Here is a 51,056-nt window from a genome sequence, read left to right as displayed (position 1 = left end):
CGACGACGGCGGCGAGCGGCTCGTGATCAACGCGCAGAACTGCGTGCACTGCAAGACCTGCGACATCAAGGACCCGACGCAGAACATCGTGTGGGTGACGCCGGAAGGCGGCGGTGGCCCGAACTACCCGAACATGTGACGCCGCGATGAACCCATGCGAACCCAGGCCGCGCTCAGTTCGCCGAAGCCGAGCGCCTCATGTTGGATTTCCAGACCCAATGCGTCGCGTTGTCGATCATGCCGTGAAAGATGCCAAGGACTTCGTCCATCGAAATGCTGGCGGCCACCCTGTGCTCGATCCACAAGCCATGAACCAGCGCCATGGCCTGAATCGCGTGGATGCGCGCCATCGCGGGGTCGCATCCGGCCTGCTTCAGATCGAACAGAAAGTTGGAACGCAGTCGCCGCGAGAACGCCGCGCACAGGCGCTGCACTTCTGCCTCATGCGCGGACGAACTCCACATATGCGGCCACACGTTCGCGGCGCCCGGACTCATGACCTCGTGATTGAAACACATGTCCGCCGTGAACTTCATCCGCTCGACAGGATCGGCAATGCCGCGGCGTCCCGCTGTGAGTTGTTCGCGCATCCGGCGGATCAGATACATGAACGTCTTGTACACGAGATTGCTCTTGTTCTCGAAGTGATGATGCACGAGCCCGACCGAAACGCCCGCATAGTCGCTGACCTTGCGGATGGTGAGATTTTCGAGCCCGACTTCGCCGACCACGGCCAGCGTGGCTTCGAGCAGTCGTGCGCGCATCCCTTCATATTGCGAACTGTCGTCCTTACGGGAATCGGCCGTTGCGACTTCTGGCGCCGTGTGCATTGAAAGATCCTGATAGTTATCGACAAACCTGGTATAGCCAAACCATCTTACCTTGGCGACGAATTGCTGAGCACTCGTTCAATTCTATGCGACCAGAGACGCAATCGTTGTTGAACAAATGTTCAGTGAATATCCTGGTGATTTTTCTGCGACCGCTGAAATTTTGCCATTTGTCGTAAGCAAAAAGCAATAAATACGCGATGAAATTATTTTTGATCCGTATTTTGCTTCGCTATAGTAGGGAAAACGTTGAATGAGTTGAACGGATGTTCAGTGTACGATTCTTTTGCGCGCGGTAGTCATGCCTTGATGGGTTGATCGTCGGTTCAGCGTGAAGAGTCGCAAACAGCCGGTTCATTGCAGTGCGAAAGTGCCGAATCGGTCCTGCAAGGTTTCATCGGCGGCACGAAATCCGTGCAGTGGAAAAAACAACGATCAGGATGGCTAATGAAAGCGGCGTTGCACCGCAAACGCAAAAAACGCGGCACGCAACGCATGCGGGAACCCCTGGCTCGGCGGTCAGCGAGCTTTTCTTGAGGAACGGTGATGTCGACGATTGTCTCTTTCAAAAACGTCCAGAAGACCTACGACGGCGAAACGCTGGTCGTGAAGAATCTGAATCTGGATATCCGCGAAGGCGAATTTCTCACGATGCTCGGCCCGTCGGGTTCGGGAAAAACCACTTGTCTGATGATGCTCGCGGGTTTCGAAACGGCCACGCACGGCGAGATCCTGCTGCAAGGGCGTCCGATCAACCGCATTCCGCCCGAGCGCCGCAACATCGGCATGGTGTTTCAGAGCTACGCGCTCTTTCCGCACAAGTCGGTTGCCGAGAATCTGGCTTTTCCGCTGAAGGTCCGCAAGGTCGGCAAGCCGGACATCGAGCAGCGGGTGCAGCGCGCGCTCAAGATGGTGAACATGGAGAAGTTCGCGCATCGGATGCCCGGCCAGCTTTCCGGCGGCCAGCAGCAGCGTGTTGCCGTGGCGCGCGCGCTGGTGTTCGAGCCCGCTCTCGTGCTGATGGACGAACCGCTCGGCGCGCTCGACAAGCAACTGCGCGAGCAGATGCAATACGAGATCAAGCAGATTCACGCCCAAAGCGGTCTGACGGTCGTGTACGTGACGCACGATCAAAGCGAGGCGATGACCATGTCCGACCGCATCGCCGTGTTCAACAACGGCATCATCCAGCAGCTCGCCACGCCGTCGAGGCTGTACGAGCAGCCGGAGAACGCGTTCGTCGCGCGCTTTATCGGCGAGAGCAATGAACTCAAGGGCGTTATCGCCGACGTCGGCGGCGAGCGATGCACCGTCAGGCTCAACGGCGGCCACACGATCCACGCGTCCACCGGTGCGGCAATTCGCGCGGCGGACAGCGCATGCGTGTCGCTGCGCCCGGAGCGCGTGGCCATCGGCGAAAACGCCAGGTCCTGCGACAACGTCTTCAGCGGCGGCGTGAAAGACCTCATCTACTACGGCGACCACCTGCGGCTCGTGATGCAGATCTGCGGCAAGGATGACTTCATCGTGAAACTGCCGAACGACGGCGCGGCCCGCCGCCTGCGTGTCGGCGACTCGGTGCATATCGGCTGGATGGCCGACGCGTGCCGCGCGTTGCAATAGCCATCCGGCTTCATCGGACGAGGCGGCGCTTGATCGCAAGCGGCCTGCCAGTCGAGCCTGCCCGTCAGGCTGTCCCGGTCTTCGATGTCGATACAGAAGACCTCGCGTCAACCCGAAAAGGCGGTTTCCCTGCCGTACTGAAAATGATCCTTCCCACTGACATGACTGTGCCCGCGAGCGACGTCCCCGCGACGCTCGCGGACGACGCGAGGAGCCTCAAGGCGAGACTGCGCCGCGCGGAACGCAAGGAACGCGCGAAGGCCTTGATGCTGGTCTTTCCGCTGCTGGCCTTCCTGCTGGTCACGTTTCTCGTGCCGATTGGCAGCCTGTTGCTGAAGAGCTTTCGCGATCCGGCCATCTCCGACGAACTGCCGCATGCAGCCGCGCTGCTGCGCAACTGGGAGCCGGCTTCGGGCAAAGTGCCGGGCGACGCCGTCTATACCGCTTTCGGCAACGACCTGCTGGCGGCCAAAGACAACGACGGCGTGAGCCGCGTGGCCTCGCGTCTGAATTACGACGAAGCCGGCCTGCGCAGCCTCATCATGAAAACGTCGCGCCATCTGGGCGACGACGCGTCGGGCTCGTGGCATGGCCGTCTGAGCGCGATCGATTCGCGCTGGGACGACCCCGCCATCTGGACCACGCTGAAGTACGCGTCGTATCCGTGGACATTCGATCACTACCTGAAAGCCTTCGACTTCAAACGCGATGAAAAGGGTGCGGTCGTGCGCCAGGGCGAGAGCCAGCGGCTCTACGTCGACGTATTCGTGCGCACGGCGTGGGTCAGCGTGCTCGTCAGCTTCCTGTGTCTGCTGTTCGGCTATCCGGTCGCTTACTTTCTGGCCAACATCCCGGCGCGCTACAGCAATCTCTTCATGATCATGGTGCTGTTGCCGTTCTGGACGTCGATTCTCGTGCGGACAACGGCATGGGTCGTGGTGCTTCAGACTCATGGGGTCGTGAACGATCTGCTCGTGTCACTCGGGATCGACCGCATGGCGCTGGTCTACAACCGGTTCGGCGTGCTGGTCTCGATGACGCACATCCTGTTGCCGTATGCGATCCTGTCGCTCTACAGCGTGATGAAGGGCGTGCCGACCGTCTTCGTGAAAGCAGCGCGCTCGCTGGGCGCGGGCCCGATCCGCTCGTTCTTTCAGGCGTATTTCCCGCAGACGCTTCCGGGCGTCGGCGCGGCCGGCATGCTGACTTTCATTCTTGCCGTGGGCTACTACATCACGCCCGCCATCGTTGGCGGTCCTGACGATCAGCTGGCGAGCTACTACATCGCCAACCACGTGAACACCACGCTCAACTGGGGTCTGGCGAGCGCGCTGGCCTCGGTGCTTCTGGTCGGCGTGCTGCTCATCTACGGCATTTTCGTGCGCATCACCGGCGGTGCCGGCGTGAAACTGGGGTAACGCACATGTTCAATTTTCCTGCCTACGCAACCATCTGGGGCCGAGTCGGGCGCGTGTCCTACGTGGCGCTGTCGCTCGCGGTGCTGGTGTTTCTGGTGTTGCCGATCCTCGTGGTCATGCCGCTGTCGTTCAACTCGCAGCCGTATTTCACCTATCCGTTGCCCGGCTTCAGCCTGCGCTGGTATCAGGAGTTCTTCGACAGCGCCGACTGGATGCTCGCGCTGAAGAACACTGTCATCACGGGCGTGGTGTCCACGGCGATCGCTACCGTGCTGGGCGTGAGCGCCTCGCTCGGCCTGACGAGCAGCCGCATTCGCGGCAAGCAGATCATCACCGGCATCCTGATTTCGCCGATGATCGTGCCGCTCATCATCACCGCGGTCGGCGTCTATTTCGCGTTCAGCCCGCTCGGCATCACCAACAGTCTGCTCGGCCTGATTCTCGCGCACGCGGCGCTCGGCGCGCCGTTCGTGGTCGTGACCGTGACGGCGACGCTCGCGGGTTTCAACGAGACCTTGAGCCGCGCGGGCCGAAGCCTCGGCGCGTCGCCGCTGCGCGTGTTCATGCAGGTGAAGCTGCCGATCATCGCACCCGGCGTCGTGTCCGGCGCGCTGTTCGCGTTCGCCACCTCGTTCGACGAGATTGTCGTCGCACTGTTTCTCACAGGTCCGGACCAGCGCACGGTGCCCCGGCAGATGTGGGCCGGCATTCGCGAGCAACTGAGCCCGACCATTCTCGCCGTTGCCTGTCTGCTGGTGGTCATCTCGACGCTGTTGCTGATCACGCTCGAATTGCTGCGCCGTCGTACCGAGCGGCTGCGCGGAATCAATCATGTTGCCTGAGATCGACGTCACTTCCTCTACGCCTTCAACCGCTCAATCCATCATGCTGTCCAAAATTCAGGAAATGCAGGAGCAAACCACCGACTTGCCGGTGCTTCGTCAGCGCATTCGCGAGGCATCCGGTTTGCCGGAAGACGTCGTCGTGCGCGAGTTGATCAAGGACGCGTATCTCGACCCGGACACGCTCGCGCGCGTGCAGGCGCTGGCATCGCGGCTCGCTCAGGGCGTGCGCGACACGCGTATCAATGCGGGCGGCGTGGACCTGCTCACGCAGGAGTTTTCGCTCGACAGCCGCGAAGGCATCGCGCTGATGTGTCTGGCCGAGGCGATGCTGCGCATCCCCGACACGCCGACGCGCAATCAGCTGATTCGCGACAAGATCGTCGACGCCGACTGGCGCGCGCATCTCGGCAAATCGCCTTCGCTGTTCGTCAACGCGACCGCGTGGGGTTTGCTCGTGACCGGCAAGCTGCTCAGGCAGCCCGACGAAAAGTCCCTGTCCGAGGCGCTGACGAGCGTGGTTCGCAAAGGCGGCGAAGCGGTCGTGCGCTCGGGCGTGGCGTACGCGATGCGCCTGCTCGGCAAGCAGTTCGTCACGGGACAAACCATCGAGGAAGCGATCCGTCTCGCCAAGACGCGCGAGGGACAAGGCTATCGGTTCTCGTACGACATGCTCGGCGAGGCGGCGCTCACGGAAGAAGACGCCGAAGCCTATTTCCAATCGTATCGCCATGCGATCGAAGCGATCGGCAAGGACGCGTCGCAACGTGGCGCGATCGACGGCCCCGGCGTGTCGGTGAAGATTTCGGGCCTGCACCCGCGCTACGAACTCGCGCAACGCGAGCGCGTGATCGAGGAGTTGTACCCGCGCCTTTTGAGCCTCGCGCAACTGGCGAAGCAGTACGGCATCGGCTTCCACCTCGATCAGGAAGAGTCGGCGCGCTTCGATCTGACGCTCGAAATGCTCGAACGGCTGGCCTCTGAACCGAGCCTCGCGGACTGGAACGGCATCGGCATTTCGTTGCAGTCGTATCAGAAGCGCGGACGCTTCGTCGCGCACTGGCTGATTGTGCTGGCACGCGCGACGGGCCGCCGCTTGAACGTGCGGCTCGTCAAGGGCGCGTATTGGGACACCGAAATCAAGCTCGCGCAGGACGCGGGCAGCGACGGCTATCCGGTGTTCACGCGCAAGGTGCATTCGGATGTCAGCTACATCGCCTGCGCGAAGATCCTGATCGCCGCGCCGGACGCGATCTTCCCGCAGTTCGCGACGCACAACGCCTTCACGATCGCGGCCGTGCACACGCTGGCGGGCAACGGCGACTACGAGTTCCAGTGTCTGCACGGGATGGGCGAAAGCGTGTACGACCAGATCGTCGGCGCGGGCAAGCTCGGCCGCGCGTGCCGCGTGTACGCGCCGGTCGGCCCGCATGCGACGCTGCTCGCCTACCTCGTGCGCCGTCTGCTGGAAAACGGCGCGAACTCGTCGTTCGTCAATCAGGTCGTCGATCCAGACGTGAGCATCGCCGACATCGTCGCGAATCCGCTCGACAAGGCGGCCCGCACGCAAGGGCGCATGCACGAAGGCATTCCGAGCCCGCGCAACGTGCTGCCGGGGCGGCTGAACGCGGTGTCGATGGACCTCGCCACCTCGGCGGAATTCGCGAAGGCGATCGCGGACATCAAGGCGTCGCGCACAAACGTGCGCTCGATTGTCGGCGGCGAGCCGGTGGCGGGCCCGGATGCGGCGAAGCTCGTCTACAGCGCGGCGGATTCGACGGATGTGATCGGCAGCGTCGAAGCCTGCGGACCCGCCACGCTCGACGATGCGCTCACACGCGCGGCAATCGGCGCGCCGCAATGGGCGGCCACCCACGCGGCGTCGCGGGCCGACACGCTGGACGCGGTGGCCGATCGTTTCGAGCTGCACGGTCAGATGCTCGCCGCGCTGCTCGTCAAGGAAAGCGGCGCGACGATGAGCGAAGCGGCTGAGGAAGTGCGCAGCGCGGTCAATCTGTGGCGCCTTTACGCCTACCAGTTGCGCAATGAGCGCTGGCTGCGCACGAGCCAGCCGCTCGGTGTGGCGGCTTGCATCACAGCCGCTTTCAATCCGCTGATGACGCTGGTCGGGCAGATCGCGCCCGCGCTGGCATCCGGCAACGCGGTCGTCGCCAAACCGGCGCTGTGCGGATCGATCGTGGCCGCCGAGGCGCTGCAGATCGTTCTGCGCGCGGGCGTGCCCGCTGGCGCCGCGCAACTATTGCTGGGCAGCGGCGAGAACGTGGGCCGCGCGCTCGTGACCGACCGCCGCGTGGCAGCCGTGCTGTTCGCCGGCGACGCGGGCGTCGCGGCGGCGATCGCCGCCCAGAGCGCCGCCCAGAGCGCCGCCCAGACCGCGACTCGTGCGCGCTCGCCCAAGCTGCTGTTCACGCTGCGCAGCGCCAACGCGATGATCGTCGATAGCTCCGCGTTGCCCGAGCAGGTGATTTTCGACGCGACGGTGTCCGCGTTCCGTTCGGCGGGACAAGCGGCGATGTCGCTGCGCATTCTGTGCCTGCAGGATTCCACGGCGGAGAAGACGCTGAAAATGCTCAAGGGCATTCTGAGCGAGCGGACCACGGGCAATCCGCTCGACGTCTCGACCGACATCGGACCGGTTTGCACGGCCGAGGCGAAAGAAGAAGCGCAAGCCTACCTTGAGCGCATGCAACGCGCGGGCTTCGCGGTCACGCGTGGCCGCCCCGTCAGCAGCGACAGGAACGGCCATTACGTGCGTCCCGCGATCGTCGATCTCGGCAGGACGGAGAACATCGCGTCGATCGCAGCGCAGGTGAGCGGCCCGATTCTGCACGTGGTGCGCTACCGCACCGGCCAGCTGGACGCGCTGATCCAGCAGCTCAACCGCATCGGCTGCGGCGTGATCGGACTGCACACGCGGATCAACGAGGCAGCGGGCAAGGTGCTGTCGCGCACCAGCGCGAGCAGCGTCTGCGTGAACCGCGCGATGCATTCGACTTTCGTCGGCATGCAGCCGTCCGCGGGCGTCGGTCCGGCCGGCTCCGGGCCGATGATGGCGGGTCCGCTCACACTGTCCGCGCTGACCCGGAACGGCGGCCGCGAGCCGCGCGCCCTGGACGGACCGTTTGCGCGGCCGAGCGCTCTGGAGAGCAAGTTCTACGAGTTTCCGGTGGAGTCGTCGGCGGACCGGTTCAGCGCGCGCGGCGAGGTGCTGACGGCGGAAAAGGCGCGGCGCAAACAGGCGGTGGACGAACTCTTCGCGCTCATGGGCGCAGGTATGCGCGAGCGTGTGAATGATGCCGGCGTGCGTGACGCGCTGCTCCGCCTGATCGCGTCGTCCGATCCGGTCAGCTTGCCGGCCCTGGCGGGCGAGGAAAACACGCTGGAGTTCCTGCCGCGCGGCATCGTGCTGTGCGCCGCGCACGAAGCCGACGAAAACATCTTTCAGGCGATGCTCGCCAGCGCCTTCGGCAACACGGTCATGCTGGCGCCCGGCGCCGCGGCGCAAAGCGTCAGGCGAGTGCTGGGCGAGCGTTGCATCGTCGCGGACACGGCGGATCTGGGCGGCCTGATCGAAGGCCGGCTGCCGCATGGCCGTCCCGACGTGGTTCTGGTGCCGGCAAGCGCAACCGCCGCGCCTGCCGTGTCAGGTTTCGCAGCCGCGTGCGCGAAACAGCGTGTTCCGATGCTTCAGACCCACATCGCCGATGGATGCGATTTCGCGAGTCTCGTGCGCGAGCGGATCACGACCGTCAATGCAAGCGCGGCGGGCGGCAATACGCAACTCATGGTGTTGAGCGAAGGGGAACTGTGACTTGCGCAATGCCCGCTCACGTGAAGTCCGCGTGAAGTCCGGGCGGTGGTCCGAAAGTCGCGGCAAGGAAGTGAAGGTCGTAGCAGCAGAGAAGGTTTTTCAACCGGCACATCATGGCGATACCGCGCCATCCGACGACGAGGAAGAGAGAGTATGAAACTGCACATGAAATTGACCGCGCGGGTTGCCGCTCTGGTGGCGATCGGTATGGTGAGCACCTCCGCTTTCGCGGGGGACATCGTGTTTGCGACCTGGGGCGGTTCCTATCAGGATTCGCAAGTCGAAGTGGCGGCAAAACCGTTTTCCGCGCAATCAGGAACCAACGTCAAGACCGATACCTACAACGGCGGCATCGCGCAGATCCGCAGTCAGGTGCAAACGAAGAACGTCACGTGGGACGTCGTCGATATGCAACTGGCCGACGCCACCCGCGCCTGCGACGAAGGTCTGCTGGAGAAGATCGATCCGGCAGCGCTGCCGCCAGGCGCAAAAGGCGGTGCCGCGGCGAAGTCCGACTTTCTGTCGGGCGGCATCTCCGACTGCATGATCGGCAACGTCGGCTGGTCGACGATGATCACGTACAACAAGGACGCCTTCAAGAGCGGCGAGCCGACGAAGATCGCCGACTTCTTCGACATCAAGCGCTTTCCGGGCAAGCGCGGTTTGAGGAAATCGCCGGAAGGCGCGCTCGAATGGGCCTTGCTCGCCGACGGCGTCAAACCGGGCGACATCTACAAGGTGCTGGCCACGCCGGACGGCGTCAATCGTGCGTTCAAGAAGCTCGACACCATCAAGTCGTCGATCGTCTGGTGGGAAGCCGGCGCGCAACCGCCGCAACTGCTCGCCGATCGCGAAGTCTCGATGACGAGCGCCTACCCGAATCGCGTCTGGGTGGCCGTGGTTCAGAACCATAAGCCGTTCGGCTTCCTGTGGGATGGCGAGGTGATGAACGTCGAAGGGCTCGCGATCGTCAAGGGCACGAAGAACCCGAAGGCCGCGCAGGACTTCGTCAAGTATTCGACGACCTCGGAGTCGCTCGCCAAACTGGCCAGCGCGACGGCGCTCGGACCGATGCGCAAATCGTCGATCTCGATGGTCGATCCGAAAGTCACGCCGTTCCTGCCGACCAACCCCGCGAACCAGAAGAACGCAGTGGCGATGGACATCAATTTCTGGGCTGATCATTCTGACGACCTGAACCAGAAATTCGCCGTCTGGCTGGGCACGAAGTAACACCGCGCACGAACCCGGCGCGGCGCGGCATAAGCGGTTTGCACCGCGATGCGCCGTGCCGTGCCGGACATCAAGGCCTTCATTGTTTCAGGTGACGATACAACCATGACTTTCAAACGGACTTTTCACGCTGTCGAAACGCATTCGGGCGAGCCGATGCGGGTCATCACCGGCGGCGTGCCGCATATTCCCGGCAACACCGTCTACGAGCAGATGAAGTGGCTCGAAGCGAACGACGATCAGATCCGCATGCTGATGCTGCGCGAGCCGCGAGGTTATCCGCCGTTGTGCTGCAACCTGATCGTTCCCGCGAAACATCCGGATGCGGCGGCGGGCTACATCATCATGGAGCAGGTCGAGTATCCGGTGATGAGCGGCGGCAACACGATTTCCGTCGTGACCGCGCTGCTGGAAACCGGCATGCTGCCCATGCAGGAACCCGTGACCGAATTCCAGCTGGAGGCGCCCGCCGGGCTGATCGGCATTCGCGCCGAATGCGAGAACGGCAAGGTCAGGCAGGTGACGTTCAGGAACGTGCCGGCGTTCGCCGCGCATCTCGAACAGGTGATCGACGTGCCGCATCTCGGCAAGGTCACCGTCGATGTAGGTTGGGGCGGCATGTTCTACGTGATCGCCGACGTGCGCCAGTTCAAGGGACTCGAACTGATTCCGGCGCACGGCAAGGAGATCACGCGCGTGTCGGCGCTCATTCTGAAGGCGGCGCAGGAACAGTTGCCGGTCGCGCATCCGCACTATCCGGGCTACGGCATCACGGTCGCCCAGCTTTCTGGTCCGACCAACAATCCCCATGCCGACCGGAAAAACGCGGTCACCGTGGCGAGCGGCGCAATCGACTTCGACAATCCGGCAACGTGGACCGGCGCGCTTGATCGCTGCCCGTGCGGCACCGGCACGTCGGCGAGAATGGCGACGCTGCACGCGAAGGGCGAACTCGATATCAACCAGCCGTTCCGCCACGAAGGCATTCTGGGAACGACCTATACCGGACGCCTCGTCGAACGGGCCGCGATTGGCGACATTCAGGCGGTGGTGCCGACGATTTCCGGGCGCTCGTGGATTTACGGCTTCAACACCTATGTGCTGGACCCGGACGATCCTTTCCCCAACGGCTACACGATGGGCGACATCTGGGCCTGAACGGAGCGCGACGATGCGATACGAAACCGAAGACGCGCGACGCATTGCGTACGACGCGATCAAGGCGGTGGGCGCGAGCGATGACGTCGCCCACGCTCTCGCGCAGGCGGTGATCTCAGCCGAGCTGGCAGGAAGCAGGGCGGTCGGCTTCGCTCATCTTCCGGATTACCTGGACGGCTTTGTCAAAGGACGCATTGCAACGCATGCCGAGCCCGTCATCCGGTCCAGCGTGCCGGCGGCGATTTCGGTGGACGCGAAGCAGGGCATTGCGCAACTCGCCTTCGATCGCGTCGCCGACGATCTGCTAAGGCGCGCGACGGATTATGGCGTCGCCGTGCTCTCGATTGCGCATAGCTTCACGGTCGGCGAGCTGGGGTATTACACGCGGCGCTGCGCGGAGCGCGATCTCGTGGCGTTCGCGACCTGCAATGCCACGGCGCAAATGACCACGCTCGAATCGGGCCGCGCGGTGTATGGCACCAATCCGCTTTCGTTCGCCGCGCCGCTGGCGCAAGGCCGCCCGCTCGTGATCGACCAGGCGTCGAGCGCGACCGCGTTCGTCAATCTGCGCAAGGCGGCGGAGCAAGGCGAATCCATCCCGCCGGGCTGGGCGGTCGATCAGAACGGACAGCCCACCACGGACGCAAGGGAAGCCGTAAAAGGTCTGCTGCTTGCTTTCGGCGGCGCGCGCGGCGCGAATCTCGCCATGATGATGGAGATACTCGCGGCGGGAATGACGGGCAGCAACTGGTCGCTGGACGCGCCTCACTACGCGTCGGGCAGCGAGAGTCCCGGCGTCGGTCTCTTTCTCGTCGTGTTCAGGCCGCAGGCGCTGGTGGAAGGATTCGCCGAGCGTCTTTCGGCGCAGCTCGGCCGGCTGGCGCGCGCGGGCGTGCGCATTCCCGGCAGCCACATCAACGTGCATGAGGTGGATGTTCCCGACGACGTGATGAACCGCGTGCGCGCTTATATCAGTTGATGACGGGCGCCGCGCCGCTCATGCGCTGCCATGGGTGCGCGCGTCGCCGCACGCGGGGATGGCCGGATCGCCGCGCAGCCACTCGATCAGTTGCGTGATGACGGGCGAGATCGTGCGGCCGTGCGGCACCACGACGAAGTAGGAATCGGCGGGCGTGAAAGTGGCCACGTCGAGTCGCACGAGTTCGCCCGTCATCAGCAAATCGTCGACGAGGCGGCTCCAGCCCAGCGCAATGCCTTGCCCGTAGCGCGCGGCCTGAATGGCATCGGTGTACAGGCTGCAGCGCAATACCTTGTTCAGCCGCGATGGACGATAGCCGACCGCGCGGAACCATTCGGTCCAGTCCATCCAGCCCTCGGTGGTCGAATCCGACTCGACGAGCGCCATGCCCGCGAGCTGTTCGAGCGACGCCGGCTTGCCGCTCTCTTTCAGGAATTGCGGCGAACAGACCGGGAAAATCTCGACGCCGAACAGCAACGTGGATGTGCCGTCCGACCAGAGGCCGTCGCCGTAACGCACCGCGACGTCGACTTCGACATGGCGCAGATCGGCCGTGAACATCTGCGTTGCCAGGCGCAATTGCAGCGGCGGATCGAGTTTCTTCAGATTGGCGAGGCGAGGGAGCAGCCGGAACTGCGAGAACGCGGCCGTGGAGGCAAGCACCAGTTCGCGTTGTTCGACGCCGGTCGTGGCAAGACGATCGAACACGCCCGCGATTTTCTGCATGGACTCGGCCACCACCAGGTACAGCGCTTCGCCTTCGTCGGTCAGTTCGATGGAACGATGCCCGCGAACGAAGAGCCGGACATCCAGCGTTTCCTCCAGCAAGCGGACCTGACGGCTCACGGCCGACTGCGTCACGCCGAGTTCGGCCGCGGCAAGCGTAAAGCTGGCGAGACGGGCCACCGCCTCGAATTCGACCAGGGCGGTCAGCGACGGGACGATTCTGCGATAACCCTTGGTGCCTCTGGAGATCTTCATCCGTTGTCTCTGATTGTGAGGTTGTTGCAGTGCGGCGCGCATTCGGCAAGGCGTGAATATTCGCATGATTCACGTGTCTGCGCGATGCTGTTTATGCAGCATTTCTGCACGCTTCGCGCGCCGCCGGCGCGGTGTGCAAGGCGATGTGCAATGCAGTGTGAAAGGCGCTTTCCCGCCTCCGATTCTCGCATGACATAAAGGAATGTGAGGCGGCAAATAAAGCGCATTGACGCTGCAATTTGGCGATCCAATACTCGCCGTCATAGTCAGGACAGCGCGAAGGCGCACACCCATCCAGAGGCCATCATGTCGACCGTCATTCCCATTAGAACTCATCGCGAAGTGCTCGATAGCCGCGGCGCAGGCCGCGGCATGCCCGGCGAACTTTTCGGCCGCCAGGACGTGTTCGAGACCGACGTCGAAGTGTTCTTTCACAAGCTCTGGATTCTCGTCGGCGTCACGGCGGATGTGCCGGAGCCGGGCGATGTCCATACGGTCGACATCGGCAAGGCGTCGGTCATCATCTTGCGCGACGACGACGAAAACATTCGCGCGTATCGCAACGTGTGCCGCCATCGCGGCTCGCGCATCATGAAGCAGCCGGGCAAGGCGACGGTCGGCATGCTGGTGTGTCCGTATCATCAGTGGACCTACGATCTCGACGGCAGCCTGCGTCATACGCAGCACATGGGCAAGGATTTCGATCCCGGTTGCCATAGCCTGATTCCCGTGCATCTGAAAACCGTCGGTGCGCATATTTTCATTTGCCTCGCCGACGAACCGCCGGAAGACTTCTCGAAGCTGGAAGCGGTCATGGCGCCGCGCTTCGCGCCGTACGACCTGACCCGCACGAAGGTCGCGCACGAGATGGAGATCGTCGAGAACGGCAACTGGAAGCTCGTGATGGAGAACAATCGCGAGTGCTACCACTGCGCGGCCACGCATCCGGAACTCGTCAATTCGTTTCTGGCGGAAGACTTCGGCTACTGCCCGGATGGTCAGAGCGAGGACTCGCTGAACGCCTACGACGAGTACGTCAAGCGTAATACCGAGACACAAGCCGCGTGGGAACAGGATGGCTGGGTTTGCGAACGCTTCGAATGGCTGGACGAAAGCGTGCAGACGAACTTCCGCACGCAACGGCTCGTGATCTCGGGCGCCAACGAATCGCAGACACTCGATACGAAAGTGGCCAGTACTAAGCTATTCGGCGACTTGCAGCGGCGCGACCTCGGCGACATGCACATGTGGGGTCATCATTCCTGGACGCACGTCATGAGCGACCATGCGGTGATCGCCTACATCCTCCCGCTTGCGCCCGACAAAACGCTCGTGCGCACCGTCTGGCTCGTTCATGAAGATGCGGTCGAAGGTGTCGATTACGACCTGCAAAAGCTGACCGAAGTCTGGGTCGCGACGACCAGGCAGGATGCGGAGCTGGTCGCCAATACGCATAGCGGCACGCAGGACCCGGCCTATCGCCCTGGACCGTTTTCGCAATTCACCGAAGCACCGCTGGACGAGTTCTCGCGCTGGTACGACGCGCGTCTGAAAGCACATGGCGTGTGAGGGCGAGATGAACGGCGCCGTCGAACCGGGCATCGTCGATCAGCGTGCTGACTGGCTCGATCGCATCTGTTCCGCCTCGACCTGGGAACGCGCGGATGTGCAGTGGCTGTAGCGGTGAAAGCCCAATAAGAAAAAAGGCCTGGCAATTTCCAGGCCTTTTTTTATTTTCATCACGCTTCGCTATGACGCGGTGCCACGAAACGCGCTGCGTCACACGACAAAAGCAATGCGGCCCGAGAGGCGGGCGCAAAATGGCTGTGCTGTGGCGGTCGCGGGGGCATACCCGCGATGGCGAAATCGATCTGAATCGCCTAATCTGATTCGAGACATCTGATGGTGATTCTGTATCACCGGACTGCATTTATTCACCGCTGCTACCTGTATCTCGAAGGTTTGGAAAAATCTGCGTTCCGAGCCGCTCATCGCGAAATGGCCGACCGCGTTTTCGCGCGAAAGCACTTTTTATAAAGAAAACAAGGCGCCTTTTGCTGGGTACGTTTCTCGGCGCCCGTATCCACGCCGACATTCTCAGCAAGAACTATCTGATTGCCGTTGTCGATCTTTTGCTCGCATTTCCGACGATTGTTTTTTTCATCGGCTATTGGAAAACTGCGAAGCTGAAAGCGCCTCCTGCAGCGCATTGAATCGCGGGAACGCGCGCTGCACTGATTGCTTTGGGAGATTCGCGTGAATTCACCGTCTGTCGCAGTGAGTGATTCCGGACCTGCGCCTCAAGCGTTACTCGACGCGCTGCAGGCAGGCAAAGTCGTGGTGGTGGCGGGCGCGGGTATTTCCGTGCTGCAACCCTCCAATTTGCCCAGCTGGTGGGGGTTCAACCAGACGCTGCTCGAATCGATGAAGCAGCAGGCTCGCACCTTATTGCCGAATGACGAGCAGGGACTGCTGGACACACTGTCGTTCGAACAGGGTATTCCAGTCGTTGCCTTCTCCGACCTCGTCGTACGGAGCTTCGCGGGCGACGGTTATTTTCCGTTGCTGAAGGTGCTGGAGAGTTCGCGGCCCAACGCGAATCACCGCGCGCTTGCGTGGCTCGCGGCCAGCAGGCGCATTCATGACATCGTCACGCTGAACTTCGACTCACTGACCGAGCGCGCGTTTCGCGAAGCCAATGAGCCGCTCGAAGTACTGGTGCGCAGCGAAGACTATGGCGTTTTCAGCGCCAGAAGCCGGGCGGCGGTACGGCTTCACAAAATCCCACCGGACGGCTCATGCTGAGATTGCTCGGGCATCAGGCAACGTTCAGACCACCCGTGCTGGAGTTGCTTGCCAAGGTCTTTCCGGAATCGATCAATGCATGTGACCTGCCGGCGCGCGAAGCCGAGGCGCTCGTCTCGATGCGCGCGGCCTGTCAATCCATCGCGACATCCACGGAAGATTTTGCGCCGGTCTTCTTCGGTAGGGATTTTCCCGATGCCGACGACGAGGCGCGTTTGCGGAATCTGCTCGCGCTGGCCGAATACGAACAGGACGACGCCAGCGTGGTGACGTTGCTTGACGCGCTGTGCAAGCTCTGCCACCACAAAGGAGCGGTCGAACGGCTTGCCGATCTCGCGACGGCGCTGCGCGACCGGGCGTCGCGTCGAGCAGACGTCGAACATGAAATCGCGGGCGCGAACTATCTCGGGATCGCGCTGGAATACGCCGGGCGCAACAGCGACGCCATGGAGGCGTATGAGCACACGCTCGGCGAACTCGAAAGACAGGGTGAAACGGACAGTGTCGGCGTGCATATGCTGCGCTCCAACCTCGCGCGCATAGTCGGACAGAGCGATGACCAGACGGAACGCGCAATCGGTCTGTTCGAGGCCGCGAGGGCGGGACAGCGCCGCTTCGGTGACTGGGACAATTATTTGACCTCGACGGTGAATCAGGCGCGTCTGCTCTGTCAGGCGCAGCGCAACGAAGAGGCGGTCGCTCTTTTGAGCGCGCAATTGGAACTGACGGATCGCTCGAATATGAAGGACGCGCGAGCGAGGCTCGTCGCGCTTATGGAGGCCATACGCACGGCGGACCCGGTCCAGGATACAGGGTTGCGCAAGCGCGAACGAGGGCCTTCGTCATGGAGTGAACAAATGAAATCGCATCAGCCGAAAGAAGGGGCAATGGAAACGGCGCCACAAATGGCCACGCGCGCCATGGCCGCCTACGAAAACGGACAACGCGATGAGGCGCTGCATCTCAATCAGACCGCTCGTGACATGTACCGGCAGGCGAACGACAAGACCGGAGAATCGCGCTGCTGGAACAACCTCGCTGAAATACACGCGTCCGAGGGCACGTGGGACGAAGCGGCGAGCGCGGCGCGACACGCATTTCAATTGCGCGAGGCCGCGCGCGATGTCGAAGGTCAGATCATGACGCTGTCAAACCTGATGGAATTCGAGTTGCGCGGCAATCATGCCGAAGAGGCTTACCGAACGGGCGAACGTTGCCTCGCGCTCGCGGGCGCCAGAACGCGTTCATGGGAAGTCGCCAAGGCTCGCGTGCTCCTCATCAAGGCGGCTTTGAACACTGACCGGCTTGCCGAGGTGGAGAAAATGCTGCCGTATGCGCTCGAAGCGCTCAATGGCGTGGATCATCCCGCTCGTGCGCAGATGCTTCAGGAACTCGAGGAAATCGGTCAGGTGCTCGGCGAGGTGCATGCTGCCGCCGCGCACGAAGAGCCGCGCGTCAGCCCGCCGGCGGTGGAGGCTATCGAGAAGGCGCGACAGCAGACAGGAGAAGCGGCAAAGCAGACGCTTCTCGCGGCGCTCGCGAAGGCAACCAATCCGATCGACCAGGCGACTTTGCATGGCGAGGCGGGCAATGCGCTGGCGAAGACCGACCCAGCCGCTTCGCAGCGCCATTACGAGCAGTCGGGCGCGCTCTACGAAGCCGCCGGGCAAAGCGGCATGGCATGGTTCGCGCGTCTCGTAGTCGAACGGTTGCGCGTCGAGCACGGCGCTGATCCCGATACGCTGCTCGCATTCGCCGATCCGTGCCCCATTGCAACGGTCAAGCTGGACGCGCTCACCGCCTACGCAAGCGTGCTGCTGCGACACTATCAAAAAACGGGCAACTACAGCGACGACGCTGTTCATGCCGTGAGCCAGCGGATCGAGGAAGCACTCGAACTGCGTGAGACGACGCCGGAGGTGTTGGGCCGGACGGCATTGCAGCTCACCTCCCTCTACACGATGACGGACGATCTCGCCGCGGCGCGCCGAACCGTCGAGCGCGCGCGGGTGTGGCTGGTGCGCAGCAATTCGCCCTATCTGAGCGCACTGGAGCAGATGGATAAACAGTTGCGGGAAGAAGGCGCGTGAAGAAGGCGCGTGAAGCGGGCGCGGGAAGAAGGCGCGGGAAGGCTGCATCCTCCCAGCTCCTGCCGATACCGCCGGATCACAATCACGGTATCGGCTGACGGAACCCGCATCATGCAATGGCAGCCATCGTCTCACGCACCCGATAACTCTCCAGCAAGCGCTCCTTCTCCTTTGCCACCGCCGCCATATTGCGTTCCTTCACATGCCCGAAGCCGCGAATCCGGTCCGGCAGCGTGGCGAGCTTCAACGCCGCGGGCACGCGTTCGCGATCCAGCGTCGCGCAGAATTCATCGACGAGTGCGACGTATTCCGTAATCAACCGGCGCTCAGCGCGCCGCTCGCCGGTCTTGCCGAAGATGTCGAACGGCGTGCCGCGCAGGCCTTTCAGTCTGGCGACCGCGCGAAACACGGGCAGCATCCACGGACCGAAACGCTTCTTCACCAGATGACCATTGGCGTCGCGCTTCGCGAGCAAAGGCGGCGCGAGGTAGAAGTTCAGCGCGTAGTCGCGTCCCGGTTCGCCGTCGAACTGCGCACGCAGCTTGTCGAGATACGCCGGGTCCGCATAGAGCCGCGCCACTTCGTATTCGTCCTTGTAGGCCATCAGTTTGGCGAGATTGGCCGCCACCGCGCGGGTGAGCGGCAACTTGGAATCGCGTCCGAGCTGCTGTTCCTTCGCGCGAATGCGCTCGACCACGCCGCGATAGGTTTGCGCGTACGCGGCGTTCTGGTAGGCGCTTAGCAGCGCCTCGCGCGTTGCGATCAGCGTGTCGAGCGACTCAGGCATATGCATCACGATGGCCTGCTGCGCAGCGGGCCGATTGAGCAATGCATCGACGGCTTGCGAACCGTGACGTGCGACATAACGTCCCCAGTCGAACGCCTGCTGATTCTTTTCGACCGCCACGCCATTGATCTCGATCGCTTGTCGAAGGCTCGACAGCGCCAGCGGCAGCCAGCCTTTTTGCCATGCAAAGCCGAGCAGCAGCGGGTTGCTATAAATCGTGTCGCCGAGCAGCGACAGGGCGAGCGCATTGGCGTCGATGAACGCGCATCCGTCGCCGATGCTCTCGCGCAATTGCGCTTCGGTCTGCGAGGCCGGGAACGTCCACTGAGGGTTCTTCACGAAGTCGGCGGTCGGCGTCGCGCCGCTGTTGATCGCGGCGCGGCTCACGCCATGCTGCGTGCGCGACAGCACGTCGTTGGAGGCCGACACGATCGCATCGCAACCGATCACGAGGCGCGCTTCGCCTGTCGCGATGCGCGTGGCGTGCAATGCCTCGGGTGACGCGGCGATCTGCACGTGACTCAGCACGGCGCCGCCTTTCTGCGCGAGACCGGCCATATCCAACACGGTGACGCCTTTGCCTTCGAGGTGCGCCGCCATCCCGATCAATCCGCCGATCGTGACGACGCCCGTGCCGCCGACGCCCGTCACGATAATGCCGTACGGCCGCGCGAGCGCGGGCAGCGAGGGCAGCGGCAAGTCGTCGAAAGCGGGCTTGCCGGCGCCCGCGACGCGCGCGGCCTGAGGCTTGCGAAGCTGCGCGCCCTCGGCGGTCACGAAGCTCGGGCAAAAGCCCTTCACGCACGAAAAGTCCTTGTTGCACGACGACTGATTGATCTTTCGCTTCGTGCCGAGCGGCGTTTGCATGGGCTCGACCGAGAGGCAGTTGGACTGCACCGAACAGTCGCCGCATGCTTCGCACACGGCATCGTTGATAAAAGCGCGGCGCGCCGGATCGGGATACGTGCCGCGTTTGCGGCGGCGGCGCTTTTCGGTCGCGCAGGTCTGATCGTAGATCAGCACGGTGGTGCCGGCCATGTCGCGCAGCGTGCGTTGAATCGAGTCGAGCTGGTCGCGGTGGTGCACATCGACGCCCGTCGGCAACACGATGCCGGCATGATATTTCGCGGGTTCATCGGTCACGATCACGATGCGCTTCGCGCCCTCGGCATGCACCTGATGCGCGATCTGCGGCACGCTCAGCACGCCGTCCACAGGCTGGCCGCCGGTCATCGCGACCGCGTCGTTATAGAGAATCTTGTACGTCACGTTCGCATTCGCGGCGATCGCGGCGCGAATGGCGAGCAGTCCCGAGTGAAAGTACGTGCCGTCGCCCAGATTGACGAAGACGTGCTTGTCGCCGGAAAAATGCATCTGGCCGAGCCACGCGACGCCTTCGCCGCCCATCTGGCTGAAGGTCTCGGTTTTGCGGTCCATCCACATCGACATGTAATGGCAGCCGATGCCCGCCAGCGCACGCGAACCGTCGGGCACGTTGGTGGACGTGTTGTGCGGACAGCCCGAACAGAACCACGGCTTGCGCTCGACCGACCCCTGCGGCTTCGCGGCCTCGCGTTCCTTGGCTTCGATGATCGCCACGCGCGCGAGCATCCGGGCGCGCACGTCCTCGGGCAAATCGGCGCGCGCAAGGCGCCGCGCAATCGCCTTCGCAATCAGCGCGGGCGACAGCTCGTAATGGGCCGGCAACAGCCAGTCGCCGCGCGGCACGGACCATTCGCCGCCCTTGTTGTCGCGCTCGTCGAACTTGCCGTAAATGGTCGGGCGCACGTCCTCGCGCCAGTTGTACAGTTCCTCTTTCAGCGCGTATTCGAGAATCTGGCGCTTCTCTTCCACAACCAGAATCTCTTCGAGTCCCGTTGCGAACGCGCGCGCGTCCTGTGCGTCGAGCGGCCACACGCAGCCCACTTTCAGCAGGCGCAAGCCGATTCGCGCGCAGGTGTCGTCGTCGAGACCGAGGTCGCTTAACGCCTGACGCACGTCGAGATAAGCCTTGCCCGCGGTGATGATGCCGAAGCGCGGCGTCGGCGAGTCGATGACGATCCGGTTCAGCTTGTTCGCGCGGACATAGGCGAGCGCCGCATACCACTTCTCGTCGAGAAGGCGCGCTTCCTGGGCGAGCGGCGAATCGGGCCAGCGGATATTGAGGCCGCCTTCGGGCATCGCGTAGTCGGTGGGCGTGACGATCTCGACGCGATCGGGATCGAGATCGATCGAGGCCGTCGATTCGATCACATCCGTCACGCACTTCATCGCGACCCACACGCCCGAGTAGCGGCTCATCGCCCAGCCGTGCAGGCCGTAGTCCAGATATTCCTGCACGTTCGCGGGATACAGCACGGGAATGCCCGCCGCGATGAACGCATGTTCCGACTGATGCGCGACCGACGACGATTTGGCCGCGTGATCGTCGCCCGCCAGCACGAGCACGCCGCCGCGCGCGTCGCTGCCCGCCGAGTTCGCGTGCTTGAAGACGTCGCCGGTACGATCGACGCCAGGCCCCTTGCCGTACCACATGCCGAACACGCCGTCGCGCGTCGCGCCGGGCCACAGGTTGATCTGTTGCGAGCCCCACACGGCAGTAGCGGCGAGGTCTTCGTTCACGCCGGGCTGAAAGATCACATCGTTTGCCTGCAAATGCTTTTTGGCTTTCCACAACGATTGATCCAGCGCGCCGAGCGGCGAGCCGCGATAACCGGAGATGAAGCCCGCGGTATTCAGCCCCGCCTTCAGATCGCGCGCTTTTTGCAGCATCGGCAGACGCACCAGCGCCTGCGTGCCGCTGATATAGACGCGGCCTCGCTCCAGCGTGTATTTGTCGTCGAGCGAAACGGACGGGGCGAGCGGCGTGGCGCGTTCGGGTGCATTCATGGCGGGACTGTCTCCGTGGGGAAGTATTTTTTCTGGGGAAGTATTTTTCCCGCCGAGTATAGGAAGCCGTTTTGCCATCGTAAAATCACAAATAGACAATCCGGGTATTCGAAAAACAGATGGCTTTCGATCTCACCTTCCGCCAGTTGCGCTACTTCGTGGCGGCCGCGCAAACCGGCCAGTTTTCGATGGCGGCGCTACAGGAGCACGTGTCGCAATCGGCGATCACGAACGCGGTGCTGGCGCTCGAAAGCGGCCTCGGCACGCGCCTGTTCGAACGTCTGCCGCAAGGCGTCGCGCTCACGCCGGACGGCCACGACTTCTACAACCACGCGCGCCGCGTGCTGGATGCCGCGCGCGACGCCGTGCACAAGCCGCCGTTCCGTTCACACGACATGCGCGGCACCGTGCGGATCGCGGCGTCCTATACGGTGTTGGGCTATTTTCTGCCGGAGCTGCTGGCGCGTTTTCGTGCGACCTATCCGCAAATCGAATTCGACCTGCGCGACATGGAGCGCGCGGATATCGAGCGGGCGGTGCTGGACGGGGAGATCGAAATCGGCGTCGTGCTGCTGTCGAATGTCGAGAAACCCAGCCGCTTCGGGCGTCAGGTGCTGATGCGCTCGCGGCGGCAATTGTGGGTCGCGCCGTCGCATCCGCTCGCGCAACTGGAGGCGCCGTCGCTGAAGGACATCGCGGCGCATCCGTACATTCTCATCACCGTCGACGAGGGCGAGCAGTCGGCGCTGCGATACTGGAACAAGAAGGGACTGGAGCCGAACGTCGCGTTTCGCACGAGTTCGATGGAAGCGCTGCGTGGGCTCGTCGCGCACGGTTTCGGCGTGACGGTGCTGTCGGACATGGTGTTTCGGCCGTGGTCGCTCGAAGGCAAACGGATCGAGGCGCGGCCGATACTCGACGCCATCCCCCACATGGATGCGGGCATGCTGTGGCGCAAGGGCGCGCAGCTCAGCGGACCGGCCACCGCGTTGCAGCAGTTCCTGATTCACGCGTGCGGAACGTGAAGGCGCCGCGCGGGCGCCGCCACGCGCCCGCGCACCACGAACCTTCAGTGCGAAATGCTCTCCAGCGACTTGCCGAGCGTGCGCGGACCCATCGAGCCGATGACGACAATCACCAGCGTCATCGCGCCCGCGATGAAAACGAACACGCCGGTCACGCCGAATTCTCTGAGCGTGAACGCAATGACGAACGAACTGAACACCGCCGACAGCCGGCTCCACGAATAGACGAAGCCCACGGCGCGCGCGCGGATCGCTGTCGGGTAAAGCTCCTGCTGGTACGTGTGATAGGTGAACGAGATGATGTTGCCGGCCAGCGTCAGCAGCACGCCGAGCGTCACGATCGCGACTGCCGCCGACGCCTGGCTGAACAGCAGCCCGCTCACGATATTCACCGCGGCCATGAAAACGATCACGTGCTTGCGTTCGAAGCGGTCGGCGATCCAGTAGCCGAGCAGCGGGCCGAGCGGCGCCGCGAGGCCGATCACCGTGGTGTACAGCAGGCTGTGCGTCACCGTGATGCCTTGCTTGACGAGCAGCGTGGGAACCCAGTTCGCGAAGCCGTAAAAGCCGACAGTCTGGAAGATGTGAAAGACGATCAGCATCAGCGTGCGCTGGCGATACGGCGGCTTCCACATGTCGGCGAAGCTGGCCTTGCGCGGCACGGGATCGGCGGGTCCGGGCGCGGGCAGCGGCTTGCCATGCTGTTGCGCGACGGTTTGTTCGAGACGCGAGAGCACTTCGTCGGCTTCGCGCATGCGGCCTTTGCTTGCCAGCCAGCGCGGACTCTCCGGAAGATTACGCCGGAAGTACCAGACAAAGAGCGCGCTCACGCCGCCGAGCAGCACGACCCAGCGCCAGCCGTCCAGTCCGAAAGGCATGCTCGGCACGAGCAGATACGAGAGAAACGCGACCACGGGCACGGCCGAAAAACCAATCGCCTGACAGATCGCGAAGGCTCGCCCGCGCAGATGCTTCGGCGCGAGTTCGGACATATAGGTGCCGATGGTGATCAGCTCGACGCCGATGCCCATGCCCGAAACGAAGCGCCACACATTCAGGCCGTGCGCCGTGTCCTGAAAGGCCATCACCGTGTTCGCCGCGACGTACCACAGCAAGGACCAGGTGAAGATGGCGCGGCGGCCGAAGCGGTCGGCGAGAAAACCGCATGCGATGGTGCCGACAAACAGGCCGCCGAAGAGGGCGGCCACGAAGCTCGCGACGCCCGACGTGCCGAACAGGCCGGAGGTGGTCGGCGTGAGAATGCCGCCTTTCACGAGGCCCGGCGCGATGTAGCCGGTAAAGAGAAGGTCGTAGAGTTCGAAGAAGAACCCGAGGCTCAGCAGCAGGATCAGCTTCCAGACCGCACGCGTTGCGGGAAGCCGGTCGAGGCGCGCGGAAATCGCGCCGGTGCCGGCGACCGCGGCGGCTTCGGCTTGTGTTGCATCGTCACCGACGCGTAGCGGTGACGCGCCCTCCAGAATCGCCATGTCTGTCTCCTGTATTGTCTTTCTGAGTCTTTTTGAATAAGTCACTGCTCGCGCAGCGGTGTCGCGGCAATCGCCATCCAATCGCAATCGTCACAGGTATTCGTGCTGCAACTCGGCGAAAGACGCGATTTTGCCCGACAGCGCGCTTGCCGCCACGGTCGGCGGGCTCGCGAGCCACACCTGGCCCGGTCCCGAGCGGCCGGAAAAATTGCGGTTGATCGCGCTGATCGTGACCTGACTCGCTTCGGTCGATGAGCCCGGACCGCAATTGGCGCAGGCGCCGCACGAGGGTTGCAGCAGAATCGCGCCGACCTGTTCGAACGCCTCGATATAGCCGCGTTCGACGCAGTAGTCGCGCACGTCGGAGGTGCCGAACTGAAGGTAGAGCTTCACGCCGGGCGGCACGCGCAGGCCGCGCGCGGCCGCCCATGCCAGCACCTCGTGATAGTGATCGAAGTCCTCGCGCTTACCCGCCGTGCAGGAGCCGCCGTACGCAATGTCCACGTGCGGACGTTCCGCGAGATCGCTGAGCGCCATGCCGTTGCCGGGATCGCCGGGCGCGGCGAGCATCGGCGTGATGCGCGCGCAGTCGATCTCGATGACGTCGGCGTAGGGCGCACCCGCGTCGCTGCGCATCCACGCTTCGATCACGAAGTCGATGTTCCGGCGTTGCTTCAGGAACCGCACGGTTTCCGCGTCGGGCGCGACGATGCCGGAAAATCCGCCGAGTTCGGCTGTCATGTTCGTGAGCGTCGTGCGCGCGTCGGTCGTCAATTCGGCGAGCGCCTCGCCGGCGAACTCGAACACTTTGCCGACGCCCGCGCCCGCGCGGATTCTCGGCTCAGCGAGAAGATGCAGCACGAGATCCTTCGCCGTGACGCCGGGCGCGAGCCGGCCATTGAAGTTGACGCGCAGCGATTCGGGAACGGTCATCCGCACCGCGCCGGTGACGAACGCATTCGCCATGTCGGTCGTGCCCACGCCGAACGCGAGGCAGCCCAGCGCGCCGCTGTGCGGCGTGTGCGAATCCGTGCCCACGATCAACTGGCCCGGCAGCGCGTAGCGCTCGGCCATCATCGCGTGAGAGATGCCTTCGGAGCCTTCGGTGAAGCGACTGTCGATTTCGCTCAGGTAGCCGTGATTCGCGATCGCGTAGTCGTGCGCGAACTGCCGGTGCGCCGCCGACAGCTCGCGCACGTCGGGCAGCAGGCCGTTGCGCACATGCAGCTCGCTCTTGTGCGAATACGACAGATGATCTTCGAACGCGAGAATCGTGTCGGGCTCGCGCAGCGTGAGCGGCTTGCCGAAGGTGGCGTGCAGCATATGCGTCGTCATGCCCGTGTAGTACTCGTGGATGAAGCGCCAGTCGGCGCGAACGAACGCGCCGCTGCCGGGGGCGAGCGATGCATCGGTTCCTTGCGTGGACAAGGCATGGCGTTCGAGTATTTTTTGCGCCAGCGTGCGCGGTTTGTTATTGACGTCGGCGTCGGCGTCGGCGTCGGCGTCGCGATTCGCCACCCCGATCTCGCGCATGTTCCGCGCGCCGTAACGCAGCAGGCCGCCGCTTCGCAGGATCGCGGCGGCGAGGCTGTCGCGCGAGGCGACGAGTTCTTCCACGTCGATCGGCTCGCCGCGCCGGATGCGTTCGATGAGCCCGAAATCCGTCGAGGTGAAGAGGCCGAGGTTGTCTGCGTTCTGTCGATAGATGCGCTCGAAGCTCTTCGCGATCACGAGCCGGATGCCCGCGCGATATTCGGCGAGCGGGCTGTGTTCGCGCGACGAGCCTTTGCCGTACCGGTTGCCCGCCACCGTGACGCAAAAGCCGCCGTTGCGGATTGCGTCGATGCCGATGGGATTCTTGCCGCCCGTGCGAAAGCCCAGATACGGGACGCGGCCGAGGCGCTCGTCGAAGCGGGTCAGCACGCTCATCGGCGTGATCTCGTCCGTCGACACGTCGTCTCTCAAGGTTCCTGCCGCTGCGGCGCTCAGATCGGTGCCGTCGAGCTGTTGCGCGATCTGTTCGGGGTCGGTGCAAAGGAACAGCATCCGGCCGGTCAAGTCCAGTTTCGCCATCTGATTCTCCTTGAACCCGAATCTAGACGGCGGCGCGAGCGCTGCGAAGTGCTGGATCGGCAACAGGGGCATCGCGAATCGCGATGCCCCTCGTTAACCCCCGCTCACCCCGTTAACCCTCGTTCACCCGATGAAACCGACTAATTGAGCGTATCCACAGGCTGGGTCAACGCATCGATCAAGGCCTGAACCGCCTTCAGCCGCGACGATTTTCTCAACGCGTGAACCCGCAGCGTGCGGCCGGCCGCCCAGGTTTCGTCGAGTGGACGGCGCACGAACGCATGCGAACCGGCAAAGGCCGACGCCGCGCTGGTCGGCACGATGCCAATGCCGAGCCCGGCTTCGACCATCCGGCACTGCGCATCGAAACTGTTGACCGTGACGGAGAGCTTGAGCGGCGTGCGCGCCGCGTCGGCGCGCTCCTTGATGATCTGGTCGAGCGAGCCGCCCGCCTGAAGCGCAACCAGCGGAAAGCGGATCACATTGCTGAAGGTCGGCGCTTCGACGGCGGCCAGTTCGTGATCGCGGGGCAGCACGACCATCAGCGGGTCGTCGGCGAAGTGCCACGAGTCGAGGCCGCCCGGCGTCTTGCTGCCCGCCGAGATGCCGACGTCGGCGCGATCTTCCATGCACGCGCGGATGACCTCGTCGCTGATCTGCTCGGTGAGCACGATCCGCACGAGCGGGTAGTGCGCCTGAAACGCCTTGAGCCGCTCGGGCAGAAAGCCGACGATCGCCGACGCGTTCGCATACAGCCGCACGAAGCCGGCCACCTCGCCGCTCAGCGACTGCACTTCGCGCGCGAACGATTGCAACTGGTCGTGCACCGACACCGCGCGCGAAAACGCATGACGCCCGGCCTCGGTCAACTCGACGCCCGACGGCGAGCGAATCAGCAACGCAAGTCCCATGGCCGATTCGAGGTCGGCGATGCGCCGGCTCAATGCCGAAGCGGCGATGTGGTTGCGCGCGGCGGCTCGCGCGATGGAGCCTTCCTGCACGACGGAAATAAACAGCTCGAGGCTGTACGGATCGATTCGCATGCCGCCAGATTCTCCCGGATGGTGCGGGGATTCTATCGTCGTGCACGCGTGTCCGCGAGCGGGCCGTACCGCGCAACCGTACCGCGCTAGTCGCGCGGATTCGGCTGAATTTCGGTTTGGACCTCGCTCTTTCTCGCGTCGACGCCTTGCGCGCGCTTTTCTCGCGGCGTGCGGGCCGAGCAGGCTTCGAGCGCCACCACCGCCCGCTTCGCGAGTTCGACCGTTTCGTCGCACGCATGGACGTCCCGCAGCATCTTGCAGCGCGCGCCGTCATCCAGTCTCGTCAACGACGAGCGCAATCGGGTCAGTGCCGCTTGGGGCGAGCCATTGTCCGAAATGAGCGAGGCCAGATCGAACGCGCTGCCTGCGGGCGTGGTGATCACGTTGGGGCAGTTCGATGCGGCGCCGGCGCCGGACACGGCGAGCGTCAATGCGAGGCCGGCGAGTGCCTTGCCCAGACTGTTGGGAACGTCGAAATCCGTCTTGATCGACAGGTTCATATCAACCTCCAGTCGGCTTCCTGATACCAGTGCTACGCAGCGACGTGCTTATCACACCGATAGCCTTCGGTCCCGACCTGGTCTCTTTCGTTCGACTCGCGGCGAGAGGGCGCACGTTCTCTTCATAGACGAAGAACGGCGTCCTTTTGTTAGGCGCTTTCTCTGTTATTTTCTCTGTTAACCACGATAGTTCAGCACACGTGCCTTGCGGTACTTCCGGCGCGTATAGGCGGACGCATAGAAGGCCAGCAGCAGGCCGACGCGGCCATCGCGGATATTGCCCTTGCGGAAATACCATTTCACAAATGCGCCCAATGGACTGAACCATCCCTTGAGCCACAGCACGGCGGCAGAGTCTGTTCTATGCCGCAGATCGGCAGCCGCAAGATCCGTGTACAGGTCGAGCTTTCGCATCAGTTCCCGTTTTGTTTCGAACGTGTGATGCACCAGCGGCGCTTCGATCCGCCCGCCGCTCACATGCCCCATCAGCGTTTCATGAACGGAATGGCCGGTGTAGCGCAGATTGTCCCGTCGATAGATACGGATCGGATAATCGGGACACGAGACCGGCATGAGCGCATGCACGACCTTGCCCATCACCACCCATTCGCGCCGGACCGCATACGCGTCGTGTGTGAAGCCGCTCCTTTTCAGCGCGGCGATTTCGTCGATCAGCGCGTCGCTGGCGATCTCGTCGCTATCGAGAAACATCACCGTTTTATGTAAGCACAGGCTGTTGGCGAACTCGCGTTGCGCGCGAAAATTATCGAAGGGCCGGTGTGCAATTCTTGCACCGTGTTTTGCCGCGATGGCGAGCGTCGCGTCGCTACTGCCGCTGTCGAGAATCAGCAGATCGTCTGCGGCCCGCTTCGCGGCGCGGAGCACTTTATCGAGGTGGCGTTCGCTGTTGTGAGTGAGGATATAAACGGAAAGTGGAGTCAATTGGAAACCTGCTTGCAGTCTGATGAGACCGTCTGGCGCTGTGCCATCTAACAACGGATGTCTAGCGCCGTAGCAACTTTCCGGCCTGTGCGTTCCAAAGGACGCAAAAGGCGAATCTTTCCAGGTGAATCAGGCCCAGGTCGCGAGACCCTGACGCAAGCTCTCGCGGACACCGGGCTTTAAACGCCGCCGCTCGACTCATGGCAGCGCGTCATTTCCGATTGCGGCTGAGTCCCGCTTCTGGTCGTCACTCAAAGTCCGCGCGCCTCTCGCGCAAGACGAATACTTCGTCAGCCGTATCTCGATCCTCGCGACGGCGCGTGGAATGGCGGCGCTGTCTACAGGCGGCGCGTGAGGACGATAGGGCGCTGCGCGGTCGTTCGTCTCGCGGCGCACGCGCGGCATGGCCCGCGACCCGCCCCGGCGCTTCAACGCGCCTACTTCAACGCGCCTACTTCAACGACATCGGATCATCCCATCCCAGCGGCCTCGGCGGCGCCGTGCGCACGCCCGCGCGCGGCCGGATATGCGCGGCGCTCAGTTCGAGCCATGTGCGGAACTGCTCTTTCAACAGCCCGGCTCCCGGCAGCAGATGCGCCTGCATGACAAGGCTGGTGAGCAGCATGATCTGCTGAAGTATCACGGCGCTCGCCTTCACGGTGGACTTCTCGTCGGTTTCGAAATAATGGTCAACAGCCGGCTCGAACCAGTCCCGCGCGCGCCGCAAAAGCTTGCGCAACGCATCCGCCAACTCCGGATCGCGCTGGCTCGCGATCACGAGCTCCAGATAGGCGCGAAAGAGCGGCGTGTCGAATAGCCGCTTCCACATCGCGTCGAGCAACGCGGCGTGCCGGTCCCGCTCGTCGCTGATGGACAGGACCAATTTGCCGAACGTGCGATAGGCGCGGCGCATCAGGCTGTCCGCCGCCTCCAGAATCAGCGCCTGCTTGCTCGGAAAGTGATGGGTCTGCGCGCCGCGCGACACGCCGGCGAGCTTGACGATCGAATTCAGCGACGAGCCCGCGTAGCCGTCGACGGCCAGGCTTTGAAGGGTCGCGTCCAGCAAGCGCCGGCGCATGGATTCACTTCGCGCTGCTTGCGTGCGCCGAAGCTTGTCGGCACTCGGACGAGGGGGCGAAACAGTCATGAGTTGCTCCGGTCAGTAACAAGTCGCAGCAGTGTCACAGGTGTTGACAGAAAAATATAGTCCACTTATAACATACAGACCAATCGGTATGTAAATCGACAAAGCGCCGGGAAATTGATCCGGGCAGCACCTACATAGACCTTATGACCATGACTGATGCATTGATCTACGACGCGGTACGAACACCCAGAGGCAAGGGAAGAAAGGACGGCAGCCTCGCGCAGATGACGCCCGTGCAGCTTCTGCGGAATCTGTTCGACGCGATGCAGCAACGTCATTCGCTCGACACCAGCCAGGTCGACGACGTGGTGCTCGGCGTCGTAACGCCGATCGGCGAGCAGGGCGGCAACCTGGCGCGCGCGGCCGTGTTGTACGCCGGCTGGAACGAGCGCGTTGCGGGCGTGACGCAGAACCGGTTTTGCGCGTCCGGGCTGGAGTCGGTGAACCTCGCGGCCATCAAGGTGATGTCCGGTCAGGAAGATCTGATCGTGGCGGGCGGCATCGAATGCATGTCGCGCTGCGTGATGGGCTCGGATACCGGCTCATGGTTTGCGGACCCTCGCGTGAACCACGCCATCCAGTACATTCCGCAAGGGCTCGGCGCCGACATCTCGGCAACCCAGATGGGTTTCAGCCGGCGCGACGTGGACGCTTACGCGCTCGAATCGCACAGGCGGGCCGGCGCGGCCCGGCAACACGGACGATTCGGCCGCTCGCTCGTGCCGGTGCGGGACATCAACGGCACGCTCGTGCTCGAACATGACGAGACGATCCGCCCGGACACCTCGCTCGACAAGCTTGGCGCGCTAGCGCCGTCGTTTGCGAATCTCGGGAGAATGGGCTACGACGCCACGGCGTTGCGCAAGTACACCGATCTGCAGCGGATCGAACACGTGCACCATGCGGGTAATTCCTCCGGCATCGCGGATGGCGCGGCGCTCGCGCTCATCGGCAATCGTGCCGCCGGCGTGGCGCAAGGGCTCACGCCGCGCGCCCGCATACGCGCCACGGCCGTGATCGGCTCGGACCCGACCATCATGCTGACGGGCACGACGGCGGCATGTCAAAAGGCGCTCGGCAAGGCGGGAATGACGGTGCGCGACATCGACCTGTTCGAAGTCAACGAGGCATTCGCGGCGGTGCCGATGCGCACGGCTCGCGAACTGGGGATAGAACTCGATCGGGTCAACGTCAACGGCGGCGCGATCGCGATGGGGCATCCGCTTGGCGCGACCGGTTGCATGCTGCTCGGCACGGCGCTCGACGAACTGGAGCACAGCGGCAAAACAACGGCGCTCGTCACGCTCTGCGTGGGTGCGGGGATGGGCATTGCAACGATCATTGAGCGAGTCTGATCCCATGAATATTCACACGAGCCAAGGGCCGCACGGCGTGCTGATCTGCACGATCGACGCACAGGAAAGCCGCGTCAACGTGATCAACGACGCGCTTCTCGAGGACATCGAGCAATTGATCGGACGCCTGGAGACGGATGCCGACGTGACGGGCGCGGTATTGACATCCGGCAAGCGCGACTTTGTCGTCGGCGCGGATCTTCAGCAGGTGTACGGAATCGAGACGCCGCAGGCAGCCATGCAAATCGCCGAGCGTTATAAAGCGCTGCTGCGCAGACTCGAAAAGTGCCAGAAACCGGTGGTCGCGGCCATGAACGGCACGGCGCTGGGCGGCGGGTACGAGCTGGCGCTGGCGTGTCATCACCGGGTTGCCCTCCATCGCAAGGAGGTGATGGTTGGATTGCCGGAGGTGAAATTCGGCCTTCTGCCCGGCGGCGGCGGAACCCAGCGGCTGACGAGAATGCTGGGCGTCGTGCGGGCGTTGCCGTTGCTGCTCGAAGGCACGACGATGTCCGCGGAAGACGGCTACCGGCACGGCCTGATCGACACGCTCGCCAGCGACGAAGCGGCATTGATGGATAAGTCGATAGCGTGGGTGCGCGCCTGCAAGGAGCCGACGCAGCCGTGGGACAGAAGCCACTGGCGCATACCCGGCGGCGATCCGCGCGATCCCGCGGTCGCGCAGCAGCTTGCCGCTTTGCTGGCCGGCGTGGAGGCAAACACCTATGGCGTGTATCCCGTCATCGTCGACATTTTTTCCTGCGTCTACGAAGGCAGCCTGCTCGATATCGACAATGCACTGAAGGTGGAGAGCCGCTACTTCGCCCATGCCGTCACGTCGAGGGTGAGCAAGAACATGCTCCACACCTTGTGGTTCCAGCACAATTCGCTGAAGAAGCAAGCGGCATCTGCCGACGCCGCACCGGTGCCTGTCCATAAGCTCGCCGTGATCGGAGCGGGCGAGGCGGGAACCGGCATCGCGTCCATCGCGGCCGATGCCGGCATCGAGGTCGTATTCGTCGATACCGCGGCGCGCACGGCAAGCGGCGATATGAGCCAGGCCGGGGTGGTCGATATTCAGGGATGCCAACTGGTTATCGATGCGATATCGGAATGCGTGACGAGTCAGCAAACCGCGTCGGACAACGCATGGTTCGGCGACGTGCCCAACCTGATCCGCTTGTCGTGGCCGGCGCAAAAATGCTCGATTCTGGAAATCGTCAGGACCGCGCATACGTCGCAGCAGGCACTCGCGCGCGCACTCGGATTCGCGCGGCAGATCGGCAGGACGCCGATCGTGGTCGACGGCCGCAGCTATGCGAAAGAACTGGCGATGCATTACGTATCCGAAGCGCTGCGGCTATTTTCCGAGGGCGAACAGTGGAGCCGCATCGAGATGAGCGCACTCAAGGCCGGCATGAAGATGGGACCGCTCGCGCTACTGGACGAGATGGGCATCGATACGTTTATTTCGACGATTGCCGCTTCGCAGGCTGATCCGAACGGGATTATCGCCGGGGGCTTCGAGGAGGTTCTGCGTACCCTGTCGGCGCAAGGAGGTTGCGAAGCCCGCGGGTCCGCGAACACGCATGGCGATGTCGATTTTCGCGCTGCGGCGGGTTCATCGGAAGGGCAACTGGAAGAGACCGAGATCGCGGAGCGCTTGCTGTTCGTCCAGGTCATGGCGGCGGCGGATGCGCTCAAGGAAGGCCATGTCCGCACGGTGGCGGATGCCAATGTCGCCAGCGTGCTCGCGGTGGGTTTCTGTCCTCAGCACGGCGGTGCACTGCAATTCGCGAACACGTACGGAATAGACGCGTTTGTCGCCCGCGCCGAGGCGCTTGCGCACAAGCACGGAGAACGCTTCATGCCGGCACCGTTGCTGCGCGACATGGCAGCACGCGGCTCGCGGTTTGCCGATCAGTCCGCCGGCAAGGCTGTCAATTGAAGCGGCGATCCGATTCCAACCTTAACAGGAGGCTCGTGCCATGAGCATGCTTTTGACCGACGACATTCCGGGCGGCGTGCGTCTGCTCACGATCAACCGGCCGCCAGGCAACGCGCTGACTATCGAGCTCATGCGCGACGTGTCCAGCGCGGTGCGGGACGCCGAAGCCGACACGAGCGTGCGCGCGCTGGTCGTGCAAGGCACCGGCGAAGTCTTCTCCGCCGGCATGGACCTGAATGCCGTGCTCGCCTGTCTCGAAGACGACTCGATAGGGCGTCTCTTCGAAGTCACCGCGCAAGCGTTCTTCGACCTGTGGACGTGCCGGTGCTTCACGATCGCGGCGGTCAACGGCCACGCGATCGCCGGAGGCTATCTGCTCGCGTTGGCGTGCGACGAACGTTATGTGCGGGAAGGACGGCCGCGCTATGGGCTGAACGAAGTGGCGTTCGGCGCGGCGATTCCCACGGTCGGCGTCGAGATAGCACGGCGCGCGCTGCACGCGCATCTGCCTCGTGTGCTGCTCGGCGGCCAGCTATTCGATGCCGCCGAGGGACTGCGCAACGGAAGCTTCCATGCAAGTTTCGCCGACGCGCAGACGGTCTTGCAGCGCGCGATTGCGAGAGCAACCGAGATGGGCGCGAGGTCGCCCAACGCATACGCGCTCGCCAAGAAGCAATGGCTTGCTCCGTATGTCGCCACCGTATGCACCGAAGAGACCGCGCATTGGCCCGCGCTGCTCGACACGTTTCGTAGCGAGGAAAGCAGGCGCGCCATCGCGCGGCATGCGGCAGGAGTGCTGGGCCATCACTGAGAAGTGGTAGCAGGGTAAATCAGAACTGAAGGAGACACGACCATGGAACACAAGATCGCAGGACTTCTTTCGACGCATGCAAAGCGCCTGATTCAAGGGCTGATCGTTGCCTGTCTGGCGATGATCGCGTTGCCGGCCGGGGCCGTCGTCGCGCCCGGCAGCGATCCGTTTTATCAGCCGCCGAAGCACTTGCAGGAGGGCGGGCAGGGCAGCCTGATCCGTTGGCGAGAGATTCAGCCGGCGGGCGTCACGGCGCGCGCCTGGCAGATTCTTTACCAGTCGACGGACGCTCGTGACAAGCCGATTGTCGTCAGCGGCACCGTGTTCGTGCCGACGGGGTCCGGGCACAGCGCCGATCGCCCGGTCATAGCTTGGGCGCCGGGCACTCACGGTATTGCGGATGTCTGCGCGCCGTCGTATCAGTACGTGATGGGCACGGACTACGAGGTGTCGTTGGGGGTGATACCCGAAACGCTCGCGCGCGGCTGGAGCGTCGTGGTCACTGACTATCAGGGGCTCGGCACGCCGGGCGACCACACCTACGTGGTTGGCCGCGCCGAGGGCCACGCGGTGCTGGATGCGGTGCGTGCCGCGCGGGCGTTGCCCGTCGCTGGCATTTCAGCGCGTGCGCCGGTTGGAATCATGGGCTATTCGCAAGGGGGACACGCGGCAGCGTGGGCCGCGCAACTGCATGAACATTATGCGCCGGAGCTGCGCGTCGAGGGTGTCGCCACCGGCGCGGGTCCCGCTCGAATCGATGAAGCTTTCGCCTATGCCGACAATGGCGTGTCACCTTTGTCGGCTGTGATCCCTTACATCCTGGTGGGCGCGAACGCAGCGTATCCTGAGTTGAGGCTCGACGATATTCTGACTCCGTATGGCAAGGCTGTTGTCGCGGACGTCCGGCAGGGAAAATGTCTGCTCGATGTGCTGTCGGCGTACTCCGGCATGACGGATGCCGTGCTCGTGGAAGGCGCGCCTATCCTTCAGCGGAAAGACTGGCGGACACGTCTCCAGCAGAGCCGGACGGGCGCCGTTGCGCCGGACATGCCGGCACTTTTCTTTGCGAGCCCTTCAGATCAGCTCGTGCCGTATGCGAACTCGAGCAAGCTCTTTGGCGACTGGTGCGCCAAAGGTGCAAAAGTCGCGCTGCGCCAGATCAATGCGCCCGATCATCTCGAAGCATTGAGCGACGGATGGCCGTTCGCATTGGACTGGATGGCAGACCGCTTCGCAGGCCTTCCTGCGCCATCCGACTGCAAGTGAGCCGCTGCACGCTCCTGCACACCATTGCACTTTAGAACTTCTGGAAGACTTATGCGACTGGCCGACTATTTCGACGCCGCGGCTACCCGTTCTGCGGATCACCTCGCTTTCATCGACGGGCAGACGCAACTGCGTTTCGACGAGGCACGGCAAATCGTGCATGCCACGGCACACGCGCTGCGCGACAACACCTCGCTCCCCACGGGCGCGCACATTGCGATCTATGCACCCAACGACTACCGCGTCACGCTGCTGCAACTTGCGGTGAACCGTGCCGACATGGCATGGGTCGCGGTGCATACGCGAAACATCGTGCAGGCGAATGCCACGACCCTGGCATACGCCGACTGCCACCTGATTTTCTTTCACAGTTCATTCGAAGAGGCGCTCCCGGAACTCAAGGCTGCCTTGCCACAAGTGTCCTGCTTTGTCTGTATCGACAAGCCGTCGCAACACGCGGTGTTCCTCGACGACTGGATTGCTCCCTACCTGTTCGAGCGTTTCGACGCGGCGCCCGAACGTGATGACGCGATTGCGCTGCTGCAAGCGACAGGCGGCACCACGGGGCCCTCGAAGGCCGCCGTGCATACCAATCGCTCGCTTGAAATGGCGCTTGTTTCCACGTTCGATACGCTGCGCGTCGATCAGCACAGCCGCGTGCTCGCGGTCGCGCCGCTCACTCACGCCGCCGGCCTGCTCAGCCTTGCCGCCGCGATTCGCGGCGGCGTGAGCGTGGTGTTGTCGTCGTTCGATATGCGCACGGTGCTCGCCTGCATCGAGCAGCATCGCATTACACACGTGTTCTTGCCGCCGACCATCGTTTATATGCTCCTCAACGAGCCGGATCTCGCGGACTACGACCTGTCGTCGCTGCGCTGCCTGGCTGTGGGTGGGGCGCCGATTGCGCCGGAAAAACTCAAGGAGGCTGTCAGGCGCATCGGTCCGGTTGTCTATGAGGTGTTTGGCCAGAGCGAGTGTCTTCTTCCGTTGATCGTCAAGCGACCGGAAGATTACCTGCACGCCGACGGCTCTTTCGATGAAGCAGCGTTGCGCTCGGCGGGCAAAGGCGTGCCCTACGCGCGCGTGGAGATCATGGACGAGGAAGGCAACCTCGTCGCGCCCGGCGAGAAAGGCGAGATCGTCGTGCGTTCGACCATGGTCATGCAGGGCTACTACAAACTGCCTGAGGAGACCGCGCAGGTGAGCACGTTTGGCTGGCACCACACGACGGACGTCGGCATACAGGACGAGCGCGGCTTCATCACGATCCTTGACCGGAAGAAGGACATGATCGTGAGCGGCGGCTTCAACCTCTTTCCCGCCGAAATCGAGGCGGTGCTGAACTCGCATCCGGCAGTGCTCGATTGCGCGGTGATCGGCGTACCTGACGAGAAGTGGGGCGAGGCGGTCAAGGCTGTCGTGCAGTTAAAGCCTGGGCAAGTCGTGGAAGCCGACGAACTCGTGGCGTTGTGCAAGCAGCATCTGGGCGGCATGAAGACGCCGAAATCGGTGGAGTTCTGGCCACAGCTTCCGCGCAGCGCCGTCGGCAAGCTGCTCAAGCGCGAGATTCGCGCGAAGTACTGGGACGGCAACTGGCGTCAGGTATGACGTCGCGAAGCGCATTGCATCACGTAGTGATTCTGGTCGAACAGTGTGTTGATTCAATAACGGAGTCAGACAATGAACAAAGAACCTGTCATCTTGCTGGTACATGGTTTTTGGGGCGGCGCGGCGCATTGGAGCAAGGTCATCGTCGAGCTTGCGCGAAAGGGCTGCACGGCGGTTCGCGCGGTTGAGGTTCCATTAACTTCGCTTGCCGACGACGTCGAGCGCACGCGCAAGATGATCGCGCAGCAAAACGCGCCGGTGCTGCTCGTCGGGCATTCGTATGGCGGCGCGGTCATCACCCAGGCGGGCAATCATCCCAATGTCGCCGGGCTCGTGTATATCGCGGCGTTCGCACCCGACGAAGGCGAAAGCCCCGGCGGCATCACGCAGCAACATCCGCCGGCCGCCGCGGCCAATCTCGAACCCGATAGCGACGGCTATCTGTGGCTGAAGCCGGAAAAATTCCACGAGAGCTTCTGTCAGGATCTACCGGCCGACGAAGCGCTCGCCATGGCGCTCACGCAGAAGGCGCCGCTCGCCAGCACCTTCGGCGACAGCATCGCCTCGCCGGCGTGGAAGACGAAGCCCTCGTGGTACCAGATATCGAGCGAAGACAGAATGATCAGCCCCGAGAACCAACGGGCGATGTCGGGCCGACTCGGCGCGAGAAAGATCGTCACGCTAGATGCCAGCCATGCGTCGCTGTCTTCGAGAGCGGCGGAGGTGACCGCGTTGATCGCCGAAGCGGCGGGAGACCTGGCGAAGGTCTAGTGCTTTACAGGCACACCGTTGCGGCACTGGAGAGCGCTTCAGGCTGACTTGTTGGGCCGGTTGCGGATGCAACCGCGGCTGGCCGTTTCCATCGGTGAAGAAAGGAGAAAGACGGTAAAGATCATTCACATTAATTAGGCATCCGAAATACAACAAACGATATGGACTGGAGATGTTGATGAAAAAGAAGCACGTTATCTACTCGGCAGTTATTCTTGCGATCGCCGCGGACAACGCCCAGGCGCAAAGCAACGTCACGCTGTACGGTTTGATCGACAGCGGGATCAACTACGTCACGAACACCCAGACCGGGCGCAACGCGAACGGTACCTTGAACGGCAAATCGTCGGTGTCGATGAGCGACGGCGGCGTGCACGGCATGTTTGGCAGCCGGTGGGGCCTCAAAGGCACGGAAGAACTCGGCGGCGGACTGAAGGCTATTTTCACGCTCGAAAGCGGCTTTGGCGCGAATAACGGCGCGCTCGCGCAAGGTGGCGCGATGTTCGGCCGGCAAGCGTTCGTCGGATTGACGGGACGCGCCGGGACGGTCACGGTCGGGCGTCAGTACGACATTACCGGCGACTTCCTCGGACCGATTTCTCCGGCCATGCTCGCCGGCATATCAGGTTGCTTGCCGGGCGACGTCGACGGACTCGGCCGCTCGCGGCGTATCAACAATACGATCAAATATGTCAGTCCGACCTATCGCGGCATGTCCTTCGGCGCGATGTATGCACCAGGCGGCCGCACCGGCGACCTGACCGGCAGCCAGGTCTGGGCGCTGGCCGCGAACTACACGCTGGAGGATTTCAGCTTTGCGGTCGGCTATTTCAACGCGCGCGATCCGAATCTGTCCGCGTTCGGCAATAACCCGAATTCGCCCGGCGCGGCATCGAACAACATGGGCTCGATCGGCTCGCCGACGGCCGCGCAGGTCAATCCCATCTACGCCGGATACGCGTCCGCGCATACCTACGAAACCTATTCGGCAGGCGCCAGTTACGCGATCGGTCATGCGACGCTGGGTCTCGTCTATAGCCACGTGGCCTTCAGCGCTCTGGGCGATCTGAACGCAGGTCCGAATCCGTTTGGCTACACGGGCACGGCGATATTCAATAACGGCACCGCGACGCTGACGTATCTGCTCGCGCCGGACACGTCGGTGGGTCTGTCCTACACATACACGCATGGGGGCGGCGTGGCCGGTCATGACGGGTCAACGTATCATCAGCTCACCGCCGCGGCGCGCTACTTCCTGTCGAAGCGAACGGAGCTGTACGCGCTCGGCACCTATCAGATCGCACACGGCACGGATTCGCTGGGACAACCCGCGGTAGCGAACATCGAGTTGCTGTCGGCGTCGAGCACGAATCACCAGTTCGCGGCGCGCGCGGGCATCGTGCACCGGTTCTAGAGCGAGAAACGCGCCGGCGGTTTGCAGACCAGCCGGCGCTTTGCGCTCTGACGCATCGGCGGGATAAGCCGCGATTTTGGCGCGCATGATTTGCCGCGTCGAATTGCTGGAGGAATATATTGAGCATGGCGTAGGACCGGAAGCTCCGAGGTTTGTCGCCCACGCGGAATGCGCCGGGCGACGTTAAGTTCTGATCCGCGCTTTCACTTCGCAGAACAGAAATCGAATCTGGAGACTTGCGATGAACGCGACAATCGAGCGGGCGAAGCAACACGGGACCGCGATTGCAGCGGCATTTCTGCTGACGTCGTGTGGCGGGTCGCTCGACTCGAACACGGCGGTTCCCGCGTCCATCATGCAAGTCATGCAAAAGCCCGCCTATAAGACCGCAGCCTGGTCGATGCAGGTCGTCGATCTCGACTCCGGGATCGTGATCTACGATCTCAACGCCAACACGCAGATGTTCATCGCCTCGGTGCGCAAGCTCTTCTCGACCGGCAATGCGCTCAACGCGCTCGGCGCGCAGCACCGCTTCGTCACGCCCATCTATCGGCAGGGCACGGTTGGGGCGAACGGCGTGCTCAACGGCAACCTGATTCTGGTGGCGAGCGGCGATCTGACGATGGGCGGCCGCGCCAATCCAGACGGCAGCATCGCGTTCACCAACTTCGACCACAACGAAGCGAACTCGCTCGGCAATGCGGTGCTGTCCACGCCCGACCCGCTCGCGGGATACAACTCGCTTGCAGCGCAAGTGGCCGCCTCGGGCATCACGACGATCAATGGCGATGTCGTGATCGACGACCGTCTTTTCCAGCCGTTCAACTTTCGCGATGAGTTCGACGTGCGGCCGATTTTCGTCAACGACGATCTGATCGACGTCACGTTCAACCAGAGCGCGGAGGGCGCCGCCGTTCCGTTCGACTGGCGGCCGAAGTCGGCGGCGTTCTCGGTGCAATCGACGCTGAAGACCGGCGGCGCGGCGTCGGCGCTCGACATCGAACTCAGTCCGCAGCCGCCGTTGTGCTTGGGCTCGGCGAATTGTATGGGCGCGGTCAGCGGCAACGTGCCCGCGGGTCTCGTGCCGATTCTGACCAATGCGTATCCACTGATTCGCACTTTCCGTGTGAGCGCGCCGTCCAACTACGCGCGCACGGTGCTGATCGAAGCGCTCGCGCGTGCGGGCGTCACGGTGACAGCGGCGGCGGTCGCGGCGAACCCGGTGCAGTTGCTGCCCGCGCAAGGTTCTTACGCGAGTGCGCAGCAGGTCGCGCAATTGACTTCCGCGCCTTATGCACAGGAAGTGCGGTACATCAACAAAGTCAGCTACAACATCGGCGCGGACGTGAGCCTGATGCAGTTCGGTCTCGCGCACAACGGCTCGACGACGATGTCCAGTTCCCTCGCGGCGGAACAGGGCGAACTCTCGGCCACGTTCGGCATTTCGCCGGGCCAATATTATTTCGTCGACGGCAGCGGCGGCAGCGATACGACGGCGACTGGCCAGGCTGTGATTGCGATGCTGCGCGGCATGAGCACGAAGTCTGCCTTTGCATCGTACTTCGATTCGCTGCCCGTGCTCGGCGTGGACGGATCACTTGCCACGATCACGGACTTCGAAGCCGACTCGACGCTCGCGGGCGCAAAAGGCCAGGTCCACGCGAAGACCGGCACGTACGTCGCGGAGAACCAGTTGAAGCCGGGCTCGCCGATACTGAAAGGGCAGGCGCTCGCCGGTTACATCGATGCGAAGAGCGGCCGCCGGATCGCGTTTTTTCTCACGGTGAACAATGTCCCGATCAAGGGAATTCCAGACGTGCTGACCGTGTTTCAGGACGAAGGCACGATCGCGGCGATGCTGTGGAAAATGCAGTGATGCCGTGGCGTCCCGAACAAACAGCCTGCTTGCCCAGCGTGGCCACAAGGGCAGGCGGAAACAGGCCGAATCATCAGAAAAGTTGAACGTAGCAATCAGAACTATGAGATGGTCTGGCTCACGCGCGTCTGCCATAGTCTGTTGCGTACAGGCGTGTTGCAGCATCGAGTACATGCCCGCGAGCAACCCTGAAAAGAGCCGACCATGGACCATCCATTGCGCGCCACGCTGGCTGCCGAGTTGCATGCCCGCCCATTCCTGAAGCTGGCCGAGTCCGTCTTCGTCACGCACTACGCGATTTACGCGGAGCACAATCCGTCGATACACGAGACGCAGTTGCATGCGTTGTGCCGGGACACGGGAATCGCGATGCCGGCCGAAGGTGCCACGCATCATTCGGTGCAATCTTCCTGGGGATGGCATTTGAAGTGGGAGCGTCACACTGAGTTCTCCACATTCACGTTTGTTGTTCCGCGCAACGACACCGATTACTTCAACGACATTGCAATCGAAGGCATTCCTGAAAGCTGGTTCAGGCTATTTGCGGGGAGCCGGTTTGTCGCATCGCGGATGGAGTTGTTGACGGGCGACACTGCACGCGGCGCGCGCGAGGCGTTGCGTCAATGGATCGACGGGCCGATTCTCGTCGGCAGCAATGTGCTGGGCGGCGGCCAGGTGTTTTGCGACTGGCGCGTACGGGAGGACGGCTTCATGCGCTTTCTCGTCATCGACGATGGCTTTCGAGAGGAGCAGGGCGGCCGGCTGCTGCAGCGTCTCTACGAAATCGAAACGTATCGCATGATGGCGCTTCTCGCATTGCCGATCGCGCGGCAAATGAGCCGCGATCTCGACGAGATTCACGCGTCGCTTCAGTTCCTGATGCAAGGCATGGATGCGCAAGGGGCCGGCGGCGACGACTCGCAGTTGCTCGTCAAGCTCACGCATCTCGCGGTGCGCGTCGAATCGCTTTCCGGTTCGGGCGGCCGCTTCAGCGCGTCGCGTGCCTATGAAAAACTCGTGCTCGCGCGCATTCACGAATTGCGGGAAGAGCGCATAGAAGGCATGCCGACGATCGAGGAGTTCATGGAACGGCGCTTCGCGCCCGCCATGGAAACGTGCCGCAGCGTGTGGGCGCGGCATGAACAGATTGCGGCTCGCATCGCGCGCGCCGTCGATCTGCTGCGAACACGAGTCAATCTCTCGCAGGAGCAAGACGTCACGCGCCTGCTCGCGGGCATGGAGCGCACGGCGCGCAACCAGCTTCATTTGCAACACGCGGTCGAAGGCTTGTCTGTCGCGGCGATCTCCTACTATGTGCTTTCGCTCGCGGCGGCGGCTTTCAAGGCGTTGCACGTGCTGAGTCTTCCGATCGAGCCCGAGTTGGCGGAGGGGCTGGCGATAGGGCCCGTCGTGCTGGCCGTGATCGCGATCACGAGGCGTACCCGCAGCCGCTTGTTGAAGCGCAACGCAAGCGAGGACGCACACGCCGTCAGCGCTGTGAATCAGTCCGCTTGAGATTCGGGGGCGCCTTTTGCGCGGCGCACCTCGTTACTGCTGTTCGCCTGCGTCTGCGGCTGGGTTGGCGGCGCCGAGGTATTCGTCGTCAGTCACCTTCTCCAGCCATTCGACGTTTTTCCCGTCGAGCGCTTCCTGTACCGCGATATGCGTCATGGCCGTGCTCGCCGTCGCGCCATGCCAGTGCCGATGGCCTGGCGGACACCAGATCACGTCGCCCGCGCGAATTTCGACGCGCGGCTCGCCTTCGCATTGCGTCCATCCACAGCCGAACGTGACGATTAGCGTCTGACCCAGCGGATGCGTGTGCCAGGCGGTACGCGCGCCGGGCTCGAAAGTCACGCTCGCGCAAGACACGCGCGCCGGCGGTGGCGGCGCGTTCAGCGGATCGATGCGGACGGTGCCGGTGAACCATTCATCAGGGCCTTTTACCGAGGGCTGAGAGCCCGCGCGCTTCAGTTGCATGATATTTCCTTTGTGAGTGATTGCCGGCGATGCGCAAGACCTTAATCTAAAGGTTCATTGCCGCCATGACTAGATGGCAAAATCGGCATGCACTTATGCACAGGAGCATTAATGTGATTCGGGAAAATCTGAACGACCTGATTGCGTTCATGACGGTCGCGCGCGAACGGAATTTCACGCGTGCCGCGGCACAGCTCGGCGTGTCGCAATCCGCGCTGAGCCGCACCGTGCGTGCGGTGGAAGAGCGTATGGGCCTGCCGCTATTGATGCGCACGACCCGCAGCGTCTCGTTGACCGAGGCGGGCGAGCGGCTTCTCGCGGTGATCGCGCCGAAGTTCGAGGAGATAGACGGGGAACTGGAGTCGCTGCGAGCGATGACCGACCGTCCCTCCGGCATGGTGAGAATCACGACGACCGACTACGCGGCGAACGCCTATGTCTGGCCCCGGTTGCAAAAGCTGCTGCGCGAGTATCCGGATATCAAGGTGGAACTGGTGAGCGACTATGGCTTGACGGACATCGTCGCGGACCGCTACGACATCGGCGTGCGGCTCGGCGATCAGATCGAAAAGGACATGGTGGCCGCGCGCATTGCGCCCGACATGACGATGGCGATTGTCGGCGCGCCCGCTTATCTGAAATCCCATCCGGCACCGGAAAGCCCGCAGGATCTGACCCGCCACAACTGCATCAATTTACGGCTTCCAACACGCGATTCACTGCTGCCGTGGGAACTCCGCAAGCGGCGTCGCGAACTGCAGGTGCGTGTTCAGGGACAACTCATTTTCAACAACGTGTATCAGATGCTCGATGCCGCGCTTGCCGGTTTCGGCCTCGCCTATGTGCCTGAGGATCTCGCCGCAAAACATGTCGAGGCTGGGCGACTCAATTGGGTGCTGAAAGACTGGTGCCCCACTTTCGTGGGACATCACGTCTACTATCCTCGCCGGCGGCAGTCTTCGCGCGCGGTCGTGCTCGTCGTGGAGGCGCTGAAAGCGGGTTATCGGCAGCGCGCCTGAGTTTCGTTTTGCGGCCCTGTGAGAGGAGGGCCGCGCGCGGGATTAATGCATGACTGTCAGATTGGAGTCGGCAGTCTGAAAGAGGTAATGAGACTCGTCTCGCGACATGAATCCGGGTGGGTTCCCGGTATATCCCGCCAACGTTCTACGTCATCGGCCAGAAGCGCAAGTTCTACCTGAACCGCGTGTGCGCAAGCGAGCACTCAGAAGCTGATACTCGGCCTCGATCGGTGGCAAATCACATAATCTGGGTGTATTGCGGGATCGGGCCAAAGTGCGTGTTGGCCGACCGTAATCCACGACGCGGGTGATGACCGTCGTGATTCCAGCACATACTAGACCGCGAAACAAAATGAATAGCTTCGATACGAGCATTGAGACCTTTCTCGAAAGTTTCAACTTCTGCACGCTGTGTAACCATGCCGTCCAGGTCATCGCGGACATGTACACATTCAAAGGACTGGTGCTGATCCCCGTCTTATGGTGGATATGGTTTCACTCGACCAGCCACCGGGAATGGCGGCGTGAAATCGTCATCGCCACGACGGTCAGCGGTTTGCTCTCGCTTTTCGTCGGAAGACTTCTTGCGCATTTTTTGCCATTCCGCACGCGTCCCGCTTTTTCCCCGGACCTGCACATTCACTTTCCCTTCATCCCGCACGCTGAAAGCATGCTCTCCGCGTGGAGTTCATTTCCAAGCGATCACGCGATGCTCTGGACGTCGGTCGCGGTAGGCATTTTTCTTGTCTCCCGCCGCGTCGGCGTCCTCGCGCTCCTGTACGTGGCGATTTTCATTTGCCTTCCGCGTGCGTATCTCGGCTTTCACTATCCGACTGACCTGCTCGCGGGCGCTGCCATTGGCGTCGTCATTACCTACATCATGACTCGCGATGCCATCAGAAGACTGTACGCGCCGTATCTATTGCGCTGGATCGAACGCTATCCAGGCGCCTCCGCGATGGTCGGGTTCGTGCTGTGTCTGGAACTGGTCACCCAATTCGACGAATTGAGAGCATTTGCCAGTTCGGTTTTCAAACTCGTTTAATTCATTTTGTGTTCCTGAAGGTTTCTTAAGAAATCTGGGCGAGGAGGGCTCATTGCGAATGCGCATCTGCCAGACATCCCGGTCTGAAGAAAGGCGGGATGGGGAGTCGTCGACAGGCGATATCTGCTTGCGGCGATCGAATACGTCAATCAACCATTGTCTTCCTGAAGCGGAAGCGGCGACGAAGCAGCCTGATCGTCAGAGAAATACCTGTATGCCAGGGGGCAATTAGTCATGCAATTCACTTTCCTGTTTTTGAGTGGCACATGCAGTGCCTTGGCCAGCATACTTTTGCGTCTCGCGGGGCAAGTCGTGGTGTCTGGCGACGTGTTGGTTCTCGGAATGAACGGCCGGCCCCTGTTTTATCGACTCGGCGCGCTTGCCGCTTACGCCGCCGGATTCGCGTTCTACGCGCTCGCGCTCAAGCGCGTGCAATTGAGTGTGGCCTATCCGCTGATGGTTGCAGTGACGATTCTCGAGATCGTGATGTTCGGCGTGGCATCCGGAGAATCGATTTCCCTGCGAATCGTCGCGGCGGCGGGACTGCTGCTGGCCAGCGTGATGCTGTTGTATTTGCCCGCTACGTCGGGCGCATAAAAGATAGGCCAACACGATGAAAAATATGGACTTGCCCGCAAGGGCCTTGATGAATGCGCGAGAAGATGCGGTACGCGGTGTACAGCCGTTGCAGCTGTGGAGCATATGGCTGATTGGAACGCTGGTGGCCTCGGTGCCGCTCTTCATTACGTCGATTCCGCCATTAGGGCAGCACTTTTATAACATTGTCAGAGTAGACATTCTTTCGCATCCGGCCAACTACGCGGGGAACTTCGTCATTCGATGGGACGCGTTGCCCGACCTTGCAATGGACCTCACGGTTCCGTGGCTTGCGAGAATCCTGCCGGTGGAATGGGCCGCGTGGCTCTTCATCTTCGTGGAACTCGCGTTGCTGACATCGGGATGTCTGATGGTGAGCCGGGCTGTGAACGGCCGCTGGTCGTGGTTGCCGCTCCTCAGTTTCCTGCTGCTCTACAACTGGATTCTGGTACGCGGCTACGATAACTACCTGTTCGGCATGGGCCTCTGTTTGTGGGCTATTGCGTTGCATGTGGCGCTTCGCGAGTCGATTGTCGCGCGCATCGCGGTTTCATGTTGCAGTGCGCTTCTCATTTACTTTTGCCATCTGTTTCCCTTGGCCGTTTTCGCGCTCGTCACCGGCACGTGGGAACTCGGCTGTCTGATCCAGGAAGGAAGAGTGCGAGGCCGCTCGCTGGCACGTCATGCGGCTGCATGTTTCCTGCCATTGGTGCTTCCAGTTTTGCTGCTGGCGCATAGCAGCACGGGCGGACTCGGCGGCTCCATCGACTTCGGCTTCATTCATATCTTTGCCAAGATCAGCCGATGGCTCGATGTGTTCGCCGTCGGCAATCCCGCAGGCGACGTGGCGATACTCGCGAGCTTAGGCCTGACAATAGTCGTTGGCCTTCTACTGAGGTGGTGGACGTGCAAGCCGGAGTGCCTGATCACCGTTGCGGCGCTTCCGCTTGTCGCGTTGTTCGCGCCGTTTTCAGCATTCGCCTCGTATGGCGTCGTCGAGCGATGCGCGCTGAGCTTCGCATTTCTTCTGACTGCATTGATCGACGTCCGCGAGTCGATGCCTCGTCTTCAACGTATCGGCGCATTCCTGCTTGTACTGGTTTTCGTGTTCCGCATCGGTACTGTGACGGCGGACTGGCGCGCGGCCAAGCCCGCGATCGAGGCTTACCGCACGACGTTCGCATCCTTGCAATCCGGCTCGGTGCTGTTCCAGTACAAACAGGACACGACTTATCCGTCGCCAAGAACGGCGCCGCGCCGCTGGAATCCGTATCTGGATAAGGTCGTTGCGCTCGCAACGCTCAATGGTGTTCTCGTGCCCGACCTTTATCTGAAAGCCGGCCAGCAGCCCGTACTGTTTCGCGGCGAAAATGCGGCGTTGAGGAAGTTCCAGGACGACATCGAGAACGGCGATAAGGCATTTCGCGCGGACGATCGTATGTTGAATGCGTGGACAACCGAATTGCAACAGCGCTTTCCGGACCTGCAAAGCCGGTTCACCGGGGTTTATCTCGCGGTGTTCGATCCGTCCCGGCACTTGTCCGAAAACGTGCCCGGCTGGCAACTCATTGCGACGTTGCCGGAGCATCGGCTCTATAAGCTGTTGCCGCGATAACTGCAATTCGTTACTAACGCTCCACGGCCGCTCATTCAACGGATCGCGGAGCGTTGGTTTCATCTACATCGCAAACACTAGTGGGTCGAGAAGACCGAGATGCCGCCGTTCGGGAATCCCGACGCGCCGCCCTGGAACGGCACATACACTTGCCCGTGAGTACTGTCGACGGCGACAGAGTGTGCGCCCGTGCCCACCGGAACCTTGAAGAGCAGCTGTCGTGACGCGCCGTCGATCACGCCCATCGTCGGGGTGAATCCAGACGCTGCGGCCGTACCGCTCGACACGTAATGCCGGGCCGGCAGGAAGTACCGGTTGGACGCCGGATCATAATCGACCTGGTCCACGCCGCCAAAGGGCACCGTCGCCCGAATCGCGCCGCTGGTCCGATCGAGAATCAGCGTGATGAGCGGGTTGCCGGCGGGCGGATCGCATCCCACGAGCACGTCGTTATTCGGTCCGAGCACGAGGCCGGACGGTCCGCATTTCCCTAGCGGAAACGACTTGCTAACAGTGGGAGTTCCCGCCACCGCTGAACTCGCGGTAATGACATCGAGTTCTCCATCGGGATTGGCCGCGGTTCCGTCGTTATTGATCAGGAAGCTCTTCGAGGCCGCATCATAAGTGCACGCTTCGAGTCCGGACGAGCCGTTAAAGGGAAGCTTGACCACGACGTTTTGCGTCTGCGTGGAAATGAACGTGACGAAGGGCGGAGACTCTCCGGGGCTCGCGAACATCACGAGATGATCGTCGGGATCGTAACAACCTTCATCCACGCGCGATCCGGTAGTACTGACGGCAATGTTATTGATCGTCTTTCTCGCAGCCGTATCGACGACCTTGACGGAACCGACATCGCCTACATAGATAGTGTTCGTTCCCGTGATGCCCACAATGCCGTCGGGGCCCGACGAGTCCGTCGTTGCGCCAATCCCGGCGAACGGCCCCGGTACTTGCGCAGTCAACGCGTTCGACTTCGTGTCCACGAAATCGACTGCCTTGTTATTGCGGTCGGCAAGAAAGTACGTGCCGCCCTCGACATAACCGATATCGAAGCTGAAGGCTGGACTCGACGCATTGGGCACGGCGATATTCGTCAGTAGCCTCGGCGCTGTCGGGCCGCTGACATCGCTGCCGCCTCCGCAAGCGGTTAGCGCAGCCGCACCGAGCAACATTAAGGTCATCAGGCGCTTTTCCATCTATTCCTCTCCTTTTCGGTTTATTTGGCCTGACCGCCGGTCAGTGGATCAAATTACAATTTCATGCGCTCGCGATCGACGATGACCAATAGATCATTACTTAAGTAATCTTAAGAAATCGCGGCTAAAGGCCGGCAGTACGGTTCACACAATGGCGGTGCAGAGAAGAATCGGAAAGTAAAAGTTATTTATGGTGTGCATTGAGTGGGCGCTATAGCTGTAATGAAATTGAAGCTCAGCGCTCGATGTTCTGTTGCTATTCCAGAAGCACTGACGTCCTTCTCATGGATTTCCCCTAAGAAAAACGCTATGTGTTGAAAGCGGAGAGAAGGATTCGCGCTCTCATAATCGCGCCATCGATGCAAACACGCAGCGATCAGGAGGAGAGAACGACCGCGCGCATTGCAGTGGCAGTACGCGCGGCACATGCGAAGGGAAGTCCATCATGATGCAAAGCCTGCGTGCGCGACTTCTCGCGTGGCTACTCATGCCGGTCGGCGTATTCATGTTCGTTACCGGCGTCATGTCGTATGACGCGGCTCGCGAGACGGCCGGCCTTCTGCAGGACAACGCATTGCTCGCGTCCGCGCGAATCATCGGCGAAGACGTTGATTGGGAAGACGGCGCACTGATCGCAAGGATTCCGCCCGCGGCGCTGGAGATGTTCGAGTCGCCGTATCAGGACCAGGTGTTCTACCGGATAGTGAAGGGCCGCGCACGCCTGCTTGGCGGCAATCCCGAACTGGCGCTGCCTGAACAAGCCACGCCGAACCCCGTGTTTTACGACACGTCGCTCAATGGCCAGCCGGTTCGCGCGGTCGCCTACGAGCGCGAGCTATACGACTCGGGCGCAACCGAACCGGTGACGGTCGTGGTGGGCAAGACGCAGGCATCGTATCGCGCGATGCTGGAGAACCTCTGGCGGCCGCAATTGATCCGGCAAGGGTTGATGCTCGCGCTCGTCGTAGCACTGGCGCTGCTCGGCTTGACATTCGAGTTGCGGCCGCTCATCAGACTGAAGGACGACGTCGCCGATCGCGACGCGTTGCAACTCGAACCTGTTCGTATCGAGCGTCTGCCTTCCGAATTGCGGCCTGTCGTCGACGCGATCAATCAGTGCATCGCGCGACTGAAACTGCACGCGACGACACAGCGGAAGTTCATCGCGGACGCCGCTCATCAATTGCGTACTCCACTCGCACTGCTCGGAGCGCAGATTCAATGTGCCCGTCCATGTGGGCAATGCGGACCGATGCTCACCGACGCATTGGCGGGCATACGTCGCAGCAGCGGCAAGATGACCGAGATGACCAATCAGCTGTTGCTGCTCGCGCAAGCCGAGTCGTCGCCGCCTGATCGCACGCCTGTGAAGGTCGATCTGGCAGCTGTCGTGTCATGCGTACTGGAAGAACTCGTGGCGGCTGCACAGCGTCGGCAGATCGATATCGGCGCCGAGTTGAGCGGAGCCGCGTACGTCGCGGGGAGCGCGACGCTGTTGATGGCGCTCGTGTCGAATCTCGTCGATAACGCGATTCGCTACACACAGGAAGGTGGAAGGGTGACTGCAACGTGCCGGGAGGAAGATCAGGAAGTGGTGCTGGAGGTTATCGATAACGGTCCGGGCATTCCGGCCGAAGCGCGTGGCCATGTATTCGAACGTTTCTATCGCGGCGCGACCGACGCAGAGGGAAGCGGTCTGGGCTTGTCGATCGTGCGGGAAGTCGCGCACTCGCATGGTGGAACAGTGACATTGAGGCCGGATGCCGAGCAAGTCGGTCTCGTCGTCACGGTCCGCTTGCCGAAGTGGCGTGATTGAGGAATATCCGATGAAGGTACTACTGGTCGAAGACAACACTGAGCTTGCACATTGGATTGTCAATCTGCTGCGCCTCGAGAACTTCGCGGTCGATTGCGTGCCCGACGGCGAACGCGCCGATGCCGTGCTCACCACGCAACGTTACGACGTCGTGGTGCTCGACCTCCGGTTGCCGCGAATGGACGGCAAAGAGGTGCTGGCGCGATTGCGCCGCCGCGGCGATACGGTGCCAGTGATCATGCTCACGGCGCATGGCTCGACGGAAGACAAAGTCGACTGCTTCAGTACCGGTGCGGACGATTATGTGGTGAAGCCATTCGACGCGCGCGAGCTGGTTGCGCGTATCAAGGCGCAGATTCGCCGGCAATCGGGCGGCATGTCTTCCTGCCTCACATGCGGCGATCTGCAATACATATCCGATACGCGCGAGTTCTTTCATCAGGACGCGCGTCTTGCGTTGCGCCGCCGCGAGCATACCGTGCTCGAAACGCTGATGTTGCGACAAGGCAAGACCGTGTCCAAAACCATGCTGATGGAGAGCGTGTTCAGTCTCGATGACGAACCGAGCGCGGACGCCATCGACATTTACATTCATCGTTTGCGTAAGCATCTCGCAAGTTCGAGCGCCCAGATCACGACGCTGCGAGGCTTGGGCTACATCCTGCGGAGAAAGGATGCCGAGTGATGCCGAGTGATGCCGAGTGGCGTCATTCCATATATTGGTAATTTCACTTAGTTGTTCAAACGGAACAGGAAAGGATCGTGAAGGATTCAGGTCACTAGGATTGCATCCATTCGCACGCCGGACCCGACAGCCGAACACAAAGATCGCTAGAGACGCCGCGAGCATAAAAAGATTTTCAACGCAGCAACTTGAGGAGACGGACTTGAAGAAAAGATACCTTGGCGTGGCTGTCGCAGCCGGCGTATTCGGAGCAAGCGGTGCCTACGCGCAATCGAGCGTGCAGCTTTACGGCCTGATGGACCTGAGCGTCCCGACTTATCGCACGCATGCGGATGCGAACGGCAATCACGTCATTGGCATGGGCAAC

At 62.4% G+C, this 51,056-nt stretch carries 38 protein-coding genes and 1 pseudogene; 28 read left to right on the top strand and 11 right to left on the bottom strand.

Going from position 1 to position 51,056, the window contains the following annotated elements:
• Positions 1-139: 4Fe-4S dicluster domain-containing protein (locus VOM14_RS30510; protein ID WP_327632439.1), on the top strand; the 139-nt coding region annotated here is incomplete at its 5' end.
• A gap of 34 nt (positions 140-173) precedes the next feature.
• On the opposite strand, the gene betI is transcribed toward VOM14_RS30510, so the two are convergent.
• Positions 174-830 (bottom strand): transcriptional regulator BetI, encoded by a 657-nt coding sequence (gene betI / locus VOM14_RS30505; protein WP_327632438.1) that lies wholly within the window; start codon positions 828-830, stop codon positions 174-176.
• A 546-nt stretch (positions 831-1,376) separates the two neighbouring features.
• Between betI and VOM14_RS30500 the strand changes: the two genes are divergently transcribed.
• The 7 genes from VOM14_RS30500 (at position 1,377) to VOM14_RS30470 (ending at position 11,915) form a co-directional block, all read left to right on the top strand.
• On the top strand, positions 1,377-2,453 hold the full coding sequence (locus tag VOM14_RS30500; RefSeq protein WP_327632437.1) for an ABC transporter ATP-binding protein: 1,077 nt from the start codon (positions 1,377-1,379) through the stop codon (positions 2,451-2,453).
• A gap of 143 nt (positions 2,454-2,596) precedes the next feature.
• The gene (locus VOM14_RS30495) at positions 2,597-3,871 is read left to right on the top strand and encodes an ABC transporter permease (RefSeq protein WP_327632436.1); all 1,275 of its coding nucleotides are present in this window, start codon (positions 2,597-2,599) and stop codon (positions 3,869-3,871) included.
• Between the two features lie 5 nt (positions 3,872-3,876).
• Entirely contained in the window at positions 3,877-4,713 is an 837-nt protein-coding gene (locus VOM14_RS30490) for an ABC transporter permease (RefSeq protein WP_327632435.1), read from the top strand.
• A complete protein-coding gene (putA, locus tag VOM14_RS30485; RefSeq protein ID WP_327632434.1) occupies positions 4,703-8,545 on the top strand; it encodes a bifunctional proline dehydrogenase/L-glutamate gamma-semialdehyde dehydrogenase PutA in 3,843 nt (1,280 codons plus the stop codon). The genes VOM14_RS30490 and putA overlap by 11 nt, the downstream gene beginning before the upstream one ends.
• A 165-nt stretch (positions 8,546-8,710) precedes the next feature.
• Positions 8,711-9,778, top strand: a complete 1,068-nt coding sequence (locus tag VOM14_RS30480) for a polyamine ABC transporter substrate-binding protein (RefSeq protein ID WP_327632433.1) — start codon at positions 8,711-8,713, stop codon at positions 9,776-9,778.
• 105 nt (positions 9,779-9,883) lie between these two features.
• Positions 9,884-10,936, top strand: coding sequence for a proline racemase family protein (locus VOM14_RS30475; protein WP_327632432.1), 1,053 nt, complete (start codon positions 9,884-9,886; stop codon positions 10,934-10,936).
• 13 nt (positions 10,937-10,949) lie between these two features.
• A complete protein-coding gene (locus VOM14_RS30470) occupies positions 10,950-11,915 on the top strand; it encodes an Ldh family oxidoreductase (protein ID WP_327632431.1) in 966 nt (321 codons plus the stop codon).
• Between the two features lie 18 nt (positions 11,916-11,933).
• On the opposite strand, the gene VOM14_RS30465 is transcribed toward VOM14_RS30470, so the two are convergent.
• Positions 11,934-12,896 carry a LysR substrate-binding domain-containing protein gene (locus VOM14_RS30465; RefSeq protein ID WP_327632430.1) on the bottom strand — a complete coding sequence of 321 codons (963 nt, stop codon included), beginning with the start codon at positions 12,894-12,896 and terminating at the stop codon, positions 11,934-11,936.
• A 306-nt stretch (positions 12,897-13,202) separates the two neighbouring features.
• On the opposite strand from VOM14_RS30465, the gene VOM14_RS30460 reads away from it, so the two are divergent.
• The 3 genes from VOM14_RS30460 to VOM14_RS30450 all read left to right on the top strand — a co-directional run bounded on the left by VOM14_RS30460 (position 13,203) and on the right by VOM14_RS30450 (position 17,791).
• The gene (locus VOM14_RS30460; protein WP_327632429.1) at positions 13,203-14,465 is read left to right on the top strand and encodes an aromatic ring-hydroxylating oxygenase subunit alpha; all 1,263 of its coding nucleotides are present in this window, start codon (positions 13,203-13,205) and stop codon (positions 14,463-14,465) included.
• A 687-nt stretch (positions 14,466-15,152) separates the two neighbouring features.
• A complete protein-coding gene (locus VOM14_RS30455) occupies positions 15,153-15,701 on the top strand; it encodes an SIR2 family NAD-dependent protein deacylase (RefSeq protein WP_327632428.1) in 549 nt (182 codons plus the stop codon).
• Entirely contained in the window at positions 15,695-17,791 is a 2,097-nt protein-coding gene (locus tag VOM14_RS30450; RefSeq protein ID WP_327632427.1) for a hypothetical protein, read from the top strand. The genes VOM14_RS30455 and VOM14_RS30450 overlap by 7 nt, the downstream gene beginning before the upstream one ends.
• A 109-nt stretch (positions 17,792-17,900) precedes the next feature.
• On the opposite strand, the gene VOM14_RS30445 is transcribed toward VOM14_RS30450, so the two are convergent.
• Positions 17,901-21,467: an indolepyruvate ferredoxin oxidoreductase family protein gene (locus VOM14_RS30445; protein ID WP_327632426.1), complete on the bottom strand. Its 3,567-nt coding sequence runs from the start codon at positions 21,465-21,467 to the stop codon at positions 17,901-17,903.
• Between the two features lie 119 nt (positions 21,468-21,586).
• On the opposite strand from VOM14_RS30445, the gene VOM14_RS30440 reads away from it, so the two are divergent.
• Entirely contained in the window at positions 21,587-22,492 is a 906-nt protein-coding gene (locus tag VOM14_RS30440; protein WP_327632425.1) for a LysR family transcriptional regulator, read from the top strand.
• 44 nt (positions 22,493-22,536) lie between these two features.
• Here VOM14_RS30440 and VOM14_RS30435 read toward each other — a convergent pair whose 3' ends face one another.
• From VOM14_RS30435 to VOM14_RS30410, 6 genes are all read right to left on the bottom strand, one after another.
• Positions 22,537-23,979, bottom strand: a complete 1,443-nt coding sequence (locus VOM14_RS30435; RefSeq protein WP_327632424.1) for an MFS transporter — start codon at positions 23,977-23,979, stop codon at positions 22,537-22,539.
• A gap of 90 nt (positions 23,980-24,069) precedes the next feature.
• Positions 24,070-26,052, bottom strand: a complete 1,983-nt coding sequence (locus tag VOM14_RS30430) for an aconitase family protein (RefSeq protein WP_327632423.1) — start codon at positions 26,050-26,052, stop codon at positions 24,070-24,072.
• Positions 26,053-26,192: 140 nt separating this feature from the next.
• A complete protein-coding gene (locus VOM14_RS30425) occupies positions 26,193-27,095 on the bottom strand; it encodes a LysR family transcriptional regulator (protein WP_327632422.1) in 903 nt (300 codons plus the stop codon).
• Between the two features lie 86 nt (positions 27,096-27,181).
• Entirely contained in the window at positions 27,182-27,595 is a 414-nt protein-coding gene (locus tag VOM14_RS30420; protein WP_327632421.1) for a hypothetical protein, read from the bottom strand.
• A 177-nt stretch (positions 27,596-27,772) separates the two neighbouring features.
• Complete coding sequence (locus VOM14_RS30415; RefSeq protein WP_327632420.1) at positions 27,773-28,537, bottom strand: glycosyltransferase family 2 protein; 765 nt, start codon at positions 28,535-28,537, stop codon at positions 27,773-27,775.
• A gap of 451 nt (positions 28,538-28,988) precedes the next feature.
• Positions 28,989-29,684, bottom strand: a complete 696-nt coding sequence (locus tag VOM14_RS30410) for a TetR/AcrR family transcriptional regulator (RefSeq protein ID WP_327632419.1) — start codon at positions 29,682-29,684, stop codon at positions 28,989-28,991.
• Between the two features lie 149 nt (positions 29,685-29,833).
• Between VOM14_RS30410 and VOM14_RS30405 the strand changes: the two genes are divergently transcribed.
• The 9 genes from VOM14_RS30405 to VOM14_RS30365 all read left to right on the top strand — a co-directional run bounded on the left by VOM14_RS30405 (position 29,834) and on the right by VOM14_RS30365 (position 42,248).
• A complete protein-coding gene (locus tag VOM14_RS30405; RefSeq protein ID WP_327632418.1) occupies positions 29,834-31,039 on the top strand; it encodes an acetyl-CoA C-acetyltransferase in 1,206 nt (401 codons plus the stop codon).
• A gap of 4 nt (positions 31,040-31,043) precedes the next feature.
• Positions 31,044-32,987: an enoyl-CoA hydratase-related protein gene (locus tag VOM14_RS30400; protein WP_327632417.1), complete on the top strand. Its 1,944-nt coding sequence runs from the start codon at positions 31,044-31,046 to the stop codon at positions 32,985-32,987.
• A 40-nt stretch (positions 32,988-33,027) separates the two neighbouring features.
• On the top strand, positions 33,028-33,798 hold the full coding sequence (locus tag VOM14_RS30395) for an enoyl-CoA hydratase/isomerase family protein (protein WP_327632416.1): 771 nt from the start codon (positions 33,028-33,030) through the stop codon (positions 33,796-33,798).
• A 42-nt stretch (positions 33,799-33,840) separates the two neighbouring features.
• Entirely contained in the window at positions 33,841-35,064 is a 1,224-nt protein-coding gene (locus tag VOM14_RS30390) for a lipase family protein (protein ID WP_327632415.1), read from the top strand.
• Between the two features lie 51 nt (positions 35,065-35,115).
• Positions 35,116-36,672, top strand: a complete 1,557-nt coding sequence (locus VOM14_RS30385) for a class I adenylate-forming enzyme family protein (protein ID WP_327632414.1) — start codon at positions 35,116-35,118, stop codon at positions 36,670-36,672.
• A gap of 72 nt (positions 36,673-36,744) precedes the next feature.
• A complete protein-coding gene (locus tag VOM14_RS30380; protein WP_327632413.1) occupies positions 36,745-37,443 on the top strand; it encodes an alpha/beta hydrolase in 699 nt (232 codons plus the stop codon).
• Between the two features lie 178 nt (positions 37,444-37,621).
• Positions 37,622-38,857 (top strand): porin, encoded by a 1,236-nt coding sequence (locus VOM14_RS30375; RefSeq protein WP_327632412.1) that lies wholly within the window; start codon positions 37,622-37,624, stop codon positions 38,855-38,857.
• Positions 38,858-39,098: 241 nt separating this feature from the next.
• Positions 39,099-40,733: a D-alanyl-D-alanine carboxypeptidase/D-alanyl-D-alanine-endopeptidase gene (locus VOM14_RS30370; protein WP_327632411.1), complete on the top strand. Its 1,635-nt coding sequence runs from the start codon at positions 39,099-39,101 to the stop codon at positions 40,731-40,733.
• 204 nt (positions 40,734-40,937) lie between these two features.
• A complete protein-coding gene (locus tag VOM14_RS30365) occupies positions 40,938-42,248 on the top strand; it encodes a DUF3422 family protein (RefSeq protein ID WP_327632410.1) in 1,311 nt (436 codons plus the stop codon).
• A 33-nt stretch (positions 42,249-42,281) separates the two neighbouring features.
• Here the strand turns inward: VOM14_RS30365 and VOM14_RS30360 are convergent, their stop codons facing one another.
• The gene (locus tag VOM14_RS30360; protein ID WP_327632409.1) at positions 42,282-42,713 is read right to left on the bottom strand and encodes a (R)-mandelonitrile lyase; all 432 of its coding nucleotides are present in this window, start codon (positions 42,711-42,713) and stop codon (positions 42,282-42,284) included.
• Between the two features lie 149 nt (positions 42,714-42,862).
• Here VOM14_RS30360 and VOM14_RS30355 point away from each other — a divergent pair, with 149 nt between their 5' ends.
• The 4 genes from VOM14_RS30355 to VOM14_RS30340 all read left to right on the top strand — a co-directional run bounded on the left by VOM14_RS30355 (position 42,863) and on the right by VOM14_RS30340 (position 46,989).
• Positions 42,863-43,732 (top strand): LysR family transcriptional regulator, encoded by an 870-nt coding sequence (locus VOM14_RS30355; RefSeq protein ID WP_442955607.1) that lies wholly within the window; start codon positions 42,863-42,865, stop codon positions 43,730-43,732.
• A 352-nt stretch (positions 43,733-44,084) separates the two neighbouring features.
• Complete coding sequence (locus VOM14_RS30350; protein WP_327632407.1) at positions 44,085-44,777, top strand: phosphatase PAP2 family protein; 693 nt, start codon at positions 44,085-44,087, stop codon at positions 44,775-44,777.
• A gap of 342 nt (positions 44,778-45,119) precedes the next feature.
• Entirely contained in the window at positions 45,120-45,374 is a 255-nt protein-coding gene (locus VOM14_RS30345; protein WP_327632406.1) for a ligand-binding protein SH3, read from the top strand.
• Between the two features lie 16 nt (positions 45,375-45,390).
• On the top strand, positions 45,391-46,989 hold the full coding sequence (locus VOM14_RS30340) for a hypothetical protein (protein WP_327632405.1): 1,599 nt from the start codon (positions 45,391-45,393) through the stop codon (positions 46,987-46,989).
• A 77-nt stretch (positions 46,990-47,066) separates the two neighbouring features.
• Here VOM14_RS30340 and VOM14_RS30335 read toward each other — a convergent pair whose 3' ends face one another.
• The gene (locus VOM14_RS30335; RefSeq protein WP_327632404.1) at positions 47,067-48,188 is read right to left on the bottom strand and encodes a hypothetical protein; all 1,122 of its coding nucleotides are present in this window, start codon (positions 48,186-48,188) and stop codon (positions 47,067-47,069) included.
• Positions 48,189-48,633: 445 nt separating this feature from the next.
• Between VOM14_RS30335 and VOM14_RS30330 the strand changes: the two genes are divergently transcribed.
• The 3 genes and pseudogenes from VOM14_RS30330 to VOM14_RS30320 form a co-directional block, all read left to right on the top strand.
• Entirely contained in the window at positions 48,634-50,004 is a 1,371-nt protein-coding gene (locus VOM14_RS30330) for a sensor histidine kinase (protein WP_327632403.1), read from the top strand.
• 10 nt (positions 50,005-50,014) lie between these two features.
• The gene (locus tag VOM14_RS30325) at positions 50,015-50,689 is read left to right on the top strand and encodes a response regulator (RefSeq protein ID WP_327632402.1); all 675 of its coding nucleotides are present in this window, start codon (positions 50,015-50,017) and stop codon (positions 50,687-50,689) included.
• A 202-nt stretch (positions 50,690-50,891) separates the two neighbouring features.
• Positions 50,892-51,056 (top strand): annotated as a pseudogene (locus VOM14_RS30320) (porin); the annotation flags it as partial.

Source organism: Paraburkholderia sp. MPAMCS5 (assembly GCF_036016995.1).
GTDB lineage: Bacteria > Pseudomonadota > Gammaproteobacteria > Burkholderiales > Burkholderiaceae > Paraburkholderia.
This window is presented reverse-complemented; position numbering and strand designations above follow the sequence as displayed.

Excerpts from the sequence above, each read along its gene's own strand:
- betI (WP_327632438.1), bottom strand. The coding sequence starts at position 830 with ATGCACACGGCGCCAGAAGTCGCAACGGCCGATTCCCGTAAGGACGAC.
- VOM14_RS30500 (WP_327632437.1), top strand. The coding sequence starts at position 1,377 with ATGTCGACGATTGTCTCTTTCAAAAACGTCCAGAAGACCTACGACGGC.
- VOM14_RS30495 (WP_327632436.1), top strand. The coding sequence starts at position 2,597 with ATGATCCTTCCCACTGACATGACTGTGCCCGCGAGCGACGTCCCCGCG.
- VOM14_RS30490 (WP_327632435.1), top strand. The coding sequence starts at position 3,877 with ATGTTCAATTTTCCTGCCTACGCAACCATCTGGGGCCGAGTCGGGCGC.
- putA (WP_327632434.1), top strand. The coding sequence starts at position 4,703 with ATGTTGCCTGAGATCGACGTCACTTCCTCTACGCCTTCAACCGCTCAA.
- VOM14_RS30480 (WP_327632433.1), top strand. The coding sequence starts at position 8,711 with ATGAAATTGACCGCGCGGGTTGCCGCTCTGGTGGCGATCGGTATGGTG.
- VOM14_RS30475 (WP_327632432.1), top strand. The coding sequence starts at position 9,884 with ATGACTTTCAAACGGACTTTTCACGCTGTCGAAACGCATTCGGGCGAG.
- VOM14_RS30470 (WP_327632431.1), top strand. The coding sequence starts at position 10,950 with ATGCGATACGAAACCGAAGACGCGCGACGCATTGCGTACGACGCGATC.
- VOM14_RS30465 (WP_327632430.1), bottom strand. The coding sequence starts at position 12,896 with ATGAAGATCTCCAGAGGCACCAAGGGTTATCGCAGAATCGTCCCGTCG.
- VOM14_RS30460 (WP_327632429.1), top strand. The coding sequence starts at position 13,203 with ATGTCGACCGTCATTCCCATTAGAACTCATCGCGAAGTGCTCGATAGC.
- VOM14_RS30450 (WP_327632427.1), top strand. The coding sequence starts at position 15,695 with ATGCTGAGATTGCTCGGGCATCAGGCAACGTTCAGACCACCCGTGCTG.
- VOM14_RS30445 (WP_327632426.1), bottom strand. The coding sequence starts at position 21,467 with ATGAATGCACCCGAACGCGCCACGCCGCTCGCCCCGTCCGTTTCGCTC.
- VOM14_RS30440 (WP_327632425.1), top strand. The coding sequence starts at position 21,587 with ATGGCTTTCGATCTCACCTTCCGCCAGTTGCGCTACTTCGTGGCGGCC.
- VOM14_RS30435 (WP_327632424.1), bottom strand. The coding sequence starts at position 23,979 with ATGGCGATTCTGGAGGGCGCGTCACCGCTACGCGTCGGTGACGATGCA.
- VOM14_RS30430 (WP_327632423.1), bottom strand. The coding sequence starts at position 26,052 with ATGGCGAAACTGGACTTGACCGGCCGGATGCTGTTCCTTTGCACCGAC.
- VOM14_RS30425 (WP_327632422.1), bottom strand. The coding sequence starts at position 27,095 with ATGCGAATCGATCCGTACAGCCTCGAGCTGTTTATTTCCGTCGTGCAG.
- VOM14_RS30420 (WP_327632421.1), bottom strand. The coding sequence starts at position 27,595 with ATGAACCTGTCGATCAAGACGGATTTCGACGTTCCCAACAGTCTGGGC.
- VOM14_RS30410 (WP_327632419.1), bottom strand. The coding sequence starts at position 29,684 with ATGACTGTTTCGCCCCCTCGTCCGAGTGCCGACAAGCTTCGGCGCACG.
- VOM14_RS30405 (WP_327632418.1), top strand. The coding sequence starts at position 29,834 with ATGACTGATGCATTGATCTACGACGCGGTACGAACACCCAGAGGCAAG.
- VOM14_RS30400 (WP_327632417.1), top strand. The coding sequence starts at position 31,044 with ATGAATATTCACACGAGCCAAGGGCCGCACGGCGTGCTGATCTGCACG.
- VOM14_RS30395 (WP_327632416.1), top strand. The coding sequence starts at position 33,028 with ATGAGCATGCTTTTGACCGACGACATTCCGGGCGGCGTGCGTCTGCTC.
- VOM14_RS30390 (WP_327632415.1), top strand. The coding sequence starts at position 33,841 with ATGGAACACAAGATCGCAGGACTTCTTTCGACGCATGCAAAGCGCCTG.
- VOM14_RS30385 (WP_327632414.1), top strand. The coding sequence starts at position 35,116 with ATGCGACTGGCCGACTATTTCGACGCCGCGGCTACCCGTTCTGCGGAT.
- VOM14_RS30380 (WP_327632413.1), top strand. The coding sequence starts at position 36,745 with ATGAACAAAGAACCTGTCATCTTGCTGGTACATGGTTTTTGGGGCGGC.
- VOM14_RS30375 (WP_327632412.1), top strand. The coding sequence starts at position 37,622 with ATGAAAAAGAAGCACGTTATCTACTCGGCAGTTATTCTTGCGATCGCC.
- VOM14_RS30370 (WP_327632411.1), top strand. The coding sequence starts at position 39,099 with ATGAACGCGACAATCGAGCGGGCGAAGCAACACGGGACCGCGATTGCA.
- VOM14_RS30365 (WP_327632410.1), top strand. The coding sequence starts at position 40,938 with ATGGACCATCCATTGCGCGCCACGCTGGCTGCCGAGTTGCATGCCCGC.
- VOM14_RS30360 (WP_327632409.1), bottom strand. The coding sequence starts at position 42,713 with ATGCAACTGAAGCGCGCGGGCTCTCAGCCCTCGGTAAAAGGCCCTGAT.
- VOM14_RS30355 (WP_442955607.1), top strand. The coding sequence starts at position 42,863 with ATGACGGTCGCGCGCGAACGGAATTTCACGCGTGCCGCGGCACAGCTC.
- VOM14_RS30350 (WP_327632407.1), top strand. The coding sequence starts at position 44,085 with ATGAATAGCTTCGATACGAGCATTGAGACCTTTCTCGAAAGTTTCAAC.
- VOM14_RS30345 (WP_327632406.1), top strand. The coding sequence starts at position 45,120 with ATGAACGGCCGGCCCCTGTTTTATCGACTCGGCGCGCTTGCCGCTTAC.
- VOM14_RS30340 (WP_327632405.1), top strand. The coding sequence starts at position 45,391 with ATGAAAAATATGGACTTGCCCGCAAGGGCCTTGATGAATGCGCGAGAA.
- VOM14_RS30335 (WP_327632404.1), bottom strand. The coding sequence starts at position 48,188 with ATGGAAAAGCGCCTGATGACCTTAATGTTGCTCGGTGCGGCTGCGCTA.
- VOM14_RS30330 (WP_327632403.1), top strand. The coding sequence starts at position 48,634 with ATGATGCAAAGCCTGCGTGCGCGACTTCTCGCGTGGCTACTCATGCCG.
- VOM14_RS30325 (WP_327632402.1), top strand. The coding sequence starts at position 50,015 with ATGAAGGTACTACTGGTCGAAGACAACACTGAGCTTGCACATTGGATT.